Below are 57151 nucleotides of genomic sequence, written 5' to 3'. Positions count from 1 at the left end.
CTGCAGGACTGCCGGCCACAGAGTCTCGACTCGAGAACTACATCGTGCGCGCGCTCATTGACGAGCCGGATATCGATTACGACGTGCATGGCGATCTGCTGTACAAGCGGGCCGAGGAAGCCGTCGAGCATATCCGTGCCTACGAGGCCCATGACGTGAAGCTTCAAGGTCTTGTCGCCTTCCATGCGAAGCGCATTGCCACGCAGATCGCGGAACATCTCCGTGCGCATCGTCACGAACAACCTGCCGGTTACGAACCGATCGTGGCGCACGGGTGGAGCAAACCCGAGGGACGCTCGCGCACGGTGGCCAGAGACGAGCCGATTGCCGGCTACCGTGAACCTGTAACCAACAAGGCGCGTATCCGGCAGATGCGTTTTGGTGGAATGGCACGCTGCCTCTTTCCGGAGGTGCAGTTTGAGTCGGACGGGGAGCGGCGCTTCGCCGTGCTCCTCGAAGATTCAGCCGATGCTGCTACGCGCTGGTTCCGTCCGGGAAAGGCCGACATTCGCATCTACTGGAAGGCCGATCGTCAGTACCAGCCGGACTTCATCGTCGAGACTTCAGCCCATCGCCTGATTGTCGAGATCAAGGACCCGGAAGAGATCGACGACAAGGACGTGCGAGCCAAGGCTCAGGCTGCCGTTGAATGGTGTCGCCATGCCAACGGTCATGCCGCTGTACACGGTGGGAAGCCTTGGCGGTATCTGCTCATTCCGGATGAGGCCGTGCTGTACACGGCGACGATCGAAGGGCTTATGGCTCGATTTGCAGTTGATTGAGTTCAGCCGCCGCACGTTGGTGCCTGTGCCCCGGGGAGTACCAGGGCCTTGACCTCGCTTTTTTGAGTTTTTTGCCTACTTCGCGCCAGTTGCAATGCCGGTGATCCCTGAGCGATCGCTGGCGTTGTATGGTGGTGGCACTGGTCTGGTGTGGAGGGAGAGCTTTGCAATGTTTTCACTTGTCAGCTACGGCAGTCAGAGGGTGCGCCTAAGGACTCACATTAGGAAGGCTACCCACCGGTTACGAAAGCTGCGCTCCTTTGTAGCTCAGCGCTCAAGGAAAGTTGCACGACAATGCCACCGCCGGAGAGACACGCGGCGTGCGGGCGGTGTTCACGGTATAGTACGCCACGAACTGACCGTTGCGGACGATCAGCGGCGGACGTGAGGCGAACGGGTTCCAGGCTGACAGCGAACTGAAGTTGCTCCCGTAGGTGCCGAATTCGTTGTTCGTGCTGGTGGAGCTGAACCGGCTGCCGTACGTACCGAACTCGTTCAGAACCGACTGCGAGTCGAAGCGGTTGGTGAACCGCCCCAGGTACTGCCCGTCATCACCGAACAGCAGCGCCCCGGCAATCAGGGTGCACACACTCACCGGGCCGGCAGGCGCCACCACCACCAGCACACTGGCCGAACGGCCTTCCACCGTGGCAGTGACGGTGGCGCTGCCGGTGGATACCCCCGTGATGATCGCGGTATCGCCAAAGACCTGGCCGTTCACGACCGTCGAGTTGCTGGTATTCCAGGCCACTGGTCGACCGGTCAGCACGTTGCCGGCCGCGTCACGGGCCGTGGCCACCAGCAGCCGCACGTCGCCCACCAGCAGGTTGATCCCGGAAAAGTTGAGGCTTACCGAGGCCACGGGCGCGTTCTGCACTGTGATTACGGCGCTCCCGGTGCGTCCGCCCGCGGTGGCGCTGATCGTGGCCACGCCGGTGCCGGTGGCGGTGATGGTACCGTTCTGCTGTGCAGTCACCACGGCGGGATTGGAGGTCGTCCAGGTCACCCGCTCCCCCGGCAGCGTGTTGCCACCCGCGTCGCGCACACTCGCAGTCAACGCGGCCGAGCCGCCGACGAGCAGACTGAGCGACCCGGGCGTGACCACCACCGACGCCGGTGCCGGAGGCTGCACGGTAAGCACGAGCGCTCCAGTACGGCCTTCGCTGGTGGCGCTGATGGTCACCGTACCCGGTGCGATGGCCGTGACCAGACCACCGTTGTTCACCGTCGCAACGCTTGCCGTGCCGGATACCCACTGCACCTCGCGCCCCTCCAGCAGCGTACCGTCGGCGGCGCGCAACGTGGCCTGAAGCTGGGTAGTGCCACCCACCACGATGGTGGTAATGGGCGAGGTCACGGTCACCGATGCCACCGGCGGAGGCGTCACGGTAAGCAGCAGACTGCCGCTCACCGAACCACTCCGTGCGGTAATGGTCACAGTGCCGCGTGCGACGCCCGTGACCACGCCGGCGGGGGACACGGTGGCCACGGCGGTATTGCTCGACTCCCAGTCGACGGACCGGCCCGTGAGCACCGCCCCATCGGCGGCGCGCAGGGTCGCGGACACGGCCAGCGTGCGTCGGGTCTCAAGCGTGGTGGCCGGCGCACTCAGCGTGATGCTCGCCACCGGAACCGGCAGCACCGTGATGGCAATGGAGCCTTCAACCGCTCCGCTACGTACCGTGATGGTGACCGCGCCGGGGGCGATACCGGTCACGACCCCGGTGTTGGAAACCGTGGCCACGGCCGTGCTGCTGGAGCTGTACTCCACAGGGCGACCGGTGAGCACACTGCCGTCGGCCGCACGAACGCTCACGGACAGTGCCAGGGTTTGCCCCACCACCACACTGGGGGTGGGTGCACTCACCACGATGGACGCCACCGGCACCGGTACCACGGTCAGCGACGTACTTCCGCTGCGCCCCTCACTGGTGGCCGTAATGCTCACCGTACCCGGCGCCACCCCCGTAATCACCCCGCCATCGGTGACCGTGGCCACGGCGCCGTTGCTCGAGCTCCACGCCACCACGCGGTCACTGAGCGCTGCCCCGGCCGCACTGCGCACCTCGGCCTGCGCGGTAAGCTGCGCCCCCACCTGTACCTGAGCCGCAGGCAGCGTGACTGCCACGCTCCCCACCGCCACCGGGGGCGGCGTGGTGATGCTGCTGCCGCCACCATCCCCACCGCCTCCGCAGGCGGCCACACTCATTGCCACCACCGCACATACGGCCATACGCATGTGCTGCACATACCCGGCACCAGTGCGCCGGCCCGACAGTTCTGCCAAGGGGGACATAGCTCCATACCTCCGCGATGGTCATTGCGCAGACACGAGCACACCACTCGGCTGCTGCACACAACCTCGCGGAGGGGTCTGACAATGCCCCGCGTTGCCTTGCCCCCTACTTCGCCATCTCCTCCAGCACCCGCTTGGCGAAGTCGCGGTCGTACTCCACCAGGTTCTTCTTGGCCACCACCTCCACCGCGGTCACGTTGTCGCTCTTGCGCTTCATCTCCACCGTCACCTCGAGGTCACCCTTGGTGCCGGTGAGCGTGCGCAGCGTGCCGCTGTTCTCCGTGCCGCGCCCGGTTTCGCTGATGCCGTTGCGCCCGAAGCTCGCCACGGCCTTGTCGAAGGTGGCGTTCACGCCGCCGGGCAGCTGCGCCGTGGCCCCGCGATTGTTGTAGGCCACGGCCGCGCCCGCTCCAGCGCCGGCGGCCACCAGAAAACAACCGCTGCTGGTGAGCACGGTCGCGGCGAGCGTGAGGGCGAGAAGTGCACGGGATGTGGACATGGCGGTCGGGGTCGGGGTCGGGGTCGGGGTCGTAGTCTGGGTCATGGTCGGGGTCGGTAGCGCGTGCTCGCTGAGCGCACAGAGGGGGCTGAGGACACGGAGCACAGCGGTCGGGGCTACGGCATCCTCTTGCATCAATCGTGCGGGCACGACAGAGGGGCACGACACACACGGGCACGACCGTAGGCTCGACCAGGGGCGGGGCGGCGCCAGCGGGGCGGCGTTCACCACAACCACCACGGGCAGTAGCTGGCGGTACGTCTCCGTGTCCTCGCCCTTCTCCGTGAGCTCTGTGTGCACGCGTCTTCAACTCCGGCCACCGCCCAAACACCAACCGCGCTGCGCGCGTGGGCCGCGTGCACGCTGTGGTGTGCGTGGCCGGCGGCTTCGGCAGTGTGGCCGCCACCCCGGGAGGCAGCCCCAAGGGGATGGCGGCCTACGCCACCGCCTACGGGCGCTCCGCCCGACGCACTGCCGCCTTACCGACCTACCTGACCTACCTGACCTACAACAGCTTTCTGTGAACAACGTCTCTGTCACTTACACCGAGAACGGCGAGTCGCAGCTTTGTTCGGTTTGGGGAGGCGAAGCATGGCAATCAGGGGATTTCGTTCGGAATCAGAGTCGAGCACGAACGAGTGACGCACGCGACTGTCACCCCCGGGCCCTATCGTAGCGCATGTCTTCTACCCACCTTATCGCCAGCCGCGTCGACATCACGACTCTCGCCGTCGACGCCATCGTAAACGCCGCCAACAGCAGCCTCGCGCCGGGCGGCGGCGTGTGCGGTGCCATTCATCGCGCGGCTGGTCCCGAGTTGGCCAAGGCCTGCGCTGCCGTCGCGCCGTGTCCCACCGGCGAGGCGCACATCACGCCGGGGTTCCGCCTGAAGGCGCGCCACGTCATCCACGCGGTGGGGCCGCGCTGGGCGGGCGGCAATCACCATGAAGCCGAGCTGCTCGCCAATGCATACCACAGCGTGATGGAGCTGGGCGAAACGCACCGGCTCGGCCAGATCGCCTTCCCCGCCATCAGCACGGGCATCTACGGCTATCCGCTCGACGAGGCCACACTCATTGCCGTGAGCACCGTGCGCGCCTTCGTGGCCGGCCGGCAGAGCCTCGTGGAGCGCGTCATCTTCGCCTGCTTCGATGATACCACGCTCGATGCGTATCGACGGGCGGGGGTGGCGGCGGAGTAGCTGGGGGACTGTCCTGGATCCACGGTTTCGCTTATTTCGACTATTGCATTTATTTCGAATCTGGTCGATATTTCGAGTATGACCGCCACAAACGCCCAGATTCCGACCCCAGAAGCCGCCGAGGAGGCCAAGCGTGCGCTTCGATCGCTTTCGCCTGCCGGAGGAATCGCCGGTGCGCGCACCGTTCGTGTGCACGCTGGGGATGAGCACGCCATCGTGCCAAAGGAGGCGTTCGACCTACTGCTCGAAATTCTTGGGCAGATGGCCAACGGCAATGCCGTCACCATCGTCCCCATTCAGGCGGAGCTCACCACGCAACAAGCCGCGGATTTTCTGAACGTGTCACGGCCGTTCCTGGTAGACCTGCTGGAGCGCGGCCAAATCCCGTTCCGGAAAGTCGGCACGCATCGGCGCGTGCGATTCGAAGATCTGCTTGCGTATCGTAAGGCAGACGCGCAACGGCAGTCTGCTGCACTCGACGAACTCGCCGCGATCGCGCAAGAACACGGAATGGGATACTGACGGGATATGGCATTCACCGTCGTGTACGACGCGTGCGTGCTGTATCCCGCACCGCTGCGCGATCTGTTGATCGGAATCGCCGGCACCGGCATCGTGCGTGCACGATGGTCCGATCAGATCCTCGACGAGTGCTTCCGTAACGCAGGTGGAACGACTGAAGAATCCGCCGCAGTCACTTGCCGACGTGCTGGACACGCTGCGCAACGCGGGGCTTGGCCAGTCAGTAGCGCACATCAGCCAGCTGTTTGGCCCCCGACTGGACTGACTTGTCGCCGGTCGGCTACTACTTCGCCATCGCGTCCAGCACCTGCTTCGCGAACGTGCGGTCGTACGCCACCACGTTCTTCTTGGCGATCACGTCCACCGGCGTCACGCTCGCGCTCACGCGCTCGATGCGCACGGTGACCTCGAGCTCCCCCTTTCTGCCCCTCTTCTCGGTGCCGCAGCCGGTCTCGTTGACGGGGACACGCGTGAGCACGGAGCTCACAGAGGAGGGTGAGGGCATAGAGAACAGCCACGGACAACTCGGATGGTCACGGAAACTGCACGGATCCTACGAGACGACAGGAACGACTGTAGTATCCGTGTGCAATCCGTGACCCATCCGCGTCTTCCGTGGCTCTCTCAATGCTCATGCGCCAATCTCTTCTCGCAGCCCTCACGGTAGCCCTCTCCGCCTCCGCGGCCCACGCACAAACCAACACCCGCTGGCTCGTCCTCAACCACGGCACCGATGCCGGGGAGCTCGTGGTCACCACCCGCGGGGACTCGGCCACCGCCCGCTGGGTGTACACCGACCGCCAGCGCGGCACCCGCACCGAAGCGCGCTACGCCATGGGCACCAACGGGCTCCCGGTGAGTGCCGAGGCACGCCCCGTCCTCACCGATGGCAGCACGGGGCCGGTGAACGAGTCCATCACCCTCGCCGGTGACTCGCTGCGCTTCACATCGCTCGGCATGACGCGCACCATCGCGCGCACGGCCGCCGACTTCGTGCGCCTGCGCGGTGGCACGCCGTGGGAACAGGCAGCGCTGGCACGCGCCCTCATCGCCCGCCCCACCCGCTCGGCCAGGGTGAACGGCAATAGCACCATACGCGCGAACGTCGTGGCCGACACGCTGCTGCGCGCCAACGGCGCCACCCAACGCGTGCGCTTGGTGATGGTCACCACCGACAGCAGCGCCCTCCCCACGGGCACGTGGCTCGACGAACGCGGCCAACTGTTCGCCACCGAAGTGCAGTGGTTCATGACGGTGCAGCCGCGCGCGGTGCCGTTCATGCCCGCCATGCGCACCATCGAACTGCGGTGGCGCATGGCCGAGGCGAAGAAACTGGCCGACAAGGTCACCACGCCGCACAAGGGCACGGTGGTGTTCCGTAACGGCAGTCTGTTCGATGCCGACAAGGGGGTGCTGGTGCCCAACACCACCGTGGTTACGCGCAACGATCGCATTATCAGCGTGGGGCCCGCGGCGAGCGTGGCCACGCCCGATGGCGCCACGGTGATCGACGCCACCGGCAAGACCATCATGCCGGGCATGTGGGAGATGCACGCGCATCTCTTCGCCGCCCCGTTCGGCGTGGCGCAGCTGAGCCAAGGGCTCACCACCGCGCGCGACCTGGCCAGCGACCCCGATCTCGCGGTCATGCTGCGTGACAGTGAAAAGAAGGGCGCACTCGCCGCGCCGCGCTACATTCTCGCCGGTTTCATGGAGGGGCCGCTCAAGTGGCGTGGCCCGTCGGGGTCACTCGTGAGCACTGAAGCGCAGGCGCGCGAATGGGTGGCCCGCTACGACTCGCTGGGCTACAAACAGATCAAGGTGTACAACGTGGTGCACCCCGACTTGCTCCCCACCATCGCCAGCGAAGCGAAGAACCGCGGCATGCGACTCAGCGGGCACATCCCACGCGGCATGAGTATGGAAGCCGCCATCGCCCTCGGCTACGACGAGATCCAGCACGGCGCGTTCTTCTTCTCCAACTTCTTCCAGGATTCACTGTACGTGCCGCAGATGCGCGCCTACAGCAGCGTGGCGTTCGCGGTGTCGCCCACCTTCGACGTGAACGGCGCGCCCATGACGAAGCTGCTGGAAACGCTCAGGGCGAAGAACACCGTGGTAGACGGTACCTTCAGCATCTGGATCGGCAACATGGGCATCACCGACAACGCCGCGCGACTCAAGAGTGATTCCGCGTACGTGACGCTCATTCGGCGCATGCACGACCTGGGCATTCAGATGGTGCCCGGCACCGACGAAGCCCGCAGCGCCACCTATCCGCGTGAACTGCAGATGTTCGAGGCGGCGGGCATTCCACGCGCGAAGATTCTGCAGATGGCCACCATCGAATCGGCGCGGGTAATGAACGACGCGCGCGAGTACGGTAGTGTGGCCGAGGGGAAGGTGGCCGACGTGCTGCTGGTGAACGGCAATCCGCTGGAGCGACTGAGCGACCTGTCGAAGCTGGAAACGGTGATGCGCGGTGGCCGTTTGTACGACGCCGCGAAGCTCAAGCGCATCGTGATGCAGCTGGGGAGCATCGGCGCGGCAAGCGCGCACGGCGAGGAGGATCCGCGGTTCTATCACCCGCACTGAGGCGTTCCGGAGCGGGGGCGGAACGCGCCCACACGGAGATCGCCGAGGAGGGTGAGGGCATGGAGAACAGCGTAGTTTCCATTGTGGCATGTGCAGTTCTCGGTGCCCTCACCCCCCTCGGTGAGCGCCGTGTTCACGCGTTTCCCTCACCTCTCGCGCCTCACGCCTCATGTCCACCGACCTCAGCTTCTGCGATCAGCTCATCGTCATCACCGGTGTCGGCCGTGAGGGGCAGGTCGGCGAAGCCGTCGCGCGCGGCTTCGCGCAGCGCGGCGCCTCGCTGGCACTCATCGACCTCAACGAGCAGGACCCGCAGCGCGCCGCCACGCTCACGTCACTCGGCGCGGCGCACGTGAGCGCGCACACGGCCAACCTGGCCGATGCGGGTGATGCACAGCGCGTGGCGGCCGAGGTGTCGTGGGCGCACAGAGACACGCACGTGGGCCGCGTGCACGCCGTGGTGTGCGTGGCCGGCGGCTTCGGCATTACGGGCGCACTCGACGAAAGCGACCCCGAAGCGTGGGCAAAGCAGTTCACCATCAACCTCGAGACCGCCTTCGCCACCACACGGGCATTCCTGCCCAGTGTGCGCGCGGCCAAGGGGAGCTTCGTGTACTTCGGCAGTGTGGCCGCCACGCCGGGGGGCTCCAGCCGTGGCATGGCCGCCTACGCCGCCGCCAAGAGCGGGGTGCTGAGCCTCATGCGCACCGTGGCGCTGGACGAAAAGGCCCATGGGGTGCGTGCCAATGCCGTGGCCCCTACGGCCATTCGCACCACCACCAACGTGGCCGACATGGGGGACAAGGCCGACTACGTGGAGCGGGAGAGCGTGGCCGACGTGGTGGCGTTTTTGGCCAGCCCGCTGGCGCGTAACGTGAGCGGGCAGACCATCACCCTGGCCTGAGGCCCGGCGGCGGGGGAACAGCTCGTCGGAGGCCACGGGGGAACGGGGGCACGGAGGACTGCTAATTAAGCTTTTCGACTATTTCTTTAATAACAGATTGCGCTAGTTAAAGTTTGTGCATAGCGTTCAGCGCTGATTAAACAAAGCGTCTTTCTTTAATTAACGGAGCATCCGATGCTTCGGGGCCCAACGGGCACGTGGCGAACAGAGACATCATCGGGCGAGGCGGTGCGAGCCTTCATTCCCGCCCCGCTGCCGCCGGTGCCGCCGCTGCAATTGGATGCCATTGCGCAAAGCATCGTAGATGATTCTTTGCTGGCGCTTGGACGTCTTGATAGTGTCGCGCTCTTGCTGCCGGACACGAGACTCTTTCTCTACACCTACGTGCGCAAGGAAGCCGTACTGTCTTCGCAGATCGAGGGGACGCAGTCATCGCTGTCCGACCTGCTGACCTTCGAGGCAGACGAGTCTCCGGGCGTTCCCCTCGACGATGTGACCGAGGTGTCGAACTACGTCGCTGCTCTGGAATGGGGCATGGCCGAAATACGCCGCGGATTTCCCATCTCCGGTCGCCTGCTCCGCGGGATCCATGGCCGCCTGCTGAGCAGCGGCCGGGGGGCCGACAAGCTCCCGGGCGATTTCCGGCGCTCACAGAATTGGATTGGAGGGACCCGGCCGGGAAACGCGGCCTTCGTCCCGCCGCCGCCTTCCGAGGTCGCGCCGTGCATCAGTGCCCTCGAACGGTTCATCCACAACGATCCGGTACGCACTTCGCCGGTGCTGAAGGCGGCGCTCGCGCATGTGCAGTTCGAAACGATTCACCCGTTCCTCGACGGCAACGGTCGCGTGGGGCGTCTGCTCATCACCCTCCTGCTCTGCGCCGAGGGCGTGCTGAAGGACCCGATGCTGTACCTGTCCCTGTACTTCAAGGAGCATCGGGCCGAGTACTACGCGCATCTCACCGCGGTCCGCGAAACGGGAGACTGGGAGGCCTGGATCGCCTTTTTTGCGGACGGCGTGCGCGAAACGGCCAGCGCGGCCGTCGACACGGCGCAGCGACTGGTCGCACTCTTTGCGCGGGATCGCGAACGGATCGCCTCGGCGGGGCGTACCGCGAACTCGCTGCTCCGCGTGTTCGATGCGTTGCGAGAACGACCCATCTGTACCGCGGCGATGCTCTCGGAGCGAAGCGGCGCGAGTCTCCCCACGACGAATCGTATGCTGGAGCAGCTGCGCAGCCTTGGCATCGTCACCGAACTCACGGGCAGGAAGCGCGACCGTCTGTTCAGCTACGCCGAGTACGTGCGCATTCTGAGCGAGGGGACGTCGCCATTGTAGTTTGTGCCGAACCACGCCCTCATCACTCCTCATGCACACCTTCCCCACCCTCCCCGCCATTCGCGCCGCCCGTTACCGCCTGGGCGACCGGGTGGAGACCACCTCGGTGCGGCGTCTCCGCGACCACGCGCTGGACCCGCGGCTGCCGACGGGCTCGGCGCTCTGGCTCAAGGAAGAGCTCTTCCAGCGCACCGGCAGCTTCAAGCCGCGCGGCGCACTCACCGTGATGATGAGCCTCACCCCCGAGCAGCTCGCGCGCGGGGTCACGGGCGTGTCCGCGGGCAACCACGCCATCTCCCTGGCGTACAGCGCACGCGAACTGGGCAGCACGGCCAAGGTGGTCATGCCCCGCACCGCCAACCCGTATCGCATTGCCATGTGCACCGAACTGGGCGCCGAGGTGGTGCTGGTGGAGACTGTGCACGAGGCGTTCGAAACGGCGCGCGCCATCGAACGCGACGAGGGGCGCACCTTCGTGCATCCCTACGAGGGGCCGCTCACCGCCCTAGGCACGGCCACGGTGGGGCTCGAGTTCATCGAGCAGACCCGCGCCAACGGCGTGGAGCTCGACGCCGTGGTGGTGGCCGCCGGCGGCGGCGGGCTCACCGGCGGCGTGGCCTGTGCGGTGAAACTCCTCGCGCCCGCGGCGCAGCTGTTCGTGGTGGAACCCGAAGGCGCCGACACGATGCACCGCAGCTTCGCCGCCGGCACGCCGCAGGGCATCGACAAGGTGCGCACCATTGCCGACTCCCTCGGCGCCCCGCGCTGCGAGCCCTATTCGTTCGCGCTCAACCAGGCCTACGTGGACGACGTGGTGCTGGTGAGCGACGACGCGATTCGCGACGCGATGCGGCTGCTCTATCGCAGCGCCAAGCTGGTCACCGAACCCGCCGGTGCGGCGTCGCTGGCAGCGGTGGTGGGGCCACTGCGTGACCGGCTCGCCGGCCAGCAGGTGGGCGTGGTGGTGTGCGGCGGCAATGTGGACGCGGCCACCTTCTGTTCGCTGCTGGCGGAGTAGCGGAACAGCGCGTCGGAGGCATGGAGTCGCGGAGACACGGAGCACTTCCAATGGTTGAGGTTCCGCCCCCGCACGCTGCCCTCGCCTTGCTCACGTATCCTCGATAGCCGTTCTCCGTGCCTCCGCAGCTCCGTGTCTCCGACGAGCCGTTCCCCGCGCCTCCCTTTCCCCCGCGTCTCCCCCATGCGTAACGACCCCTGCCCCTGCGGCTCCGGCAAGAAGTTCAAGAAGTGTCACGGCGCCGCGGTGCCCCCCGAGGTGGCGGCGCTTCCCACCGCGTCGCGCGCGGAGTGGCAGCGCGCCGAAGTGCTGCTGCAGCGGCAGAAGCGCATTGGGCAGGAGGTGCTCGACTGGGCCACGAAAAAGCTCGGCGTCGAGTGGACCGACGGCGCGCTCGATGCGTGGGGGCTGTCTCGCGATGAAGACATCAGCGACCTCGAGGCCGACCTCTACACGGGGTGGGTGCTGTTTGCGTACACGCCCGCCACGCTGGGCGTTACCCTGGCCGCCGGGTGGCTGAACGACGCCGGGAAGCGCGCCGGTGCCGACGATCAGGCGTTCGTGCGTGCGGGACTGGGGGCGCGACTGGGCATCTGGGAAGCCGAAACGGTGGAGGAGGGGGTGGGCGCCACCCTCACCGACCGGCTCACCGGCCGCACGCTGTTCGTGCACGAACCGGATCTCACGCACACGATCTCCCCCAGCGAGTTCGTGTGTGCCTACGTGCTGGAAGCCGAAGGGGTGCACATCTTCGCGGGGCTGCACGAGGACACGCTGCTCCACCACGACGGCCAGCAGTTCGTGGCGGAACTGGCGGCGGAGTGGTCGCTGACGCTGCCGGTGCCCGACGCGCAACTCTCCGATGCCGCGTTTCAAGCGAAGCTGGCGCGGCGGTGGCATACTGTGGCGGATACGCTCTACGCCGATGAGGCCGAGGGCGGCGACGACGAACCCGATCAGGAGCCCTCATGAACCGACGCGACTTCGTAGCTGCAGGGACCACGCTCGCCGCCGCCGCGGTGACTGATTTCGCCAACCCGCTGCACGCCATGCCCGCTCCCCCCACCGCGCTTTCCGACATGACCGATTCGTCCACCCGCGCCACCCGCAAGATCCTCATCGCCGGCGGCGGGTTCCGCACCAAGTTCATCGGCCTCATGGCGCAGCTCAGCGGCAAGGCGCGGCCGCGCATCCTGTACCTGCCCACCGCCAGCGCCGACAGCGAGCAGGGGATCATCAGCTTCTACCAGAGCTGCGCGCCGCTCAACGTGGAGCCGTTCGTGCAGCGCAGCTTCATTGCCAGCACGTCGCAGCTGCAGGATTGGGATGAAGTGTTGCTCAGCGCCGACGGCATCGTGGTGAGCGGCGGCAACACGCTCAATCAGCAGGCCATCTGGAAGGCGCAGGGGATCGACGTGATTTTGCGGCAGGCGTGGGACCGCGGCATCGTGCTGGGCGGCGCCAGCGCGGGCTCGCTCTGCTGGTTCGAGGAGGGCACCACCGACTCGCGCCCCAAGGTGCTCTCCATCGTGAAGTGCCTGGGCTTCCTCCCCGGCAGCCACTCGCCGCACTACGACGCCGAACCGGGGCGCCGCCCGCTCTACCAGAAGCTCATCGGCAACGGCGAAATGAAGCCGGGCTACGCCTGCGACAACGACGCCGGGCTGTACTTCGAGGAGACCACCCTCAAGCGCGTAGTGTCGGCGCGCGTGGGCGCCAAGTGCTACTACGTGGACCGGGTCAACGGACGCGCGACGGAGAAGGTGCTGGAGCCGGAGCAGATTTGAGGCGGTGAGACGGAGAGTTGAGATGGAGACACGAGAGCCGAGCCTGGATCGCGGTGAGAGTTGAGGGTCCTAGCGGTGAGATTGAGGGCGCGCTCGACTCTCACCGCTGGAGTGCTCAACTTCACTGCTCTCCGGACTCAACTCTCACCGTCTCCGCCTCACCGCTCCCGTCTGCCCCTCAAGTCTCAATGCTGCCGCGAGCGCAGCGAGCGGCCTCATATGAGTGGGGGTGGCTGGCGCAAATGCCCTCTGTCCCGCCAAGTTGTGCGCGATGACTCTCGCCGCCCGCAGGCGTCCGGCCGTGCGGGGGGTGGTTCTCGACCGGTCGCTCGAGGAACTCCCCCTCTTCCGGCTCAGCGATAGTGCCGACGATGCGCCCGTCTCGTTCACCACCGAGAACGGCGGGCGTTGGCGTGTCATCCCCGCCCCCGGCGACCGGCTCCCCGGCACTTTCGATCAGGACGTGTACGTGGAGCTGCTGCACCGCTACCACGAGGGGGGCTCGCCCGCCGACGGCGCCATCACCTTCACGCTGCACGCTTTCCTGCGCAGCATGGGGCGCCGCGCCGACGGGCGCACCTACGAGCAGCTGCGCGCCGCACTCGCCCGCCTCGAGCGCACCACCCTCGAGAGCACCGAGGGCGCCTACTGGTCGGCACAGTCGGGTACGGCCGACATCAGCTTCACCGTGCTGAGCACGGTCAGCGTGCAGCGGCGCCGGGTGGCCGACCGCGAGCAGCTGCACCTGTTTGGCAACCTGGCCGCCGGTGAACCGGGCGACGCCCGCGTCACGCTGTCGGCCACGCTGCGCGCCAACCTGGCCGCTCGGCATGTGGTCACCCTGTCGGCCAGCCGGTATCACGCCCTGTCGAGCCCGGTGGCACGCCGGCTGTACCGCATGATGGAGGTGGCGCGCGCCGACGGACGGCTCTCCTGGCGGGTGCCGCTGGAACGGCTGGCCGAGCAGATGCCCCTGACCCAGCGCTACCCCAGCCACCTGCAGCGGGTGCTGCAGCCGGCGCACGAGATGCTGCTGTCGGCTGGGCTGGTGCGTGACATCGCCATCAGGCAGTACGACCGACAGTGGCACGTGGACTACGTTTTGGGATCGCGGCCGCGCGAGGAAGGCTGAGGCAGACGGATCGGACTAATCGAATTGGTCGGATGTCGGAGGTCCGAGGTCGGATTGAATGCCCGATATCGGAGTCGGGACTGCTGTCGGAGGTCCGAGGCCGGAAGTGGCTTTCCCGGGGGCGCGACGCCCCGCCGTCGTGTGGTGGCCCCCACACCTCCGGCCTCGGACTTCCGACCGGGGTCGGGCTTCTGACCTCCGGCATTCGATCCGACATCCGGCATCCGGCATCGGATCATCCGACCATCCGACCATCCGACCGTCCGATCATCCGACCATCCGACCGTCCGATCCCTCCCCGCGGAACGCCCGGGGTCCTGGCGCGTATGTCTTGCAGTACCTTTTCTGGTCCCCTTTTCGCGAGACCCGCATGACCCGTATCCGCAAGGCCGCGCTGGCCAGCATCGTGCTCGTTCCTCTGCTCGCCTCGGGCTTCGCCCTGCAGGCGCGCTCCACACGAGGCGGTGCCCAGCTCCTCGACCAGGTGCTGACCTTCGTGGCCCTGCGCTACGTGGACACGCTCGACGCCCAGCAGCTCTATGAAAAGGCTGCCCGGGGTCTCGTGAACGAGCTCAAGGATCCCTATACCGAGCTCTTCACCCCCAAGCAGCTCGAGGAGTTCTCGCGCAACACCAACGGTCGCTATGCCGGCATCGGCATGGAAATCGTGAAGGTGGGCGACTACGTAACGGTGAACAAAGTCTTCCCCGGCTCGCCGGCCGAGCAGGGTGGCGTGCTGGAAGGGGACAAGATTGCCGTGGTCGACACCACCAGCGCGCGCGGCTTCAACACGCAGCAGGTGCAGAACAAGCTGCTGGGGCCCATCGGCACGCCGGTCACCGTGCAGTTCCTGCGCGTGGGCGTGGCGCAGCCGGTCAAGCTGAGCTTCAAGCGCGCCGAGATCCACGTGCCGGCGGTGCGCTACAGCATGATGCTCGATGAGCGCACGGGGTACATCCCCCTGGAGCGCTTCTCCGAGCAGACCACCGAGGACATTGCCAACGCCGTCATGGCGCTCAGCAAGCGCGGTGCGAAGGGGTTCATCATCGACCTGCGCGGCAACCCCGGGGGCATCCTCGAGGAAGCGTTCAGCATGTCCAACCTCTTCCTGCCGCGCGGCAAGGAGCTGCTGTCGGTGCGCGGCCGCGGTGAGTTCCAGAAGTTCGTATCGCAGCAGGACCCGCTCGCGCCCGACGTGCCGCTCACGGTGCTCGTCGACGGCGGTTCGGCGTCGGCCTCCGAAATCGTGGCCGGCGCGCTGCAGGACTACGACCGCGCCCTCGTGCTGGGCACGACCAGCTTCGGCAAGGGGCTCGTGCAGAGCGTGTACAACCTCGACGGCGGCTACGCGCTCAAGATCACCACGGGCAAGTGGTACACGCCGAGTGGCCGCAGCATTCAGAAGGAGCGCAAGCTCAACGCCGACGGCCAGTTCCTCGAGGTGCTCCCCGACAGCATGGAAACCGACTCGGTGCGCAAGGCGCGCCCGGTGTTCAAGAGCGCTGCGGGGCGCACGGTGTACGGTGGTGGCGCCATCACGCCGGACATCATCGTGCAGCCGGACACGCTGAGCACTGCCGAGCAGGTGCTGCGGCGCGCGCTGCTGCCGCACTACGCCAAGTACCAGGCGCACGCGGCGGCAGTGGCCGAGCTGCAGAAGGGGAAGGTGAAGCCCGACTTCGCGGTGGACCCGGCGTGGCGTGACGAGGTGTACCGTCGCCTGCAGGCCGACACGGTGAAGATCGACAAGGCGGTGTGGGACGCCGGCGCCAGCGACATTGACCGGTTCCTCGAGGATCGCGTGGCCAAGATTGCCTTCGGCGACACGCTCGTGCGCCGCCGCAACCTCAAGGACGACAACCAGCTGCGCCGCGCCATGGAGATCATGCGCAAGGGCACGACGCAGAAGGATCTGTTCACGGTGGCCGCGTCGGAGCCGGCGAGCAAGCCGGGCGTGGCTCGCCGCAACTGACACACCGGTCCGTAGGCGAGCAGCTGAACGGCTCGTCGGAGACACGGAGGCACAGAGGCACGAGGCACCGCGAATGAACGGAAAGATGGGGTGTCCAACCGGGCACCCCATTTTGTTTTTTGTGGTTCTCAGCGTCTCCGCGGCTCTGCGCCTCCGACGAGCAGTTCTCCGTGGCTCCGTGGCTCCGACGAGCAGTTCTCCGCGGGTTCTCCGTGGCCCCGCTCACCCCAGCGGCAGCCGGTCCCGGTACGTGCGCATGACCGGCAGCGTGGCCTCGGTGGTCAGGCGCAGCTCGTACTCCCCCGACCCCAGCTGCACCAGTTCGCGCACGCGGTCCAGCGGCACCACATACGACCGGTGCACGCGCACGAAGCGCCGCGCATCCAGGCTCTGCTCCAGCTTCTGCATGGTCATGCGCACGAGATGCTGCTCGCGCCCCACGTGCAGCCGCACGTAGTTGCCGTCGGCCTCGAACCAGTCGACCTCCTCCAGCTTCACGAAGCGCGTGCGACGCCCCACGGTCACGGCGAAGTGCGCCAACGGGGCGGTGGCGGCGGCACCATCCCCCCCTCCTCCGCCAGCCAGCCCGCGCACGAGACGCGCCAGCTCCGCGCGAACCTCATCGTCGAATACCGATTGTGCCGGCGTGCGCGCCGCCACCGCGTCGAGCGCGCGTGTCACCGACTCGGCCAGCCGCTCGGTCCGCACGGGCTTGACCAGAAAATCGGTGGCGCGCGCGTCGAAGGCGCGCACCGCCGCGTCGGCGTGGGCCGTGACGAACACCACGAAAGGGCGCAGCTCGGGCGGCAGATCCCGCAGTAGCGCAAACCCGTCTTCCCCCGGCATGCTCACGTCGAGGAAGAGCAGCGACGGCGTGAGCTGCGGCAGCAGCGCGCGCGCCGTGGGCACATCGGCAGCCTCGCCCACCACGTGCACCCGTGCATCCTGCGCCAGCAATCGCTTGAGCCGCTGACGCGCCAGCGACTCATCGTCCACCACCATGGTGCGCAACGGCGCCAACGCGGGCATCGTCATGCCACTTCCAGCGGCAGACGCAGCAGCATGCGGGCACCGCCCCCCGGCCGCTCGCTCAGCACCGCCTCGGCCGCCTCGCCATACAGCGCCGCCAACCGTTCCCGCACGTTCCGCAGCCCCGTCCCGGTGCCGCGGTGCGCCGACCCGGTGGGCCCGGGGCCATCATCATCCAGCTGCACCTCCAGGGTGCCGGGGCGCGCGCGCACCGTGAGCTGCAGCTGCGAGGCGCCCACGCGCCCCTCGATCCCGTGCACCACGGCGTTCTCCACCAGCGGCTGCAGCAGCATGGGCGGCACGCGCGCCGCCAGCACCGAGGCATCCACCGCGCGCGTTACCTGCAGCCGGTCATCGAAGCGCATCTGCTGCAGGGCGAGGTAGTCGTCCATGTGTTGCAGCTCCTCTGCCAGCGATACCGTGCGCTGCCGGCCGGCTGCCAGCGTGGCCTGCAGCAGCGACGACAGGTGCAGCAGCATGGTCTCGGCGCGCGCGGGATCGTGGTGCACCAGCTCGGCCAGATCGTTGAGTGCGTTGAACAGGAAGTGCGGCCGCAGCTCGGCCGCCAACGCCGACAGCTGCGCCTCGAGCGCCAGCCGCTGCAGCTCGGCGTTGCGCTGCTCCACATCGCGTGCGTTGTGCAGGCGACGCAGCACCAGATACGCCAGGGAAGCACCCAGCACCGGGCACGCGGCCCAGAAGACCTGCTCGGGGTAGCCGGGCAGCATGGCCTGGATCACCGCGGGCACAATGCCCAAGGCGTCGCCCGCCCAACGCGTGGCCGCGGCCGACGTGAATGAGGTCACCAGAATGAGCGCCAGCGCACCCACCGCGCGCAGCAGCAGGTTCCGCTGCCGGTGATCGCCCGCAAGTGGAAAGCGATCGTACCAGGCAAAGAGCGGCACGGGCACCCACATGAGCGACACGAGATCCACCGCGGCCAGCCCCAGCGCGTGCGCCCAGGTGGCCTGCCCCTTCTCCACCCCCAACACGGCGGCAATCCACGCCACGGTCAGCAGTTCGCCGAATACGCCCACGCCCAGCAGCGACAGCAGCTCGCCGCGGGAGATGCGCGCGAGCACACTGCGCCTGTTCGCCTGTCCGTTCGCGTGCCCGTTCATCTGCCCGTTCATCTGCCCGTTCACGCCAGCGGCTCGTGCGCCGTGGTGGTGGCGGACACCCGACGCCAGCCACCCACGCGCTCACGCGCCCCGTCGAGCAGCGCGTACACCACCGGAATGACCAGCAGGGTGAGGAACGTGCTGGTGATGGTGCCACCAATGACCGCCATGCCCAGCGGCGCCCGGAACATGGCGCCCTCGCCACTCCCCACGGCCACGGGCACCATGCCCGCCACCAGCGCCACCGTAGTCATCACGATGGGCCGCAGGCGCGTCGCGCCCGACTCCACCAGCGCTTCTCTCAAGCTTCGGCCTCCGTCACGCAGCTGCTTCGCATAGTCGAGCAACAGGATGGCGTTTTTGGCCACCACGCCGGCCAACAGGATGACGCCAATGAGCGACATGATGTTGATGGTCATGCCGGCCATCCAGAGCGCGCCCACCACCCCCACCGCCGACAGCGGCAGCGATACGAGAATGGCCAGCGGTTCGATCCACGAATTGAACTGCAACACGAGCACGAAGTACATCCCCACCACCGCCACGGCGAGCGCCAGCAGGATGTTGCCGAACACCTCCTGCTGGTCTTCCACATCGCCGGCGTACGCCACGGTGACGCCCGCCGGCAGCGACATGGCCGCCAGCTGCTGGTCGATGCCCGCCGCGACGTCGCCCAGGGGACGGCCCAGCACATTCGCCGTCACAGTCACCGAGGCCGACCCGTTGTCGTGCTCGATGCGGGTGGGCGCCGTGGTGGCCGTGGCGCTGGCCACCTGCGCAAAGGGTACCGCCTGCAGCGCGCCGTCAGCGCCCGGCACCTGCAGCGGCAGCGCGGCCAGATCGCCCGACTCGCGACGCAGCGCCTCGGGGAGCCGCACGCGCACCTTGCGCAGGTCCCCGTCATCATCGATCCACCGCCCGGCCTCCACGCCGGCAAACGCGGCCTGCATGGCCCCGGCCACTTCGGCCGGCGTGGTGCCCAGCGTGGCCGAGAAGGTGCGATCGAGCCGGATGTCCAGCGCGGGCGCACCGGGGCGGCTGGAGAGCGTCACATCCACCGCGCCAGGCACGGTGCGCATGCGCGCCGCAATGGCGGCCGCCACCTGTGGCAGGGTGGAGGCATCGGCGCCGCGCACCTGCAGCTGAATGGGTTTGAGGAAGCCGTTGAGCCCCAGGTCCATGACCGCGTAGGTGGCCCCCGTGAGCGCCATCACATCACCACGCAGCGCCGTGGCAATCTGGCGGGCCGTGCGCGCCCGCGCCGCGCGCGGCACCAGCAGCACCATGACCTGCGCCTGCGACACATCCCCCTCGCCGGCCCCCACGGTGGTGTAGACGGTGCGCACTTCCGGCAGCCGGCGCGCCAGCGCCGCGGCGGCTTCGGCGCGCGCCGTGGTGTACGGCAACGCGGCGCCCGGTGGGGCCTCCACGAGAATGCCAATCTCCCCGCGATCGTCTTCCGGCAGGAACTCGGCCCCCACCGCACCCATGGCCGGCAGCAGCACCGCCACCACCAGCGATGCCGCGGCCACCGCCAGCGTGAGCGCGCGATGCGCGAGCGCCCACTCGATCACGCCGCGATAGCCGGTGCTCAACCCATCGAACCACACATTGAAGCGATGCAGCACGCGGCTGATCCACGACCGCTGCCCAATGGGCACGTGCGGATCGGGCCAGTAGGCCGAGAGCATGGGGTCGAGCGAGAAGCTCACGAAGAGCGACACCAGCACGGCGCAGGCAATGGTGAGCGCGAACGGCTTGAAGTACTGCCCCGCCAACCCATTCATGAAGCCCACGGGGAGGAACACCACCACGATGGCGGCGGTGGTGGCAAGCACCGCCAGGCCAATCTCCTTCGTGCCCTCGCGTGACGCGGTGACGTGGTCTTTGCCCATCTCCACGTGCCGCACGATGTTCTCGCGCACCACGATGGCGTCGTCAATGAGAATGCCAATGGCGAGCGACAGCCCCAGCAGCGACATGGTCTCCAGCTTGAAGCCAAACGCCCACACCGCCATGAAGCTGGCGAGGACCGATACCGGCAGCGCGAGCCCCGTGATGACCGTGGAGCGCCAGCTGTTGAGGAAGACGAACACCACGAGCACGGTCAGTACCGCGCCCTCCAGCAGGGTCTTCTGCACGTCCCACACGGCCAGCGCCGTACGCGTGCCCGCGTCCTGCACGATGCGCACGGTGCGCCCCGCCGGCAGTGTGCGCTCGGCGGTGGCCAGACGTGCGCGCAGCCCCTCAGCCACCGTGGTGGCGCTCACGCCGCGCCGCTTGCGCACGTCGAGCGTCACCGCCGCCTGCCCGTCCACACGCGCGGTGGTGCGCGCCTCCGCCGCCGCAATGCGCACGTCGGCCACATCACGCAGCCGCACCACGCGACCCCCGCTGGCCACGAGCGGCAGCGCCGCGAACGCCTCGGCGTTGTCGGGGCGGCCCTGAAAGCGCAGCGTGGCTTCGCGCGTGGCATTCTCCACGCGGCCAATGGGCACGGACACATTCTGCGCCTCCAGGGTGGCGGTCAGCTGTGCCAGCGAAATGCCGGTGGCGCGCAGCGCCTCCGGACGCACCTGCACCGACAGCTCGGGCACCGCGTCGCCAATCACGCGCACCTGCGCCACCCCGGGCACCGCGCGCAGTTCGCGCGCCAGACGCCGGGCGTCGGCGCCCAGCATGAGGGCGTCACCGTTGCCACCCACGGCCAGGCTCATTACCGGCAGGTCGGTCTCGCTGAACCGCTCCACCACCGGCTCCTCCACTTCACGCGGCAGGTCACCGCGCGCGGCGCTCACGGCGTCGCGCACCTCCTGCACCGCTTCGCCGGTGGGCTTGCTGAACACGAACTCGGCGAAGAGCAGCGCGAAGCCGTCGCCCGCCGTGCCCTTCAGCGTCTTGAGGCCGCCCACACTGCGCACCTTGTCCTCGAGCGGGCGCAGCAGCTCTCGCTCCACCTGCGACGGCGTGGCGCCGGGGTAGGGCACCGTCACGGTAACCATGGGTGCCTGCACGTCGGGCCACTCGTCGGTTTCGAGGCTGCGCAGCGCCACCAAGCCCGCCATGACGAGCGCCAGCATGGCCACCACCGCCACCAGCGGGCGACGAATGGCCAGATCGGAGATCCACATGTCAGCGCCCTCCGCCCGTGGCGGCGCTGCCACCAAGGAGCGTGCCTTCGGCCCACGCGCCCGCGGGGAGCCGGCCGGCCCCATTGGGCACGCGCACGGTCACGCGCAGCTGGCGCGTGACGGGGTCGAGTGCCGGCGCCACGCGCACGATGCGGGCGGTGACCGTGGAGTCGCCCCATCCCGCCACGCGGAGTGCCACGCGTGCGCCGGGACGCGCGGCACGGGCGAGGGTGGCCGGTACGCCCGCGTCGAGTTCGAGGGTGCCGGGGTCAATGATGCTGAGCAACTCGTCGCCCGCCTGCACCATGGAGCCTTGCGTGGCCATGCGACGTTCCACGACGCCTGAGAACGGCGCCCGCACCGTGAGGCGGGCCACGTCGCCCTGCGCACTGGCGCGCTGCGCCTGCGCGGCCTGCAGCGCCGCCTCGGTGGCCTGCACGCGCGCGTCCCACTCGTCCATCTCGGCACGGCTCACGCCTCCCACGGCCAGCAATCCGGCCACGCGCGCACGTTCGCGCTGCACCTGCTGCAGCGACACCTGCTGTGCCTGCACCTGCGCCTCGGCGGCCGCGAGCGCCGCGCGAACCGCCGGCACCTCGAGCGTGGCCAGCACGGCGCCGGCGCGCACCGGCTCACCCACCTTCGCCGCCAGCGTGCGCAACGCGCCCGACAGTTCGGCGCGCAGCAGGGCGCGAGCCTGCGGCTCGAGGGTGCCGCTCAGGTCGAAGGCCGAGGCGGCCCGCGCCGTGTCGGTGGCGTGCGCCAGCGCGGTGTCGGCCGCGACGGTGTCCACGATGGGGGTCGAGACAACCGCCCCCTGGTCGGGCGCGGGCTGGCGCGGCACCGCGTTGGTCTGGTCGGCGCCGGTGCTGTTGCAGGCGGCCATGGTTCCACCCAACAGGAGCAGCAGTGCGGTGGCCCGCACGCGGGCCGTGCGGCGAGTGAGAGCGGGTGAATGAGGGGGCATGTAGGCGGCGCTCACGGCTGCAGGGGCAAGAGGGGAAGGCGGTCAAAACGGGCGGCGCGTGCTTCGATCACGGTGCGGTCGCGGGCGGCGCGGGCGCGGGTCGCCATGGCTTGCTGCCAGGTCAGGCGCGCGTCCTGCAGTTCGAGGAGCGAGGCGCGCCCCACGTCGTGACGGGCCTGCGCCACGCGCAGCGCCTTGTCCGCGCTCGCGGCGCCGGCCACGGCGGCCTGCCACGCCGCGCGACTGGCGTGCCGTTGCAGTGCAAGGTCGGTCTGCTCCAGTTCATTTTGGCGTTCCGCGGCGCGGCGCTGGGCCTGGGCCAGACGCTCGCTGGCGGCGGCCGACTCGATGCGCGCCGTGGTGGCGCCCGTGAGGTCGAGCGGCAGCGACAGTGACACCCCCACCAGCGTGTTCTGGTAGTAGGGCCCGCCCCAGTTGCCGCCGCGCAGCGGATAGGCCAACCGCTGGTGACTCAGCGTCACGTCGAGCACCGGCAGCAGGGCGCGCCACGCCGCGCGATGGCGGGCGGCCGCTTCCTCCGTGCGCGCGTCGAGCTCCCGCAGCGCGAGGCGCGATGTGCGTGGAGCGGTACCCGTGGCTGATGACGATGACGCTGCCAACGGTGAGAACCCAAGGCTGTCCGTTGCACCGCTGCCGGTGGCGCTGCTGTCGCTCCACGGTTCGGCAGGGGACTCGAGACGCAGCGGCGTGCCGCCCGGCAGGTCGAGGAGCTGACGCAGCGCCAGGTCGGCCAGCTGCAGCTGCCGGTCGGCGTCGATACGCGCGGGGCGCAGCGCCTGCACGTCGGCCTCCACGCGCCAGATCTCGAACTCGGGGGTGCGCCCCTGCGCCACGGCCTGCCTGGTCACCGCCAATGTGCGTTGCGCCTGCGCCAGGGCCGAATCGGCCACATCACGCAGGCGACGCTGCAGTTGCACGTCGGCGTAGCGGGCCACCACCTCGGTTTCGAGGGCGGCGCGCAGCTGCGACTGGGCAAGGGTGGCCGCCTGCACCCCGGCGCGTGCCGCATCCACGTTGGCGCTGGCCACCCCGCCGTCGAAGGGGCGAATGGCGGCGTTCAGGCTGGCCGTGCGGGTGTTGGGAGACGCGAAGACGCGCGCGAAGGGATCGAGCTGGTCGGCCGGCACTGGCGGAATGCCGGCGCGGCGGCCGATCTCCACGAACTGATTCTGGGCCAGCCGCTGGGTGCCGTACCCGGCGGACACCACGGGCAGCAGCCGGTTGCGACGCGCACTGAGCGCTTCGCCGCGGGCCGCCCGTGCGACGTCGCGCAGGGCGCTTGCCGTGGCCAGCCGTGGCTCGCGCGCCGAGAGCCGGGCCAGCGCGTCGGTCAGCGTGATGGACAGGGAATCGGGGGCGGCCGATGTCTGAGGCTGCGCCGGGAGGTGCGACGCAGCAAGCAGGGCCGGGAGGAGCAGGCGGAACATGGGTGAGCGCATACCGTCGGATTGAGATGTCCGAACAGTCAGCGGGGCCGGGGGCCCGCTCCAGCGGGGGAGGGACGGCAGCCGGATTTCTGGTGACGGCGGCGGGTTCTGGCGGGATACCGCACCGCCGTGTACGGAAAAGTCCGGATTGCTCGATGCCGGTCGGTCGGGTACGGTTCACGCCATGTCACGCACCTCCTCCCGCCTCTCGCTCGCCGCCGCCACCCTGGCGGCGGCGCTCGTTGCTGCCTGCAGCGCCTCCACAGGTTCCGCACCGGCGGCCTCGTCTTCGGCCCCGCTGCGCCGCGCCATTGCGTCGGACTCCGGCGAAGGGCATCTCGCCAACCTCGTCCAGCTCACCGACGGCGGGGAGAACGCCGAGGCGTACTTCAGCGCCGACGGGAAGTACATCACCTTCCAGAGCACGCGCGACGGGCGCAGCTGCGATCAGCAGTACGTGATGCGGGCTGACGGCACGGGGCTCACCAAGGTCTCACGCGGTGGCAAGACCACCTGCGGCTGGTTCCTGCCGGGGAGCAAGCAGGTGTTCTTTGGCGCCACGCACCACGCCGACAGTGCCTGCCCGCCCAAGCCCGATCCCAGCGCCGGTTATGTGTGGGGAATCGATCCGTACGACATCTACGTCACGGATATCGACGGCAAGAACATGAAGCGCCTCACCAACTACGGCGTATACACGGCCGAGGGGGTGCTGAGTCCCGACGGCAAGCGCATCGTGTTTACGAGCCTCAAGGACGGCGATCTCGACATCTACACGATGAACGTGGATGGCAGCGACGTGAAGCGGCTCACGACCACGCCCGGGTACGATGGCGGCCCGTGGTGGAGTCCCGACGGCACGAAGATCGTGTACCGCGCGTGGCACTACGACAACGAGAAGGATCTGCAGGCGTACAAGGATCTGCTGGCCAAGCGCATGATCCGCCCCAACCGCATGGAGCTGTACGTGATGAACGCCGACGGCAGCGACCAGCGGCGCATCACCAACCTTGGCGGCGCCAACTTCGGCCCCTCGTGGACCCCCGACGGGCAGCGCATCATTTTCTCGAGCAACCACAAGAACCCGCGCAGCCGCAACTTCGATCTGTTCACCGTGAAGCTCGACGGCACGGGGCTGGAGCAGATCACCACGAACCCCGAGTTCGACGGCTTCCCCATGTTTTCGCCCAACGGCAAGCAGTTGATCTTCGCGAGCAATCGCGGGGCGACGAAGGCGGGGGAGACGAACCTGTTCGTGGCCGACTGGAAGTGAGGGAGGCGCTGCGCGCCGTTCTGGTTGACGAGGGAGGGAGCAGGGGGCAGGGATCAGGAGGAAGGGGGAAGTGACAACGGGGCCGGTGCGAATGCACCGGCCCCGTTCTTCGTCCTGACCACCTTCTTCCTGCTCCCTGCCTTTTCAACCAGAAGCGGGGCGGCCGGTGGCCGCCCCGCGTACCATCACGCAGGCTGCGCCTGGATATCGATCGACAGCTTCACGTCTTCCGACACCAGCACGCCGCCCGCCTCGAGCGCGACGTTCCACACCAGCCCCCACTCCTTGCGCGGGATCTTCGTCTCGAGCGTGGCCGACACCTTCTGGTTGCCCCACGGGTCCTTGGCCGGGCCGCCGATGTCGCCGGTGAGCGTGACGGGCTTGGTGATGCCGCGGATGGTGAGGTCCCCGGTGGCCGTGACGGCGTCGCCGGTGCGCTCGAACTGCGTGAGGGCGAAGGTGGCCGTTGGGTGGTTTTCGACGTCGAAGAAGTCGGGGCTGCGCAGGTGGCCGTCGCGCTGCGCGTTCCCGGTATCCAGCGAGGCGAGGTCGACGGTGACGGTGACCGACGCCGCCTGCCCGTTCTCCTCGGTGATGGTGCCGCTGAACTGATCGAAGGTGCCGCGCACGGTCGAGATGCCGAGGTGCTTCACGGCGAACTGGATCTGGCTATGCGCAGGATCGATGACCCACTGCATGGAATTACCTCGGGGCTGATTGGACTGACTGCGGTTATCTCAGTTATGAGATGTAACCGGGAAAGAAAGCCCCCGTCAAGGGGGCGCCCGAACCGCGTCGGCGACGGGTCAGTCGTGGTGTGGCCCCGGCATCATGGCCGCGTGCCGCCCCATGTCGCGCAGCAGGTCGGCCACCTGCTGCTGCTCCTCGCTGCTGATCCCCTCCATGGCCCGTGCCACCACGGCGGCGTGGGCCGGGAAGATGTCCGCCACCAGCGCGACCCCCTTGGGGGTGAGCGCCGCATAGCGCGCCCGGCGATCGGATTCGCAGCTGCGCCGCTCCACCAGCTCCTTGGCCACCAGCCGGTCCACCAGGAAGGTGATGCCGCCGCTCGACACGAGAATGCGCTTCTGGACCTCGCCCAGCAGCATCGGCCCGCGGTGATACAGCGCCTCGAGGATGCCGAACTCCGCCAGCGTCAGCCCATGCCGCGATACGTCGGCGGCGGCGTGCGCCGCTACCGCGGTGTGGGCCCGGGCCATGATGACCCACAGCCGCAGCGCGGCCGCGGTGCGGTCGTCGAGCGCCGGCTCGTGCGCTTCCGGGTGCTGGCTGAGCGGGCGCGAGTCGCGGGCGGGGCGGGCGGTGGTGGCCATGCGGAAGCCTCAGCGAACCCGATGCAATACGCAAGGGCGGGTGCCGCCGGGGCGGTCGGCGGCCCGTTGGGAACAAAACCCGGATAAGCGGTCAGCGTACCGGAATTGGGCGGTGCAAGTCTCACAGTCCGAGCAAATAGTGGACCGTATGTTCCTAGGGAAAAACCATCATTAATCGCGCATACCGGTTAGTTGTTACCGCAAAAGTACTTAAAGTAGTGTTGCGGGAAAAAAGGGGGATATACCTTAATCGGTCGCTGGCCAGCACTCCCCTATTTGGCCGCGCACTTTCCGTTTGGAGGCGTGATGCGCAAGCCCCGTCCGAACACGTACAACCCGGCCCAGGCGCTGCATCTCATTGCAGCGGATCGTACCGGACTTCCCCTGAGCTGCCCGAGTTGTGAGGGGCAGATTTCCCGCGATCCGGCCCAGGCCCCGCCCCAGCCGCATTCGCACGTGACGCTCAAATGCACCAGCTGCGGGCGGTTGGCCCGGTACATCGCTGGCGTGAACTGAGCGAATCGCTGCTTCAGGGCGCCGCTCCCCCGGCGCTTGTTCGACCCGACGCATCGCGACGAGTCCACCACCCGCGAACGCGAACGCCCCCGCCGACCATTGCCGGCGGGGGCGTTTCGCGTTCGGCACCTGGTGCTCCGCGCGCCCACGATCAGTGATGTGGGGAGCACTGGAGGAGGATCGACCTCAATGGGTGATCGTGCCCTGCTTGCTCGTATCCACGTCGTCGCTCTGCCCGGCCTTGAACAGGAAGGCCTCCATGTTGCGGGTGAGGAACGTGCGGGCCTGCGGGTCCATGACGTTCAGCCCGTAGTGATTGATCAGCATGGTCTGCTGCTTGAGCCATTGCCCCCAGCACTCCTTGCAGATCTCCCCCACGACGCGCGCGCCGATGGCGCCGGGGAACGGCGGACGTTCGAAGCCTTCGCGGGTGGTCCCGCACCGGGTGCAGTTCACATCGGCCATGGTTACTCCGCCACGCGGACATGCGCGCCGACGCGCGCGTACTTCACTTCGGCGAGCCCGAAGAGCGACAGCAGCTTGATGTACATCCACCCGATATCGAACTCGAACCAGCGGTGCGCGAACTTCGCGCTGTGCGGATCGGCGTGGTGATTGTTGTGCAGCTCTTCGCCGGCAATGATGATGGCGATGGGCGAGATGTTGCGGCTCTCGTCCTTCACGTCATGGTTGCGGTAGCCCAGCGCGTGCCCCACACCATTGACGATCCCCGCCGCCCAGAAGGGAATCCAGATCATCTGGATCCCCCACACCACGGGGCCGATGAACCAGCCGAAGAGCCAGATGTTGATGGCCAGCATGAGGAAGATGCCCAGGTTCGACCGCTTGTCGAGCAGGTGCCGCTCGATCCAGTCGTTGGGCGTGCCCTTGCCGTACTTCTCCAGCATTCCCGGCTGCCGCACGGCATTCCGGTAGTAGAAGGCCCCCTTCAGCAGGATGTTGCGCAGCCCCTCCACCACCGGGCTATGCGGATCCCCCTCACGGTCGGCGTACGCGTGGTGCTTGCGATGGCACGCCACCCACTCCTTGGTCTTCGTCGCCGTGGTGAGCCACAGCCACACCCGCATGGGCAGCTCCACTATGCGATGAAAGACCACACTGCGATGGGTCTGCGACCGGTGCAGGAACAGCGTGACGCAGATATTCGTGAGGTGACCGGCTACCAGAACGAATACGACCGGCTTCCACCAGTCGCTCGCCCAACTTCCGAACTCGGGCATGAACACTCCAAAACGTAGATCGAACAGAACCGGCCGTTTCAGGGCCAGCCGCAAAAGTTAGTCCGAATCCGGGGTGTGGGCCACTCAACCGGTGCGGCGAACAGGAGCCCCACGCGCAACCCCGCAGGAGCCAGGCAGCGCGCGAGTACGAGGAGGCGGCGGCCAGCGTGAGGCAGTGGGCCGTCAGTACCGCGGAAGCGACGGGTCCACATCGAGGCTCCACGCGTCGATGCCCCCGTCGATGTTGATGAGCGACGCGAAGCCGTGCTGGGCCAGCCAGTTGGCGGCCATTTCGCTGCGCATGCCGTGGTGACAAAGCAGCGCGTACGTGCGCGACGTGTCGAGCGTGTGCACCTGCGCCGGCAGCGTGGAGAGCGGAATGAGTGTGCTGCCTTCGATGTGGGCGATGTCCCACTCCCACTGCTCACGCACGTCGATGATGTGCGGCGGGGTGTCGCTCTTGAGCAGCGCGGCAATGTCCTGAACGGATTGATGTTCGACCACGATTGGTTCTGGTGAATGGGTTCTGAAATCATGCGCGTCGGAGACACGGATGCGCGGAATCACGGAGCACGGCAAGGTCATCGCGTTCCCTCCGTGCCGCCGCGGCGCCGTGGGCTCCGACGAGCTGTTCCCCGCTGTTCCCCGATGTTTCCCGCCGCCTACCGCTTGCCGGCCAGGGCCGCCCGCGCCGTATCCAGTGCCTTCGCCGCGGCCTCGAAACGCGACACCAGATCGGCCACCTCGGCCTGCGTCTCCGCCTCGGTGCCGTAGCGAATGGCCTCGTTCACGCCGGGGAAGACCATGCTGGAGTACCCGTTGTCCACATCGCTCGCGTAGATGAGCGTGCGATACCACGGCCGGCTCTTGAGCCCGCGGTCGCGGGCGAAGCTGCGCTCCACGGTGAGCAGCGCGGCGTTGGCCGCGGTGCGCTGTGCCTTGCTGAGCGTGCCCGCCAGCGCCGTGTCCCGGGCCGCGGCAAAGGCCACGGCGGCGCGTTCGAGGGTGGTGATGGCCGTCGCGAGCGAGCCCACCGGCGCGCTGCTCCACCCCTTTTGCGCGAGGCCGCGCTCGACCGGCGCCAGATAGCGGCGCATCGTGCGCGCAAACTCCGCGTAGTCGTACGGCAGCACTTCGGCGTTGGCGAGCCGCAGCGCGAACGCCGCGCCGATGCGCCCCGCCGTGGCATGATACAGGAACTCCGGATCGCCGAAGCGCTCCATCCACGCGAAGGTGTCGTACGCCGAATGATAGGTACCGGCGGGCCCGCCGAAGCCCCAGTCGGCGGTGGGGATGCCGAAATGATTGTAGAAGCCGGCGAAGTCGCTGCCGCCCCCCGGGTCGCCCATGGTGGGCTCGAGCGAATCGGCGCGCGTGCCACTGGTCTGGCGCCACGCTTGGTACACGGAGCCACGCCCCTTGGGGTCGGGCACGCTCTTCACCACATCACGCAGGATGGCGCGCATGCTGGGGCTGCCGCCGCCGCCGAATTGCGACCCCTGCGCCGACACATCCTGGTTGAGATACGCCACCGCGCCGCGCTGGAGTCGCAGCGAGTCGTCTTCCACGTACTCGGTGCTCCCCATGAGCCCCCACTCCTCCGCATCCCACGTGGCGAAGACGATGGTGCGCTTGGGGCGCTGCCCTTTCCGGGCAAGGTCGGTGAGGGCGTGCGCCGCCTCGAGCACGCTCACGGTGCCGCTGATGTTGTCGGCCGCCCCCGGTCCCCACGAGTCGCGGTGCGCGCCAATGTACACGTACTGCTCGGGAAACTCGGTGCCGCGCAGATAGCCGAGGGTATTGTGGATCTGCTTGGTGCCGTTGGTGGCGGCATCGGTGGTGACCGACACACGCAGCCGCACCGGTCCGGGCCCCACGTGGTAGCGCAGTGCCATGCCCCCCTGCCAGCTGCGCGGAATGTCGGTGCCGCGCACGGCGGCGAGGATCGTCTGCGCGTTGGCGGCGCTGATGGGCACGACGGGAATGCGCGGCAGCGCCGTCTGCTCGGGGGTGAGGCGCGGCGCCCCCGGCGTGCTGGCGTAGCCCGGCGTCAGCGGATCGCCGGTGCCGTTGAACACGCTCCCCCGCTGCACGCCCCGCAACGGCCGCATGGGTCCCTCGGGATACACATCGCCGGTCACGAAGCCGTCGTCGAGCGGGTCCGTATAGATGAGCAGCGCCACGGCGCCGCGCTTCTGCGCCTCACGCGCCTTGATGCCGCGGAAGCTGCGGCCGTAGCGCGCGAGCACCACCTTGCCCTCCACGCTCACGCCCAGTGAATCGAGGGTGGCGTAGTCCTCGATGAGCCCGAAGTTCACGAACACCACCTCTCCTTCGCCCACCCCGGCGCCGCTCGAGCCGTTCACGGTGAGATACTGCGGCAGCTGCGTCGCGGCATCGCCCGCCACCGGCGGTTCGGTGAGATCGAGGGCCACCGGGTCGGAGCCGAGGATGGTGACCGACACGGCCGTGGCGTGCGGCAGCCACACGGCGTAGCTGCGCAGCTCCGTGTCCAGCCCCATCGCCTTCATCTGTGCCATGACGTAGTCGGCGGTGCGCTGCTGCGCCGGCGTGCCCGCCACGTGCGGCTCCTTCGACAGTGCCGCCGAGTGGGCGCGCGCCCGCGAGGCCACCGGGCCGGCAATGGCGGCCTGCTCGAGCTGTCGCTGCGCGGCCGCCGTTGCCGGGGCATAGCCCGGCATGGGCGGCAGCGACTGAGCCTCGAGGCGGGCCACGGCCGGCATGGCCAGTACGAGACCGGTGGTGATGAGGCGGGAACTCAGGGGGGCACGCGTCATGGTGGGCCGGATTGACTGAGGTGTGGTGTCCATATCCCCAATGCTACGGCCGGTGGCGGCATCTCGCTGTCCCGCGACCTCAGCCCGCCTCGTACTCCTCGGCGGCGCGCAGCAGCGCCTGCTGCAGCAGCGCCTCGCGATCGGCCCCGTCGGGGAGTGCCGCGGAGAGAGCGGCGAACTGGCGCAGCATTTCGTCTTCCAGCTGCGCGCGCGTGGGGGCGTTCACCCCCAGCACGGCCAACGACAGCACGGCCACGTCACGCAGCTGCCGCACCGTCTCGTCGTCGAGTCCGTGAAGACTGGGGGGCCGCGGCGGTGGCGCCGGCTTCTCGCGGCGGCGCTTGGGGGTCTCGAAGAGCGCCGTGACCGGCGCAAAGGTCACGACGAACGAGCCCGGGGTATGCTCGGCGTAGCCTGCAATGACGTTGCGGCGACGGAGGGAGGGGAGCAGCCGCACGATCGATTCCCGCACGGGCGAGTAGCCATCCACACTGTTGTTGCCGCGCCCCGTGATCACGAGCGCCTCGTCGGCCCCCAGCACCTGTTGCTCGCGCAACCAGCGTTCCGCAAGCGCGGTGGCCTGCAGCGCCGTGGGCTGCAGCGCCCGCAGGTTGAGCGTGCGCTGCCCGCCAAAGCGCAGTTCGTCGAAGGCGCGATCGAGGCTCGTCATGCGTGGTGAACGCGGCGGGGCGGTGGTTGGTGCGCGGATCGCGCGTCAGCGACGCGCCGCGGGGCTGCCGACCGCCGGCCGGGTGGTCAGGACCTGAGACAGGACCGTGCCGTCGATGCGCTCGATGGGCACCACCTGCGCCAGCTCGGCCAGTGTCGGCGCCACGTCCACCGAACGGATGGGCATGGTGTAGCGCCCCGGCTTCACCCCCGGTCCCAGGAAGAGCACCGGGATCTTGGCGTCGAGGTCGTAGGGCATGCCGTGCGTGGCGTAGCGCGTGGTGAACACGTAGTAGCCGGGCTTGAAGGTGACGGTGAGCGCCACCTGCATGTCGGCGGGGAGCGAGTTCCGCCAGCGACGCGCCACCTTGTCACCGCGCGCGGCCGCCGCCGCAAGCTCCGACACTCTATACACGCTGGCCATCCCCGGCAGCGCGAGGAGCCCGCGGCGCACCACGGTGATGACCGAGTCGGCGTTGATCCCCTTGGCGGCAAACCGGCGGCGATCCACCATGATCATCTTGTCCTGATAGACGAGCGCATCGGTCTCGAGTCCGCGGGCCACCAGCGCGCTGCGTACCGCATCGATGACCGGGCGCACATCCACCCGGCCGCGGTTGGGGTCGGTGCCCGCAAACGACGCTTCGGGATACGGCGTTACGCCGTGATCGGCGCCCAGGGCAAAGACGATGCGCGTGGAGTCGCGCATGGCGTAGAGCGAATCGATGAAGCGGCCAAGCAGCCGATCGACGCGCAGGACCTGATCGTGCAGCTCCTTCGAGTCCGGGCCCCAGGCGTGGCCGATCGCGTCGGTGGTGGAGAGCGACAGCGCCAGCACGTCGGTGGTGGGCCCCTTGCCGAGTTCCATGGCCACCACTCCCGCCAGCGCCATGTCCACCGTGTAGTCGTCCATCCAGGGGAAGGAGGACAGCGAATCGAGGCCGCGCCGCCGGTCGGTACCCAGCGTGTGCGGGAAGGCGATGTCCTTGCCTTCGTGTTCGTAGGCCACGCTGTCGCGCTCCGGGTACGCCGACGCGGGGAGCAGCGGATTCCACGTCTGGCCGAGGTACTTGGCGGCGCCATCGCGCGCATTGAACTGCTGCACCCAGGTGGGGAGCGTATCGGCGTAGTAGCGGCTGGTGGTGAAGCGCCCGTCGAGCCCGTACCAGTACACCTGCTGCTTGGCCTTGCCCAGCGGCAGGATGGCGCCGCGATCCTTGCGCGAGACGGAGAGCGCCCGCGAGAACTGGTCGCGCGCGCGAATCCAGTCGAAGAGTGCGCTGCCGCGGAAGCGCCAGGGCGACGCCCCGCCGCCGCGCCCCAGCAGCAGTGGCGTCTGCGCGTCGGCCACGCCGAGGTCGTTGATGACGATGCCGGTGTTGGCGGGGATGCGCCCCGACCAGAGCGTGGCATGTCCCGGCGCGGTTTCGGTGGTGGCGTGGTCGTGGAACGCCTCCGTGAAGAAGGCCCCCTGCGTGAGGAAGCGCTTCAGGCCGCCGGTGAACTGCGGCCCCCACCGCTCGAGGTAGTCCGGGCGCAGCTGGTCGATCGTGATTTGCACGATCAGCGTGGGCTTGGGCGGCTGCTGCGCGGCGGCGACGGCCGGCAGCGCGAGCGTGAAAGCGGCGGCGAGGGCGCGAGAGATCATGCGCGAAATCTAGCGCCGGAGCAGGCGGGGGCGGGTCGCGAGTGTGCAACGAACTGCAGACGGCAGACGGCAGGAACGACAGCACGCAGACCGCAGGAATACGGTACAAACGACACGGGGGCGGCCGCTGCGCGGCGCCCCCGATTGCCTTTCCCCCGCGATCGATCGGCCGGGTTTGGTACCCCAATGACGTCGCCGTTCGTCGTCCGGGAGTCCCATATCGGCGCGCTGCGCAGCAGTCGCGCCGCTCTTCCATGTTCCTGCGGTCTGCGTGCTGTCGTTCCTGCCGTCTGCCGTCTGCAGGAGGTCGCACACGGGATCTCGCCACCATACTGGCGATCGCCACACGCGGCACCTCACCGGCGCCCCGTCCGGCCTCATGCGCGTCGCCGGATCGACGCGCCAGGACAGGGTCTACCCACCGATGATTCAGCCACGCAGGCTGGTGCACTTCGCGGTTGCATCACGCGCGTGCACCGCGTGGACGCCGCACCGATCACGGAGGCACGTGATGGCGCCGTCAATATTGTGCGGAAACGCAAAATGCAACAGAGGGGAGTCGAAAATCGCGGGCGCGGGCGGGCACGAAGCAGCACCGCGGATCACACGGACTGACGCGCCATCGCGAGAAGCCAGCGCGGTCAGCGTGCCGGTTTGCGTCGCGCCATTTCCGCGGCGGTGGCCACCGCCGCAGGCGTGGCGAGTCGCGCCAACCCCTGTACGACCCCGTTGATGTCGGCATCCGGGCGATTCTGACTCATCTTGTACTTCCCCTCCAGCGCATCGATGCGCACGGAGACCCCCACGATGCCGCGCATCTGTGCATCCAGATACTCGCGCGGTGCATCGTGCATGGCCCACGGATGCGCCTGCGTAGCCTCATGCACGTCGGTCAGCTGCGCCAGGTGCGCCTCCAGCCACGCGACATCGTCGTGCCTGGTGACCGCACCCTGCACATGCACCGCGATGTAGTTCCAGGTGGGCACCACCCGCCCCGATTCCTGCTTGCTCGCGTACCACGTGGGCGTGACGTAGTGGTCCACCCCGGAGAACACGACCAGTCCGGGCACGGAGGCGCCGGCTGCCGGCAACCACTGCACATGCGGATTCGCGCGGGCCACGTGCCCCTGGAGCCTGCCCCCCTCGCGATCGAGATGCAGCGGCAGGTGCGTTGCATAGGGGGCGTCGACCGGACCGGCCGCCGTGACCAGCACCGCCAGCGGATGGGCCACCATGAAGTCGTACAGCGTGGCGCGGTCGGACTCGCGAAAGGGGGCGGGAATGTACATCGGTGCGGGGCGGGTTCAGTGTGTGGGACTTCCAGCTGACGGCAGACGGCAGGAACCACAGGACGCAGACAGCAGGAATGCGGACGAACGACTCGGGAGCCTGCGCTGCGCGCGGCTCCCGATTTGCACCGACAAAGGACATCGGGCGCGCTGCGAAGCAGCCGCGCCCGTGTTGTTCTACGACAGTCCTGCCGTCTGCGTGCTGTGGTTCCTGCCGTCTGCCGTCTGCTGTTCAACGGAGCCAGCCAACCCCACGGCACACCGACGACAGGGCTGTCACCCCTTGATCGACGCTTCCAGCATCTCCAACCCTGCCGCCAGCTCCGCCTGCGTGATCACCAGCGGCGGCAGGAAGCGCAGCGTGTGCTCGCCGGCGCTCACCATGAGCAGCCCCCGGTCGAAGGCCCGGGCAATGATGGCCGCAGCCGGCTCGTGCACATCCATGCCCCACATGAGCCCCTTGCCGCGAATGGCGCGCACGGCGCCGGTGCGATCGGCAATCGCCTGCAGCTGCGCGCCGAACCAGGCCCCCGTCTCGCGGACGTGCTGCAGCAGCGCCGGGTCGGACAACCGCTGCACCACATGGTGGGCCACATTGGCGAGCAGCGGCCCGCCGCCGAAGGTGGTGCCGTGGTCCCCCGGCTGCATCACGCGCGCCACCTGCTCATTCACGAGGATGGCCCCGATGGGCAGTCCGTTGGCGAGCGGCTTGGCGATGGTGAGCATGTCGGGTTCGATGCCCAGCTGCTCGTACGCGAAGAACGACCCGGTACGGCCCAGGCCGCACTGAATCTCGTCGAGGATGAGCAGCACGTTGCGCTCCCGCGTGAGCTCGCGCAGTCCGCGCAGGAATGCCGGCTCCACCACCCGCACTCCGCCCTCGCCCTGAATGGGCTCCACGATCACCGCCGCCGCCGTCTCCGGGTCGAGCACGGCGCGCAGCTCGTCGAGGTCGCGCTCCACGATGGACACGCCCCCCATGAGCGGGCGGAACGGCAGACGGTACGCCGGGCGATCGGTGGCCGCGAGCGTGCCGGGCATGCGACCATGGAAGGAGCCGCGCACGGCGATGATTTCGTGCTTCGACGGATGCTCGGTGCTGCGGGCCCAGCGCCGCGCGAACTTGAACGCCCCTTCGTTGGCCTCGGCCCCCGAGTTGGCGAAGAAGACGCTGCTCGCGAACGAGTGCTCCACCAGCCACTGCGCCAGCGCTTCACCCGGCGCGGTGCGATACAGGTTGGAGGTGTGGATGAGGCCCGCCGCGAGCGCCTCCTGCACGGCCGCGTTGACGCCGGCGTCGTTGTGGCCGAGTGACGTCACGGCAATGCCGGCGACGAAATCGAGGTAGCGCTTCCCCGTCTCGTCGATCATGTAGACGCCCTCACCTCGCACGAAGAGCGGCGCCTGTCGCTTGTACGTGCCCAGAATGGCGGGCAGCGGAGCGGGGGCGGCCGGCGTTGGCGCCGGAGCCACGGGCGGAAGCATCGTCGAAGTCATGGCAGCTGCCTGGAAGAATCCGTGGCGTCCTCGCGCGCCACGATCGCGGTCCCCGCCTGGGGGACGGTGAGTGCGGCGAGATCCCCAATCCGCACCCGGGTCACTCCACCTGCCAGCGCCATGGCGCAGGCGTCCAGCTTGGCGGCCATGCCGCCACCCGCCACGCCACTGGCCACCAGCGCGCGGGCCTCGTCGAGCGTGAGCGTAGCGAGGCGCTGCTGGTCGCCATCGAGGACGCCCGGTACATCGGCCATCAGGAACAGTTCGGTGGCCCCAATGGCCGCCGCGATGGCGGCCGCTGCATCGTCACCATTCACGTTGTACGCCCCCGCCTCGCCCGCGTGCTCGCGCGCGGCCACCGGCGAGATGACCGGCAGGTATCCCGCGCGCAGCAGCGCGTGCACCACACCCGGGTTCACCTGCGCCGGCGTGCCGCTGTGGCCGAACTGCGCCGGATCGATGGGGGTGGCGCGCAGCAGCGCTGCGTCTTCGCCACTGATCCCCACTGCCGGCGCCCCCGCCGCCACCAGCGCGCTCACCATCTGCTTGTTGGCGAGCCCGCTCAGCACCATGCGCACCAGCTCGAGCGCCGTGTCGGTGGTGACGCGGCGCCCGCCAATGAACACCGGCTCCTCCCCGCGCAGCCGCTGCAGCGCGCTGATCTGATCGCCACCACCATGCACGACCACCACCTCGCCGGCGGTCGCCTGCCAGAGGGCGGCGATCGCCGGCGGAAGCCGTGGGTCGTTCTGGGTGCGGCCGCCGAGCTTTATGCAGATCATGGACGAGTACGGGTGTGGAGGCTGAGTGTGGTGTGTGCGACTGCAAGCAGACGGCAGACGGCAGGAACTACAGTGAGCAGAACGGGAGGAATGCGGAGGAACCTGGCGAAGCCGGCGCTGCGCGCGGCTTCGATTGCAGCACACGGCAGGTCGGGGTGAACGGCCGGGGCCGAGACCACAACCACGACCCCGACAGGCTATCGGGTGCGCCGCGAAGCGGCCGCGCCCGAACGTTCTACCGATTTCCTGCCGTTCTGCGTGCTGTAGTTCCTGCCGTCTGCCGTCTGCTGCTTGTCGCCCGCACTACATCTGGAGCCCAAGCCGCTCGTCCAGGCCGAGCATGAGGTTCGCGTTCTGCACCGCCTGCCCCGCCGCCCCCTTCACCAGATTGTCGATGGCGCTGAACACCAGCAGCGAAGGCTGTCGCAGGCCGGTGGGCAGCACCGCCCCGATGCGCACCACATTGCGGTGCTGCACATCGGCGAGGCTCGGCAGCCCCGTGGTGAGCTCCACGAACGGCTCGTTGGCATAGGCGCTGCGATACGGCTCCAGAGCGTCGGCCAGCGGCCGCGACAGCGGCACGGTGATGGTGCTGAGGATGCCGCGATCCACCGGCAGCAGGTGCGGCGTGAACAGCAGGTCGCAGTCGGCGCCCAGACGCTGCATGGTGGCGCGCATCTCGAAGAGGTGCCGGTGCGCGTTTCCCACACCGTACGCGCGGAAGTCTTCGGTGACTTCGGCGAAGAGCAGCTCGAGCTTGGGGCTCGCCCCGGCGCCGCTCACGCCACTCGCGCTCGCAATGCTCACCGTGCCGCCGGGGGCGATGAGCCCCGCCTTGGCCAGCGGCGCGAGCGCCACAAGAATGCTCGTGGCATAGCAGCCGGGGTTGGCCACCACGCGCGCCCCCTGTACATCGGCCCGGAACAGCTCCGGCATGCCATACGGGGCATCGTGCGGCACCCCGGCAGGCAGATCGTGAGCGGCGCCGCCGTGCCCCGGGCGCAGGTCGCTCGACAGGTCCACCACCTTGGCGCCGGCCGCGATCACCTTGGCGATCCACTCCGCACTCGCGCCATGCGGCAGCGCCGCGAAAACGAGATCCACACCCGCCAGATCGGCGGCCTCCGGGGCCACCAGCGGCACCTCGTGCACGCGGCCGTTGGCACGCACGCGCAAGGTGGTCCCGCGCTGGCTGTTGGCCGTGGCAAAGGCCAACGCCAGCTGCGGATGCCCCAGCACCAGCGCGCACAGCTCACGCCCGGAGTAACCGGACGCGCCCAGCACACCCACGCGATAGGTCGGAAGAGCGGAAGACTCGGGCACGAAAGGCGAAACGGAAGACGGTTGATTCGATGCGGCGTTTTATGCAGTGTTAATGCATAATTTTGCAGGCCGGCGCTGTCAATCGGCCGCCGGTGTCTCCGGTTACCACTGGAGCAGCCCGGAGGCAGTCCCCGCACCTCCCCTTCTCCGCGCCTCCCGAACGAGCTTTGCAAGTGAGCGACAAACACGACCGCCACGCGGTCATCCGCGACATCATCACGGCCCATGCCGTGGCCAGTCAGGAGGAGCTGCGCCGGCAATTGCGGCGGCGCGGCTGGGATGTCACGCAGTCCACGCTCTCCCGCGATCTGCGCGAGCTGCGCCTCGCCCGCATCCCCGACAGTCAGGGGCGTGCGCGCTACGCCTTCCCCGAAAGCGGCAACGGCAGTGGCGCCAAGGCCGAAGCCCTCGCCCGCCTCGAACGCATGCTCCCCGAACTGCTCACCGGTGTCGAGGGGGTGCAGGTGCTGGTGGTGGCGCGCACCATGAAGAGCGGCGCGCAGCCCGTGGCCGAAGCGCTTGACCAGCTGGAGTGGCCCGACGTGGCCGGGACGATCGCCGGCGACGACACGGTGCTCATCATCTGCCGCAGCACCGAGGGGAGGGAGCGAGTGCTGCGGAAACTCGGGGCGTACATCCGGTAACAGGCTTTTTGCCGGGGCAAGATCGCTGCGTAGGATCCCGTGTGCGACGGGGAGTTTCGGGTATCGAGTTTCCGGTTGCGGGTTCAACACCGGAAACCCGCAACCCACCACCCGGCACTGCCGCGGCTCACGAGATGCCAGCCGCCCTCCGGATACTTGAACGAGCCACCCAAACCTGATCAGTTGTTCTGATCTCTCCCTCATCGAAATTCTGATGTCCAACGACACCGGTACGCACAAGCTGTGGGGCGGTCGCTTTGCCGGCGGCCCGTCGCCGCTGCTCGACGCCATCAATCGGTCCATCGGCACCGACTTCCGCCTCTGGCCGCACGACATCCGTCTCTCCAAGGCGTGGGCGTTGGCCCTGAGCAAGGCGGGCGTCTTCACGGCCGAGGAAGCCGAGCAGCTCCGGGCCGGTCTCGATCGCGTGGCCATGCGCATTGCCGACGGCGCACCGCCCATTGGGACCGATGAGGACATCCACACCATGATCGACCGCCTGCTGCATGAAGAGGCGGGGACCGTGGCCTCCAAGCTGCACACCGGCCGGTCGCGCAATGACCAGGTGGCCACGGCGTCGCGCCTCTGGACCATGGATGCCTGCCGCAAGCTCGACGCGGCCATTCGCGAGCTGCAACAGGCGCTGCTCACGCAGGCCGAGTCCATCGCCGATGCCATCCTGCCGGCGTACACCCACCTGCAACGCGCCCAGCCGGTGAGCGGCGCGCACTGGCTGCTGTCGCACTTCTGGCCCCTCGAGCGCGACCGCGTGCGTCTGGCCAACGCGCTGCGCAACGCAGCCGTGCTGCCGCTCGGCTCCGGCGCCATTGCCGGCTCGGCCTTCCCGGTGCCGCGCGACGTGCTGCGCGACGAACTCGAGTTCGCGAGCATCTCCCCCAACAGCATCGATGCCACCGGCGACCGCGACTTCGTGGCGGAAACGCTCTTCGTGTGCACCATGACCGCCGTGCACTGCTCGCGCATTGCCGAAGATCTCATCGTGTACGGGTCGAGCGAGTTCGGCTTCGTGAAGTTCGGCGACGGCTTCAGCACCGGCAGCAGCATGATGCCGCAGAAGCGCAATCCCGATGTCTTCGAACTGGCGCGCGGCAGTGGCGCCCGTGTGCTGGGCGACCTGGTGTCGCTGGTGGGGACCATCAAGGGCCTCCCCAGCGGCTACAGCAAGGATCTGCAGGACGACAAGCGGGCACTCTTCAACGCGGTGGACCTGCTGCATCTGGTGCTGCCGGCCATGGCCGGCGCCATCAGTGAGCTGCGCTTCGAGCGCGCGCGCATGCGCGCCGCCGTGAGCAGCGCCATGATGGCCACCGACCTCGCCGACTATCTGGTCAAGAAGGGCGCGACCTTCCGCGAAGCGCACGGTGCGGTCGGGTCGCTCGTGCGTCAGGCGGAAGAAGCGGGAATCGAGATGACCGAACTGCCGGTCGACGCGTTCAGCAAGGCACACGCGCTCTTCGGTGATGATGCACGCGATGCCCTCGGCGCTGAAGCGTCACTCGCCGCGCGCAACATTGCCGGCGGCACCGGGCCCGAAGCCGTGCGCGCGCAGATCGCCCAGGCGCACGCGGCGCTCTCGACCCCGGCGCTGTGACGACGACAGCGGGCGGCGCCTCCCTTCGCTTTCGCGGAGAGCGCTACGACGGCGTCATCTTCGACTGCGATGGGGTGCTCGTGGACAGTGAACGCATCACCAGCCGCGTGTGGGCCGGGCTGCTCACGGAGATCGGGCTGCCCACCACCACCGAGCAATCGCTCGCCACCTATCTTGGCAACAGTATGGGCCGCTGTCTGGAGATCGTGACCGAGCAGCTGGGCCGCCGCCCGCCCGATACGCTGCTCCCGCGCTTCTACGACGAGGTGAAGGTGGCCCTGGCCAGCGAGGTCACCCCGGTCGAGGGCATCGTGGCGCTGCTCGATGCGCTCGATGCCGCGGGCATTGGGTACGGCGTGGCCAGCAACGGCGAACACGAGAAGATGCGCACCACCTTGGGCGCGACGGAGCTGCTGGCCCGCTTCGAGGGGCGTCGCTTCAGCGCCGTGGATGTGGCGCGCCCCAAGCCGGCGCCCGATCTGTTCCTGCACGCGGCCGAGGCGCTGGGATTCGAGCCCGGGCGAACGATCGTGGTGGAAGACAGCCCGCTTGGCGTGCAGGGCGCACACGCCGCCGGCATGACCGTCATTGGCTACGCCGAATTGGTGGCCCCCGATCGCCTTCGTGCGGCCGGCGCCGTGCATACGGTGGACCAGCTGCGTGCGCTGTTGCCGCTGATCGCGACGTAATGCCCCTGCGGCGGCGCGAGTGCACCTCCGACTCCGGTGAGGCGCCGCGCAGCAGACCCGGTGGCGTCGAGGGGGAGATGCGGGCGTACCGTCGGTGGCGTCCAGCAGCGGCGACCGCCGCACGCAGACCGCTTTGGACGTGGACGCCGCCACCGCCCGCCAGCCGTCAGCGAAAGGCGTACCCGATCGTCAGGCGCAGTGTGGGCATGTACTCGTTGAACTGGTCGAACCCGGTCGGCGAGTCCTCGAGCAGGAAGTAGCGCCGCGCGCCGCCGCCCACCGCCACCGCCGTGTTGCGCTGCTTGCCCAGCAGCCACTGGTACTGCATCTCCACCGAGAAGGTGGGTGAGGTGGCGCTGCGGCGCGGATAGGTGCACGGACTGAAGCCGACGCAGTCCACGAAGCTCACCGTGGACTGGCGCCCCACGCCCACACCGGCCGCAAAGCCGAACCCCTGCAGCGCCCGCTCCGACGGATAGAGCCGCAGCTTGATGTCGGCGTTGGCGAAGCGGTCGTCGTCATTGTCACCGGGGGCGAGATACGATGCCGCCACCGCCACCGACAGGTTCTCGCGTAGTCGCGATTCGAACTCGCCCTGAAACGACCCGGCCAGCGGAAGGAACGGGTTGATCGAGATGATGCGCGTGGGGGTCTGGGCCGGCAGCACAACGGCACCGAGCAGCAGGGCCGCCACGGCGCAGGTCACGGCTCGCGTGGCCCGTCTCACCGGAACGCCCAGCCAATGGTGAGCCGCCCCGTGGGGAGCACGCGGCTGATGTCACGATCCCGCACGTCGGTTTCACTGAAGAAGTACCGCTTGACGCCCCCACCCACCGTCACCGCCGTGGCGCGCGTGCGGCCAAGCAGCCACTGGTACTGCGCCTCCACGGAGAACGTGGGGGCGGTGACCTGCGCGCCGGCGAAGACCGGTGGCTCACAGTTGATCGGCGCACAGGCACCCACGTCGTCGGCCTGCTGCGTGCGCCCCAGCCCCACACCAGCGGCGAGCCCCAACCCCTCGAGCGCGCGATCCTGCGGATAGAGCCGCAGCTTGATGTCGGCGTTGAGCACATTGCGGTTCCATGGCACATACGACGCGCCGATGGCCACGCTCGTGTTGTCGCGCAGCTTGCGCTCGTACTCACCCTGGAAGAACCCGGCGAGCGGCATGAACGGGTTGATGGCGATGATCTGGCGCGGTGCACCACCGGGGAGATTGGCGGACTGCTCGCGCAGCGTACCCTGCGCGACGAGAGAGGCCGGGGCGAACAGCAGCGGCGCCACGAAGGCGAACAGGGTGCCCGCCGTGGCGCGCACCGGGCGGAAGGCAGAACGCATGATCGGTGAGGACTGGAGAATCACGTGGCGTGCAGGATGGCCTTGGCCGCCATCTCGCCGCCCCGTGCGGCACCTTCGAGTGAGCTGGAGTGCAGGGTTTCGCTGGCGCGCCAGAGCCCTGCCATACCACACGCAATGCTGGGGCGTTGTTCCCGCCACCCCGGGGCCTGCTCGTACTGCGCGTAGGGCACGCGCCAGAGCGCCACCCGATCGAGCGTCAGGGCGTCGGGGGAGACGCCCCCCATGCGCGCCAGCTCATGGCGCATTGCCGCGTCCAGCGTCGCGTCGTCGAGATCGGCGGCCGCCCCTACCGCGGTGGCGGCAATGAGCGTGCGCCCTTGCGAGGCATACTCGGGCGCGACGTCGGTGAGCGTCACCGCGTGTGAGAGCACGGCCTGCGGGTTGGCGTTGAGCCACAGCGCCTTGCCGGGAATGGGCGAGGTGCGGGCGGTGAAGTACAGCGTGGTGCAGCCGCGGGCGCCCGTGGGCTCGGGGAGCGACAGCCCCACCGTACGCGCCAGCGTCGCGGCGGCCGGGGCGTCGGTGGCGAGCACCACCTGCGCGGCTTCGATCGTGGTGGCATCATCCAGCTGCACGCCGCTCACCCGTCCGGCCGTCACCGTCAGCGCGCGCACCGCCGTGCGCGTGCGCACGCTGCCGGGGGTGAGCCGCGCCGCCATCTGCTGCGTGAGCGCGCCGATGCCACCGGCCGGAATCACCGTGTCGCCGTCGGCCAGCATCTTGAAGGTGAAGAGCAGGATGCTGGCGCTGGTGGCGAGCGTGCGATCGAGCAGGATGCCACCGTAGAACGGCGCAAAGAAGCCGTCGATCACCGGCGCGCCGAACCCCCGCGCCGCGAGAAACTCGCGCGTGCTGATGCCGGCGAAGCGCGGGCCGAAACAGTCGTCGATGCTGAGGTGCTGGGCGAAGCGGCGCAGCGCGAGCAGGCGCAGCTTGTCGCCCACGCCAATGGCGCGCGCAAAGATGGTGTCGAGCAGCAACCCCGGGTCGGCCAGCGCATCGCCAATGAGCGAGACGTGCCCGTCGCGCGCGATACGCGCTGCCGGGAGGAACTTCCGCAGGGCGAGCCGGTCGAAGTCCAGATAGCGGCGCAGCGTGGGGTACGCCGTGAACAGCACCTGAAAGCCGTGATCGATGACGAGCCCGTCGTGGCGGCTCGTGCGTACGCGTCCGCCCACCTCGGGGGCGGCATCGAGGACGAGCACCGCGCGCCCGGCCGCTTGCAGTTCAATGGCCGCGACCAGTCCGGCCACACCGGCGCCGACGATGACGATGGGATTCCCGTTGGAAGCACGCATGCCTGCAAAGTGCACGAATGACTTCGCCGGACGCCACGGTCTCGTGGCGCCCGGCGGGCGTTGGGCCATCCAAACCGCCGGTCCCGCCGATCCGACACGGCATCCGACGCGTTCCGGAACAGCCTTCCCTACATCAGAACCGCACGCCGAACGTGATCGGCACGTAGCGCGAGCTTCGACCGTCACTGAACACATTCACGAAGCGCGCTTCGGCAAAGGTGGAGAAGCCCGACAGCTGGAAGGTGAGACCGCCACCCACTTGCAGTCCCAGATTGGTGTCGGACTGGTCCGTTTCGGGGTTCCTGGTGTTGAAGATGCCCAGACCGCCCAGCGCATAGGGCCGGAGCATCGAGGAGGACTCGGTGGGGATGTCGTACAGCACGTTCCCCACGAAGCCGATGGCGCGGGTGCTCCCCTCGAACACCACGACATCCTTGTAGTCCCACTGGTCGACGCTCACATCGGCCCGGAGACGCACCGACTGCAGCGCCGCCGGCTTGAAGAACAGGTGCCCGGTGAGGTTGTACCCGGAGTTCGCTACATCGCCCAGATCGCCCATGGGCAGCGACAGGCCGCCACTCACGCCAACGCTCACCGACCGGTCGGTGGATTGGGCACCCAGGGTTGCCGGGCCCATCACGGCCGCGATCAATGCACAGGTCCGCAGTGCATGCTTCATCAGATACCTCCAGTTCAAGGGGGGCGCACGTCGTGCACCGCCAATGATGCGAATGCCGTACCAGCGCGAATGGGGCGCGTCGCTACTCGGGCGACGGCGCCACGGCCGTGACGAAATACTCCGTCTCGCCAAAGCATGAGGTTGGTACCCCGACATGCTGCTGGTAGGTCACCGTGACGCGCTTGCCACTGAGCGCCGCAATGGCGGCCGCCACGGAATCGCTGCGCACGGTGAAGGAGAAACTGTCCGACCGGAAACCCTTGGCGATGTCCGTGTAGAGCGTCCCCTCCCAGGTCTTGCACAGCCACCCCTTCCTGGAAATCTTCTGCACGTAGCCCGCGCGCGACCCCTCGGAGTAGCTCCACGAAAGCGCTGCCGCTGTCCAGATGCCGAGCCCCAGCGCCGGGAGCCCCAGCAGCGCCAGCACCGTGACCGCCAGCCAATGGCGGCGCACGAACGACGCGCGAGGCGCGGGCGAGGTGGCCTTGCCGCCCGGGGCATCGCCGGTGGCCGCCGACCCGGCACTGCCGGCCGGCGAGTCGTGTTCGTCTTGAGTGGGATCGGCCATGAACGGAACTTGGGCGACCCTACCGGCAGGCGCTAGCTTTCGCCGTCGTCCATCCCGTCACTTCCACTTGCAGGGTGCGTATCGTGTCGTCCTCCGCCGCAGGGTTCGGTAGCCGTCGTCCCACCGTCACGGTCACGGTGCGCGGTGTGGCCGTGGGGTCTTCTGCCCCCGTGGTGGTGCAGTCCATGACCAACACCGATACGGCTGACGCTGCCAGCACCGCCGACCAGGTGGCGGCGCTGTTCGAGGCCGGCTCGCAGAAGGTGCGTATCACGGTCAACACCGACGAGGCGGCGCAGGCGGTTCCCGAGATCCGCCAGCGCCTGGAGGACCGCGGGCTCGACGTGCCGCTCATTGGCGACTTCCACTACAACGGGCACCTGCTGCTCACCAAGTACCCGAAGGCGGCCGCTGCCCTCGACAAGTACCGCATCAACCCCGGCAATGTCGGCACGAAGCACCGCGACACGAACTTCACCACCATCGTGCAGGCGGCCATCGATCACGACAAGCCGGTGCGCATCGGCGTGAACTGGGGGTCGCTCGACCAGCACCTGCTCACCGACATGATGGACGCCAACGCCGCGTCGGCCACGCCGCGCGATGCGAAGGACGTGTACATGGACGCGATGCTCGAGAGCGCGCTCCGGTCCGCCGCGCTCGCCGAAGAAGTGGGACTCGCGCACGACAAGATCATCGTGAGCGCCAAGATCTCCGTGGTCCCCGATCTCGTGGAGTGCTACCGCCGGCTGGCCAAGCGGTGCGACTACCCCCTGCACCTCGGCCTCACCGAAGCGGGAATGGGCAACAAGGGTGTTATCGCGTCGGCAGCGGCCCTGTCGATCCTGCTCAGCGAAGGGATCGGCGACACCATTCGGGTGTCGCTCACCCCCAAGCCCGGTGGTGATCGCCGCGAGGAAGTGTTCGTGGCGCAGCAGATCCTGCAGTCGCTGGGGCTGCGGTCGTTCGCGCCGCAGGTCACGGCCTGCCCCGGCTGCGGCCGCACCACCAGCACCTTCTTCCAGCGCATGGCCGAGGACATCCAGGGCTACTTGCGCGAACAGATGCCGGTGTGGCGCGAATCGAAGCCCGGCGTGGTGGAGATGAAGGTGGCCGTGATGGGGTGCGTGGTGAACGGTCCCGGCGAGAGCAAGCACGCGAACATCGGCATTTCCCTGCCGGGCACCTTCGAGGAGCCCAAGGCGCCCGTTTACGTGGACGGCAAGCTGTTCACCACGCTCAAGGGGGACCGCATCGTGCCGGAGTTCCTCGGCATCCTCAACGACTACGTGGCGCGCACCTACTGAGGCGCGGGGTCACTCCCCTGTCCGTCGGGCACCCGGCTCATGGAGCCGGGCACCCGACGGGACATGGGCACGGCGGTCAGCGCGCGACCGGACCGCTGGCGCAGGTGACCGTGGGATGGATCGGCGTGAAGATGTTGTAGGTGAGGCTGCCGACCAGCCCGTTGAGGAAGCTGTGCTTCGTCTCGAACTTGGCGATGCCCTGCGGGCAGGTCTGCTGGGACTTGATGGTGTCGGGGGGAACGAGCCCCAGCACCCACGACTTCTGCCACGGCAGGTCGATCTTCTGCGCCGCTTCCGGCGCCCCGGAAACGACGGTGTAGTGGTAGCAGCCCGCCAGCAGGCTGACGGCCGCCACCGTGGCGAGCGTGCAAACGGAACGAGTCATCCGGCTCATCATGGCAAGGTCTCCCGCGATCAGCGCGAAGGGGCCGTTTCCGGCGCGAAGGTGACGATGATCGGGCGGCCGGACACGGCCGACTCGCGGGCGAGTTCCGACAGCGCCGTGTTGAACGCCTCGGTGTCGAGCGTCGCGGCCAGCACGCGCGTCACGGTGCCGGCATCGGCGCGTCCGCCGTTGGCGCAGGTGATCGACACTTCGTGGGGCGTGAAGAGCCCCAGGGTGAGCATGCCGACGACGCCGTTGGCGAAGGTCTGCCGCGTACTGGCGACCGCAATGCCGCTGGGGCACTGCTGACGCACGTCGATCGGCGAGCCCGATACGAGGCCGAAGATGTAGGACGGGTGGAACGATTTCGTCACGGTCGTCGTCGAGCGGGGAAGCCCGGTGTCGACGACCTGGTGAAAACACCCGGCGAGGAGTGTCATCGCACCGGCAGCGGCGGCAACGCGGAGGAATCGCATGCGGGGTCATTCCATGGCAGAGGTGGCGAGCGCGTCGTCCTGGAGAGGCGACCGGCGGTCGCCGGGATGCGTGCCCGGCCACCGCCTCCGTACCATGCGCTGTTGCCGACGCCGCAGCAAGACCCGCCCCCCGGATCAGCGCAGCGGCAGGATGTCGATGCCCCCCGCCTGCTGCCCTACATCCACGCGGGCCACGGTGCGCCGCGTCGTCAGGTCGATGATCTCCACCGTCCCCGGCTCCGAGCCCACCCCCTCGACCGTCACGAACGCATAGCGGTCGTCGGGGGTGATCGCCACGCCGTGCACCACCCGCCGCTGCGTGGGGAGGGTGGCGAGCGTGGCACCGGTCTTCGTGTCGATGATGCCCACGCTCTGCCCGCGCTTGTTGGTGGCCACGAGCGTCGTCCCGTCGCGGGTGGCCGCGAGATTGTACACGCCATTCCCCGCCGGAATGCGGCGGCGCATGGTCCACGACGCCACGTCGATCTCCCCGAGATCGCTCGTGCCGTTGCACGCCACCCACACGGTGCGATCGTCGGCACTGGGCTGGGCCCAGGTGGGGGAGCAGGTCGTGCTCCCCGCCGCCGGCTGCGCCAGTCCGTGGCCGCTCATGTCGTGTCCGGCGTGTGCCGCGTCGGCCGCCCCGCGCACCGGTGGCGCGCCGCTCATGCCGCGCTCCATCCCCTTCGTGAGCAGGAAGTGGCGCGACACCTGCAGTCCGTCGAGGTCGATCTCCACGAGCTGCTCGTCCATCATGCACACACTGTAATGCCGCGTCCCGCGGCTGTTCACGCGCGAGCCATGCGGCATGGCGCAGGTGGTGATGCGGGCGATCTCCTGCAGGCTGTCCGTGCGCACCACGCTCACGTCGCTCGCCACCATGTCGCCGTGCAGGTTGAAGTTCACCACCACGACCAGGCGGCCGTCGGGGGTCACCTGCGCCGTGGCGGGGAAGTTGCCCAGCATGACCTGGCCGGCGTACGCGTTGGTGCGCGCGTCGAACTTCCACAGCACGCCATACGGGGTGCCGTGCGCCGTGCTCACGTAGTAGTGCGCCCCGTCGGGGGCCACGGCCAGTCCGTGCGGACCGTCGGGATCGGCGAGCATCACCCCCACGTCGTGCTGCCGGACGACCTTCGCTCCCTGCGGGCCGAACTCGATGACCGCCACGCGGTCCACGCTCTCGCTCGCCACCAGCGCCGTGTACGTGCGCGCGGGAGCCGGTGGGGCGAGCGACGCGCCGCCCTGCGCGGCGGCGCCGGACGCGGCCGTCAGGGAGGCGAGGGACGCGGCGAGGAGAGCGACGCGGCGCTTCATGGCACGATGACGGTCTTCTTGGGTTCGGGCTTGGGATCCATGCGCACGATCCAGAGACCGTTGTACATGTCGTTCACGTACGCGAGGCCGTTGCGCACCACCACGCCCCAGGTCATGGCGGCGTTCTTCACGTAGCCGTCCATGTCGGCGGTGTGCACGTGCACCATCTCCCGCTGCTGCGCCCGCAGATCGCCGCGCAGCTCACCGCTGATGTCGAAGGTGCGGAAGCCCGCGTTGTACGCGCCCATGTACAGCGTGTCGCCGGCCACCCACACGTTGTGCACGCCGCCGAACTCGGGCTCGTAGAAGGCCACGCTCTTCGGCTTGGCGATGTTGCTCACGTCGATCACCTGCAGGCGGCCGTACGCGCGCCCGGCGCTCGCATCCTTGGCACCCTTGACCGGCGCGGCGGGGAACACCTCGTCGGCAATGAACACGTAGTTCTTGTGACGCCAGGCGGTGTGCGTGCCGCGAATGAAGCCCGGGCCACCCGACGCCTCCACCTGCCGGTACATGTCGTTCAGGTCGTACTTGTACTGGCTCACAAGCTGGGGGTTGCTGGGGCTGCCACCCTTCACGCCGTTGCCGATGTCGAGGATGACCAGCCCGTCGTTCCAGTAGCTCAGGTACGCGAGGCCATCCTGCACGTCGATGTCGTGCAGCGAGCGGCCGGCGTCGGGACGCGGCGTCTTCCACACGGCGGCCGTCTTCGGCTGGCACGGGTCGTTCCAGTCGATGATGTGAATGGCCCCGGTGCCGTCGTTGGTGAGATAGATGTGCGTGCCGTACTTCTCCTGGCGGTACACGAAGGTGCTGTGCACGCCGCCGGTGAGCCCTTCGGTATAGTCGGCGCACTTCTTCGGGTGCAGCGGATCGTCGAGCGTGGCAATGACGATCCCGTTCTTGCGGTCGCTCGCCCCCTCGCGGGTGAACACGAGATGCGTGCCGGCGGGGTTCGTCATGATGTCGTTGACGCGCCGCGTGTTCTCCACGATGGAGTCGGTCACCACCGGCTTGCTCTTGTCGGTGATGTCGATGGTGAACATGCGGTCGCCCCCCGAGCCGGTGCCGAGGTACGCGATCTCGCGCGTGGGGTGCAACCACACCTCTTCCGTGGTGAACCCGGTGCGCGGCAACCGCCCCACGACCGTGGCCGGCCGGCGCACGTCGCGCGGCGTGAGCCGCACCACCGCCTGCGCACTCTGCGTGCCCAGCGTGGCCGTCACGACATATGTGCCCCCTTCATAGCCGGTGAACGCCCCGTCGGCGTCGATCACCCCCTGACCGGGATTGAAGCTCCAGCTGGGGGTCAGTCCGGCCAACGGCCGGCCGGCGGCGTCGCGCGCGGTCACCGCAAAGCGGATCACGTCGCCGGTGCGCGCCTCCTTCGCACTGGGGGTGATGGCGAGTGCGCCGATGCGCCCCGCCACCACCAGCACCGCGTGCGTGGCCGTGGCGCGATCGACGCGCGCCGTGAGCACGGCACGTCCCACCCCCTTCGCCTCCACGAGGCCGTCGGCGTTGACGGCTACCACCGCGGGGTTGCTGCTGCTCCATTGCACCCGGTCGTCGCGCCGGTCGCCAGCGGCGCTGCGCACCGTGGGCACCAGCACGAGACGCTGCCCGCCCACCAGACGCGTCGGGGCGTCGTCGAGCGTGATCGTGGCGGCCGGTCCGGGCACCATGCGCACTTCGATGCGCTGCGTGATGGTGGGTTGCCCCACGATCTGCGCCACGACGGTCACCGGCATGGTGCCGGTGGAGCCGGAGCGCACCAACCCGTCGGCATCGATCGCGCCTTCGAAGCGGCCACCCGCCGCGATGAAGCGAATCGTGGTGCCCGGCACGGGCTGGCCATTGGCATCCACCACCCGGGCGCGCAGTCGCAGCGTGTCCTCGGCAATGACCACCGGGTTGGCGGGGGTGATTTCCAGCTTGGCCGCCGACGGCGGCTGCACGGCGGCGAGCGAGGCGGAGACGAGGGCGATCAGCATGGGCGACAGGGCCGGAGATGGTGGTGGGGAAATGACGACAGCCGGGGCAGCTACACCTGCTCGAGCGCCGACGCCGCGGCGTCGAGTTCATCGACGATGGGGGCGTTGAACCCGACCTCGCGCAGCCGGTTGGCCACGCGGCGGTACCATCGCACCGTGCCGTCGCGGCCCACGCTGAAGCGCCCCCACACCGTTTCGGGGAAGGCGGTGCGCCGCAGGTCGGAGAGAATGCTGTTGGCGTTGTGCACCTTGTCCGCGGCGCACACCCACAGGGCGTCCTCGTTCGCCAGCGACAGACGGGCGAGGTAGTCTTCCTTCTTGTCTTCCGACGACAGCTCGATGCCATCGTCGTCCACCTTGCGGTGGGTCACCATGAGGACGGTGGCGAGAACGCTGTGGCCGAACTTGTGACCGATCCGCTCCTCGAGCATCTCGCGCGTCATGCTGTCGCGCACGCAGTCCTCCACCACGTCGTGCAGGATCCCCGCCACCACCGTGTCCTCGCTGCAGCCGTAGCGGGTGAGAATCATCGCCACATTGGCCGGGTGCGTGAGGTACGGCAGGCGTGTGCCCTTGCGCACCTGCTGGTCGTGATGCTTCGCCGCGAAGGCGAAGGCGTGGTTGATCCGATCGGAGTATCCAGTCATACCAGGCATGAACGGCGGGGCGACGGGCGATGGCGGATCTGACGGGGCGCGTCAGGCAGGGACGGGAACATACGTCGTGCGGGTGAACCAAGCCACCAACCGTTCGAGGCCGGCCACGTCGTCATCGCCGAAGGCGTCGAGCACGGGCGAGTCGATGTCGAGCACGGCCATGAGGGCACCCGCGGCGTCGTACACCGGAACCACGATTTCGCTCTGCGAGCGGGCATCGCAGGCGATGTGTCCCGGAAACGCGTGCACGTCGGGCACCACCACCGTGCGGCGTTCCGCCGCGGCCGTGCCGCAGACACCGCGCCCGAAGGCGATGTCCTGACAGCCGAGTGATCCCTGATACGGCCCCACCCGCAGCAATCGGTCCCGCTCCACGACCCGATAGAACCCGGTCCACAAATGGCCGAAGGCGTGGTGCAGCATGGCGCTCAGCGTTGCCATGCCGGCAATGGCATCGGTGCTGTCGTGCAGGAGCAGGGCCTGCATTTCCAGCAGGCGGGCGTACGCGTCGGCGCGCGGAACGGCGCGCAGGTCGGGGATGACAGGTTCCATGAGGCCAGGGGAAACGAGACGAGACGTCGGTGACGGAAGCAGCGGCCGACGGGCCGCGCCGGGGTCGGCGCCAGCGTGGGCGTCAGCGTGGGCGTCAGCGCAACGGGCCGATGAGGACGATGAGGCGGTAGTCGAGCACGGCGAGCGCGAGTCCCTGCAGCACGACGCCGATGCCGGCCCCCACGGCGCCGAGCCGTCGCTCCCATCGCCAGCCGACGATGATCAGCGTGAGCCCCACGGCGGCGTAGCCGATATCGAGGCCGGTATTGAGCCACAGGATGTTGAGCAGCTTCTGCGTGCCGGCGAAGTCGCGCATGGCCAGACCACGCCACGCCCAGAGGGCAATGAGGGCGTTGACGGCCCCCCAGGCCAGCGTCTGAATGGCGAAGTGCCGCACCAGCGGCGCCGTCATGCGTCGCACGGTCAGCAGCGCCAGCAGCGCGGTGCCACCGAGCATGCTGAGCGCGGCCCACACGCCCAGGCGCAGGAGATGTCCCTGCTCGAGGGTCAACAGCGTATCTGCCCACATGCAGCGGAGACTAGCCGGAGGCGCGCGAGCCGGCCAGCGGCACATCGGTAGCCCAGAGCACGACGGCGCGAATGCGGCGCCCCTGCTCCTCGGCCGCCCTGACGGTGCGGGCCACCCAGGCCAGCGGCGTTTCTCCCAGCCTTGCGCAGAGCACCAGATCGCAGTGAGCAGGGACGGCCGGCGCACGGGACAGGTCGCTCACGTACACCGTGAAGTCGAAGTGGCGCAGCAGCGGCTCGAGCCGCGTGGGAGTGTCGGCGGTGGCCGGGTGCTCCGGGCCCCCCGCGCGCGCACGGGCACCGGCGTCGGCGCGGGCCCGACGCGGCAGCACCAGCGTCACGCTCGCGTCACGCCCCAGCGGGAGGGCCCGCGACGCGTCCCACGCCTCCTCCCATGACGTGTCCGCACCGAACGCCCCCGTGGCGCCGCCGCCATGGGTCGACCGCTCGCCGTCGCTGCGCACCAGGGCGCTGGTGGGGAGCAGCGGCACCAGCGCGCCGGCGCGTTGCGCGGCGTCCACCAGTGCCGTGGCGCGCGACTCGCGCGCTGCCACCGACGCCAGGTTGAGCCCGACCGCGCCTGCCACCACCGGATGGTCCGCGAGCACCTGCACCTCGCGCGAAACGTCTCCCACGTGCGAGAGGGTGAGATGGAGCAACGGCCACGCATCGCCGGCCGGCGTGAGCACCGGCACCGGCGCCTCCGGCGGCCGCGCGCGGCGGGCGAAGCGAGGGAGCCGTCGTGCGCCCATGCGCCACGCGCCCCCCGACTCTCCGGGCGCGGCGGCGTCGCCCTGGTGCACGATCACCCGCGAGCGGGTGAGTGCCTCGAGCTCCTGCGCGTCCCCCACCATGGGGAGTCGCATCTCGCGCCACACGGCCACGGAAAAGCCCCCACTGAGTCCCAGCACCAGCGAGGCAAGCAGCATCGCGACCGGTGGCACGGACAACTGCATGCGCGCACGCAGCGCCGCCCGCTGGGCATCGAGGATGGCATTGAATCGCTGCGCCGCCGCCAGCAGCGTGTCGAGCGCCACCACGGAGTCCGTGGCGAGGCGCACGGCCGCGTCGAGCAGCGAATCGGGGCGCGCGGCGTCCACGGGCACGGTAGAGGCGGGCTCGGGCAGCTGGGCCTGTGCCCGCAGGGTGCGGTCGGCGAGCGCCACGAGCTGGTCACCCACCTCGGTGAGGCGCATGGTGAGCGCGGCGTAGCGGGCGTCGGGGCCGCGCAACGCGGCCAAGGCTTCGCGCTCATCGTACAGCACGTCGAGCGAATCGCGCAGCCGGCTGGCCGCGGCGCGGCGCACGGAATCGCGCTGCATGACGGGCGACTCGCTGAGCGCCCGGTAGCTCTCCATGAGCGGCGTCTGCCGTGCGCGCGCCAGTTGCGCCGCGAAGGCGCGCAGCGCCGTGTCGCGCGCGAGGACGGGCAGCATGGCGGTGGTGAAGAGCGAGTCGGCGGTGCCGCTGCTCCCGGGCAACGAGTCGGCCAGCGCCTTGCGGGCGGCGGTGCGCTGCCCTTCGGCCCGGGCCCGCGCGGCATCGGCACGCACCCGCTGCGCGCGCAGCTGCACCGTGTCACGCGCCGGCGGCAGCGCGGCGATGGCGGTGGACAGCGCGCGATCGGCCTGGCGTGGCAGCAGCACGAAGGTCAGCAGCGCTGCGATCATCACGAGGGCGCCGGTGCCGGCAATGACGAGGCCATGGCGCGCCGCGTTCCGTGTGCGTGCGGCCAGCCAACGGGCGCGGGAGGAAGTCATGGTGCCCGTAACGAACACGGGGGCCGGCGCATCGCGCCAGCCCCCGTGGTCCTGCCCATCACATCGCGTGAGCCGAAGCTTACTTGATGGTGATCTTGCCCTTCATGTTCATCGCGAGGTGCGGCGTGCAGTGGTAGTCGTACGTACCAGCCGGAACGCCGGCGAACGAGACCGTGTACTCTTCGTTCGCGTTCAGGAGCATCTTGCCCGAGAGCTCACCAGCCTGCTCCGGCATGTTCGCCGTGAGGGCCGTCTTCGCTTCCGGCGACAGCGTGGCGGGATCGAAGGCCACGTTGTGCGGGCCGCCCGAGACCATGACGAACTTGATGCCGTCGCCCGCGGCGATCGTGATTTCGGCCGGCTCGAAGCGGTAGCCCTGACCGTCACCCACCATGTTCACCGTGTGCGTCGTGCCCGTGATCGGGGCCATCGCGCCCGCCGCCGGAGCCGCCGGAGCCGCTGCCGCCGCCGTGTCGGCCGCCGGAGCCGCCGCCGAATCCGTCGCCGCCTTGTCACCACCGCCGCACGCGCCGAGCAGGATCGCCGCGCCCGTCACCACCGCAAAGCCGAGAAACCGCATGTGTGTAGGCCTCCAGAGCCTATATCGGAAATTTCCTATTTTTCAGGCCACCGGATGGCCTGTGCCTGCAGGGCCCTGCAGACTTTGTGAACTTATTCACAAAGGCGACCAGCGCCAAGGGGCCGGTCAGGGAAGGCCAGACTTGACGCCATCCCTCGAGCCTGCTACCGTCTCACGACTATGCCTGCCGTCCGCACCGCCCACCATCATGCGCACCACAGCCACGGCCCGACGGGTCGGGGCGCTTCGTGCGTGATGGGGTAAGCACTCCGCGTCCCCGCGCACGGCGACCTGCGGCCCGTCCCTACCGGACGGGCCTTTTTTGTTGCCCGCCGGGACGTCCTGTTCCGTTTTCTCTCTACTAGAACACCCGATGCTCCGTATCGCCCTCCCCAACAAGGGGCGCCTCTCCGAAGACACCCGCGAACTCTTCAACGACGCCGGACTCGAAGTCCGCTCGTCCGGCGAGCGCGCCCTCACCGCTTCCCTCGGCGGGGAGTTCGAGGCCATCTTCGTGCGCGCTCAGGACATCCCCGAGTTCGTGGCCGACGGCGCCGCCGACGTGGGCGTGACCGGCTGGGACCTGGTGAACGAATCGGGACGCCCCCTCACCTCCCACCTCGACCTCGGCTTCGGCCGGTGCCGCCTCGTGGTGGCCGCGCGGGAGGACTCGGGTATTCGCGCGGTGGCCGATATCGGAAAGGATGGGCAGCGCATGCGCGTGGCCACCGTCTTTCCCAACATCACCCGCCGCTTCTTCGAGCAGGCCGGCCGGCCGGTAGATGTGGTCCCGGTGTCGGGAGCTGCCGAAATCGCGCCGCACCTGGGCATCGCCGATGTGGTCGTGGATCTCACCTCCACCGGCAGCACCCTGCGCGTGAATGGCTTGCGCGAGATCGAAACCGTTCTGCGCTCGAGCGCACACCTCATCACCGCGGAGGGGGGGCCGCGCCACGGCGCCGCCGACCGCCGGCAGGAACTCGACGACCTCGTGACCGCGCTGGCGTCGGTCATCCGGGCGCGCGGGCAGCGCTACCTCATGGCCAACGTCCCGCGCGCCGCGCTCCATCAGGTGCGGGAGGTGCTGCCGGGCCTCAACGGCCCTACGGTCATCGAAATTGCCGAATCCTCGCAATACGTGGCCGTGCACGCCGTCGTGAGCGCCGCAACCATCTATCGCACCATCTCGCAGCTGCGGGCCCTTGGCGGCGAGGGCATTCTGGTCACGCGCATCGAGAGGCTCGTGCCGTGAGCACGTCGTTGGAAGCCTCCGTGCCGTTGCGGGCGTTCGGGGCCCTGGCGTCACTCGATGCCCCCACGCGTCGTGCCATCGTGGACCGCTCGTCCACGACCGACGGCACCGTGCGCGAGCGCTCCGCCGCCCTCATCGCCCAGGTACGCGAGCGTGGTGACGACGCGCTGTTCCAGTTCGCCCGCGACTTCGACCGCGTGACGCTCACCTCCCTCGAGGTACCGCGCAGCGCCTGGGACGCCGCGCTCGCCTCACTCGACCCCGCGTTGCGTGTGTCCCTCGAGCGTGCCGCACGGAACATCGCCGCCGTGCACGCGGCGTTTCGCCCCGTGGAAACCGTCTGCTCCCCCGAACCCGGCATCACGGTCGGGCGCCGGCCGGACCCGCTGCAACGGGTGGGGATCTATGCGCCGGGCGGACGCGCCGCCTATCCGAGTTCGCTGCTCATGGGCGCCATTCCCGCGCGGGTGGCGGGGGTGCAGGACGTGATCGTGTGTTCGCCTCCGGGGCCCGACGGCATGCCGTCGCCGGTGGTGCTGGCCGCCGCCGCGCTGGCCAACGTGGACCGGGTGTTCGCCGTTGGTGGTGCCGGTGCCATTGCCGCCATGGCGCTGGGTACGGCGAGTGTGCCGCGCGTCGATCGCATCATGGGGCCCGGCAACGCCTACGTGGCCGAGGCCAAGCTGCAGCTTGTGCACCGCGTGGCCATCGATGCGCCCGCCGGCCCGAGCGAGCTGCTCGTGCTCGCCGACGCCTCGGCCGATGCCGTGGCCATTGCGCGCGAGATGCTGGCGCAGGCCGAGCACGATCCCGACGCCGCCGTGATCGCGGTGTTGGCTGGCGAGGATGTGGATGCGCTGGCGGTGCACGTGCGTGAGGCGCTGGCAGGGCAGATCGCGGTGGCGCCGCGCGCCGCAGTGATCGAACAGTCGCTGCGTGAGCGGGGCGCGATCGTCACGATACCGCAGCTGGACGACGCCATTGCCTTCACCAATGTGTGGGCCGCCGAACACCTCTTGCTGCTGGTGCGCGACGAGGTGCGCGACGCCACGCTCGCGGCGCTGCGCAGCGCCGGCACGATCTTCCTGGGCGCGTCGAGCAGTGTGGCCTACGGCGACTACATGACGGGGGCCAACCACGTCCTCCCCACCGCCGGGGCGGGGCGCAGCTACTCGGGGCTCAGCACCCTCGACTTCGTGCGCTGGACCACGTGGCAGGAAGTGACCCCCGGGGCGGCCGCCTTGCTGAGCGACGATGTGGGGCGCTTGGCCGACGCCGAGGGACTGCCGGCACACGCCGCCGCCGCCCGCGCCTGGGCCACCCCAACCTTCCCGGGGTCAGAGCTGGGGTCAGAGCTGGGGTCAGAGCCGGGGTCAGAGCCGG

At 68.9% G+C, this 57151-nt stretch carries 53 protein-coding genes and 1 pseudogene (1 of these 54 cut by a window edge); 20 read left to right on the top strand and 34 right to left on the bottom strand.

Translation table 11 applies throughout. The features are described from left to right. A protein-coding gene (locus LW840_RS06450; RefSeq protein ID WP_291276649.1) for a DEAD/DEAH box helicase family protein crosses the window boundary here: on the top strand, window positions 1–782 show its 3' end. 1993 nt of this gene lie to the left of the window's left edge; 782 of the gene's 2775 nt are visible here — the last part of the coding sequence; the start codon falls outside the window, past its left edge; its stop codon occupies window positions 780–782. A gap of 274 nt (window positions 783–1056) precedes the next feature. On the opposite strand, the gene LW840_RS06445 is transcribed toward LW840_RS06450, so the two are convergent. Then, a complete protein-coding gene (locus tag LW840_RS06445) occupies window positions 1057–3021 on the bottom strand; it encodes an Ig-like domain-containing protein (RefSeq protein WP_291276648.1) in 1965 nt (654 codons plus the stop codon). Between the two features lie 163 nt (window positions 3022–3184). Continuing rightward, window positions 3185–3577, bottom strand: coding sequence for a DUF3568 family protein (locus tag LW840_RS06440; RefSeq protein ID WP_291276647.1), 393 nt, complete (start codon window positions 3575–3577; stop codon window positions 3185–3187). Window positions 3578–3933: 356 nt separating this feature from the next. On the opposite strand from LW840_RS06440, the gene LW840_RS06435 reads away from it, so the two are divergent. From LW840_RS06435 to LW840_RS17590, 4 genes and pseudogenes are all read left to right on the top strand, one after another. Then, entirely contained in the window at window positions 3934–4101 is a 168-nt protein-coding gene (locus tag LW840_RS06435) for a hypothetical protein (RefSeq protein ID WP_291260412.1), read from the top strand. Window positions 4102–4256: 155 nt separating this feature from the next. Then, window positions 4257–4778 carry a macro domain-containing protein gene (locus LW840_RS06430; protein WP_291276646.1) on the top strand — a complete coding sequence of 174 codons (522 nt, stop codon included), beginning with the start codon at window positions 4257–4259 and terminating at the stop codon, window positions 4776–4778. Between the two features lie 78 nt (window positions 4779–4856). Next, on the top strand, window positions 4857–5300 hold the full coding sequence (locus LW840_RS06425) for a helix-turn-helix domain-containing protein (protein ID WP_291276645.1): 444 nt from the start codon (window positions 4857–4859) through the stop codon (window positions 5298–5300). A 6-nt stretch (window positions 5301–5306) separates the two neighbouring features. Continuing rightward, a pseudogene (locus LW840_RS17590) lies at window positions 5307–5441 on the top strand (PIN domain-containing protein); the annotation flags it as partial. Between the two features lie 142 nt (window positions 5442–5583). On the opposite strand, the gene LW840_RS06420 reads toward LW840_RS17590, so the two are convergent. Further along, window positions 5584–5787, bottom strand: a complete 204-nt coding sequence (locus LW840_RS06420; protein WP_291268234.1) for a hypothetical protein — start codon at window positions 5785–5787, stop codon at window positions 5584–5586. A 146-nt stretch (window positions 5788–5933) separates the two neighbouring features. On the opposite strand from LW840_RS06420, the gene LW840_RS06415 reads away from it, so the two are divergent. The 8 genes from LW840_RS06415 (at window position 5934) to LW840_RS06380 (ending at window position 16046) form a co-directional block, all read left to right on the top strand. Further along, the gene (locus LW840_RS06415; RefSeq protein ID WP_291260407.1) at window positions 5934–7895 is read left to right on the top strand and encodes an amidohydrolase family protein; all 1962 of its coding nucleotides are present in this window, start codon (window positions 5934–5936) and stop codon (window positions 7893–7895) included. A 169-nt stretch (window positions 7896–8064) separates the two neighbouring features. Next, a complete protein-coding gene (locus LW840_RS06410) occupies window positions 8065–8799 on the top strand; it encodes an SDR family oxidoreductase (RefSeq protein ID WP_291276644.1) in 735 nt (244 codons plus the stop codon). 174 nt (window positions 8800–8973) lie between these two features. Beyond that, complete coding sequence (locus tag LW840_RS06405; protein ID WP_345780902.1) at window positions 8974–10137, top strand: Fic family protein; 1164 nt, start codon at window positions 8974–8976, stop codon at window positions 10135–10137. Window positions 10138–10168: 31 nt separating this feature from the next. Further along, window positions 10169–11155 carry a pyridoxal-phosphate dependent enzyme gene (locus LW840_RS06400; protein ID WP_291268231.1) on the top strand — a complete coding sequence of 329 codons (987 nt, stop codon included), beginning with the start codon at window positions 10169–10171 and terminating at the stop codon, window positions 11153–11155. A 183-nt stretch (window positions 11156–11338) separates the two neighbouring features. Continuing rightward, the gene (locus tag LW840_RS06395; RefSeq protein ID WP_291268230.1) at window positions 11339–12127 is read left to right on the top strand and encodes a methionyl aminopeptidase; all 789 of its coding nucleotides are present in this window, start codon (window positions 11339–11341) and stop codon (window positions 12125–12127) included. Next, window positions 12124–12942, top strand: coding sequence for a peptidase E (locus LW840_RS06390; protein WP_291276642.1), 819 nt, complete (start codon window positions 12124–12126; stop codon window positions 12940–12942). Before LW840_RS06395 ends, LW840_RS06390 begins: the two co-directional genes overlap by 4 nt. Before the next feature lie 271 nt (window positions 12943–13213). Continuing rightward, complete coding sequence (locus tag LW840_RS06385; protein ID WP_291260400.1) at window positions 13214–14074, top strand: replication initiator protein A; 861 nt, start codon at window positions 13214–13216, stop codon at window positions 14072–14074. A gap of 370 nt (window positions 14075–14444) precedes the next feature. Next, complete coding sequence (locus LW840_RS06380) at window positions 14445–16046, top strand: S41 family peptidase (protein WP_291268228.1); 1602 nt, start codon at window positions 14445–14447, stop codon at window positions 16044–16046. A gap of 222 nt (window positions 16047–16268) precedes the next feature. Here LW840_RS06380 and LW840_RS06375 read toward each other — a convergent pair whose 3' ends face one another. Genes LW840_RS06375 through LW840_RS06355 form a run of 5 tightly spaced genes read right to left on the bottom strand, consistent with a single transcriptional unit; the run spans window position 16269 to window position 23742 of the window. Beyond that, on the bottom strand, window positions 16269–17081 hold the full coding sequence (locus LW840_RS06375; protein ID WP_291268227.1) for a LytTR family DNA-binding domain-containing protein: 813 nt from the start codon (window positions 17079–17081) through the stop codon (window positions 16269–16271). After that, the gene (locus tag LW840_RS06370) at window positions 17078–18220 is read right to left on the bottom strand and encodes a histidine kinase (RefSeq protein WP_291276641.1); all 1143 of its coding nucleotides are present in this window, start codon (window positions 18218–18220) and stop codon (window positions 17078–17080) included. Before LW840_RS06370 ends, LW840_RS06375 begins: the two co-directional genes overlap by 4 nt. Then, window positions 18217–21327 carry an efflux RND transporter permease subunit gene (locus LW840_RS06365; RefSeq protein WP_291276640.1) on the bottom strand — a complete coding sequence of 1037 codons (3111 nt, stop codon included), beginning with the start codon at window positions 21325–21327 and terminating at the stop codon, window positions 18217–18219. The genes LW840_RS06370 and LW840_RS06365 overlap by 4 nt, the downstream gene beginning before the upstream one ends. Before the next feature lies 1 nt (window position 21328). Next, window positions 21329–22294 (bottom strand): efflux RND transporter periplasmic adaptor subunit, encoded by a 966-nt coding sequence (locus LW840_RS06360; protein WP_291276639.1) that lies wholly within the window; start codon window positions 22292–22294, stop codon window positions 21329–21331. 11 nt (window positions 22295–22305) lie between these two features. Further along, the gene (locus LW840_RS06355) at window positions 22306–23742 is read right to left on the bottom strand and encodes a TolC family protein (protein ID WP_291276638.1); all 1437 of its coding nucleotides are present in this window, start codon (window positions 23740–23742) and stop codon (window positions 22306–22308) included. Between the two features lie 184 nt (window positions 23743–23926). Between LW840_RS06355 and LW840_RS06350 the strand changes: the two genes are divergently transcribed. Further along, complete coding sequence (locus LW840_RS06350) at window positions 23927–25015, top strand: hypothetical protein (RefSeq protein ID WP_291268222.1); 1089 nt, start codon at window positions 23927–23929, stop codon at window positions 25013–25015. A gap of 185 nt (window positions 25016–25200) precedes the next feature. Here LW840_RS06350 and LW840_RS06345 read toward each other — a convergent pair whose 3' ends face one another. From LW840_RS06345 to argC, 12 genes are all read right to left on the bottom strand, one after another. Beyond that, the gene (locus LW840_RS06345; protein ID WP_291261167.1) at window positions 25201–25713 is read right to left on the bottom strand and encodes a YceI family protein; all 513 of its coding nucleotides are present in this window, start codon (window positions 25711–25713) and stop codon (window positions 25201–25203) included. 108 nt (window positions 25714–25821) lie between these two features. After that, on the bottom strand, window positions 25822–26349 hold the full coding sequence (locus LW840_RS06340) for a MarR family transcriptional regulator (protein WP_291268221.1): 528 nt from the start codon (window positions 26347–26349) through the stop codon (window positions 25822–25824). Window positions 26350–27051: 702 nt separating this feature from the next. Continuing rightward, window positions 27052–27321: an oxidative damage protection protein gene (locus LW840_RS06335; RefSeq protein WP_291276637.1), complete on the bottom strand. Its 270-nt coding sequence runs from the start codon at window positions 27319–27321 to the stop codon at window positions 27052–27054. Window positions 27322–27332: 11 nt separating this feature from the next. Continuing rightward, window positions 27333–28106: a fatty acid desaturase gene (locus tag LW840_RS06330; protein ID WP_291261170.1), complete on the bottom strand. Its 774-nt coding sequence runs from the start codon at window positions 28104–28106 to the stop codon at window positions 27333–27335. A gap of 183 nt (window positions 28107–28289) precedes the next feature. Further along, entirely contained in the window at window positions 28290–28610 is a 321-nt protein-coding gene (locus LW840_RS06325) for a rhodanese-like domain-containing protein (protein ID WP_291261171.1), read from the bottom strand. A 158-nt stretch (window positions 28611–28768) separates the two neighbouring features. Beyond that, complete coding sequence (locus tag LW840_RS06320; RefSeq protein ID WP_291276636.1) at window positions 28769–30937, bottom strand: M20/M25/M40 family metallo-hydrolase; 2169 nt, start codon at window positions 30935–30937, stop codon at window positions 28769–28771. Between the two features lie 46 nt (window positions 30938–30983). Then, entirely contained in the window at window positions 30984–31574 is a 591-nt protein-coding gene (locus LW840_RS06315) for a hypothetical protein (protein ID WP_291261173.1), read from the bottom strand. A 45-nt stretch (window positions 31575–31619) separates the two neighbouring features. After that, window positions 31620–33221, bottom strand: a complete 1602-nt coding sequence (locus LW840_RS06310) for an alkaline phosphatase family protein (protein WP_291261174.1) — start codon at window positions 33219–33221, stop codon at window positions 31620–31622. Window positions 33222–33862: 641 nt separating this feature from the next. Then, a complete protein-coding gene (locus LW840_RS06305; RefSeq protein ID WP_291276635.1) occupies window positions 33863–34510 on the bottom strand; it encodes an FMN-binding negative transcriptional regulator in 648 nt (215 codons plus the stop codon). 276 nt (window positions 34511–34786) lie between these two features. Further along, entirely contained in the window at window positions 34787–36007 is a 1221-nt protein-coding gene (locus LW840_RS06300) for an acetylornithine/succinylornithine family transaminase (protein WP_291276634.1), read from the bottom strand. Further along, complete coding sequence (argB, locus tag LW840_RS06295; RefSeq protein ID WP_291261177.1) at window positions 36004–36789, bottom strand: acetylglutamate kinase; 786 nt, start codon at window positions 36787–36789, stop codon at window positions 36004–36006. Before argB ends, LW840_RS06300 begins: the two co-directional genes overlap by 4 nt. Before the next feature lie 303 nt (window positions 36790–37092). Then, on the bottom strand, window positions 37093–38112 hold the full coding sequence (gene argC, locus LW840_RS06290; protein WP_291269262.1) for an N-acetyl-gamma-glutamyl-phosphate reductase: 1020 nt from the start codon (window positions 38110–38112) through the stop codon (window positions 37093–37095). 173 nt (window positions 38113–38285) lie between these two features. Between argC and argR the strand changes: the two genes are divergently transcribed. The 3 genes from argR to LW840_RS06275 all read left to right on the top strand — a co-directional run bounded on the left by argR (window position 38286) and on the right by LW840_RS06275 (window position 41057). Further along, complete coding sequence (argR, locus tag LW840_RS06285; RefSeq protein ID WP_291261179.1) at window positions 38286–38756, top strand: arginine repressor; 471 nt, start codon at window positions 38286–38288, stop codon at window positions 38754–38756. A 214-nt stretch (window positions 38757–38970) separates the two neighbouring features. Then, entirely contained in the window at window positions 38971–40368 is a 1398-nt protein-coding gene (argH, locus tag LW840_RS06280; RefSeq protein WP_291276633.1) for an argininosuccinate lyase, read from the top strand. Then, window positions 40365–41057 carry an HAD family phosphatase gene (locus tag LW840_RS06275; RefSeq protein WP_291276632.1) on the top strand — a complete coding sequence of 231 codons (693 nt, stop codon included), beginning with the start codon at window positions 40365–40367 and terminating at the stop codon, window positions 41055–41057. Before argH ends, LW840_RS06275 begins: the two co-directional genes overlap by 4 nt. Before the next feature lie 166 nt (window positions 41058–41223). Here the strand turns inward: LW840_RS06275 and LW840_RS06270 are convergent, their stop codons facing one another. From LW840_RS06270 to LW840_RS06250, 5 genes are all read right to left on the bottom strand, one after another. Next, window positions 41224–41751 carry a hypothetical protein gene (locus LW840_RS06270; protein WP_291276631.1) on the bottom strand — a complete coding sequence of 176 codons (528 nt, stop codon included), beginning with the start codon at window positions 41749–41751 and terminating at the stop codon, window positions 41224–41226. Window positions 41752–41780: 29 nt separating this feature from the next. Further along, window positions 41781–42395, bottom strand: coding sequence for a hypothetical protein (locus LW840_RS06265; protein ID WP_291268520.1), 615 nt, complete (start codon window positions 42393–42395; stop codon window positions 41781–41783). Window positions 42396–42415: 20 nt separating this feature from the next. Further along, window positions 42416–43714: an NAD(P)/FAD-dependent oxidoreductase gene (locus LW840_RS06260; RefSeq protein ID WP_291268521.1), complete on the bottom strand. Its 1299-nt coding sequence runs from the start codon at window positions 43712–43714 to the stop codon at window positions 42416–42418. A gap of 133 nt (window positions 43715–43847) precedes the next feature. Then, window positions 43848–44351 carry an outer membrane beta-barrel protein gene (locus tag LW840_RS06255; RefSeq protein ID WP_291276630.1) on the bottom strand — a complete coding sequence of 168 codons (504 nt, stop codon included), beginning with the start codon at window positions 44349–44351 and terminating at the stop codon, window positions 43848–43850. 124 nt (window positions 44352–44475) lie between these two features. Next, entirely contained in the window at window positions 44476–44961 is a 486-nt protein-coding gene (locus LW840_RS06250) for a hypothetical protein (protein WP_291261186.1), read from the bottom strand. 83 nt (window positions 44962–45044) lie between these two features. Here LW840_RS06250 and ispG point away from each other — a divergent pair, with 83 nt between their 5' ends. Then, window positions 45045–46268: a flavodoxin-dependent (E)-4-hydroxy-3-methylbut-2-enyl-diphosphate synthase gene (ispG, locus tag LW840_RS06245; RefSeq protein ID WP_291268524.1), complete on the top strand. Its 1224-nt coding sequence runs from the start codon at window positions 45045–45047 to the stop codon at window positions 46266–46268. A gap of 76 nt (window positions 46269–46344) precedes the next feature. Here the strand turns inward: ispG and LW840_RS06240 are convergent, their stop codons facing one another. The 9 genes from LW840_RS06240 to LW840_RS06200 all read right to left on the bottom strand — a co-directional run bounded on the left by LW840_RS06240 (window position 46345) and on the right by LW840_RS06200 (window position 54516). Beyond that, on the bottom strand, window positions 46345–46653 hold the full coding sequence (locus tag LW840_RS06240; RefSeq protein ID WP_291268525.1) for a hypothetical protein: 309 nt from the start codon (window positions 46651–46653) through the stop codon (window positions 46345–46347). Between the two features lie 29 nt (window positions 46654–46682). Next, complete coding sequence (locus tag LW840_RS06235; protein WP_291273983.1) at window positions 46683–47093, bottom strand: hypothetical protein; 411 nt, start codon at window positions 47091–47093, stop codon at window positions 46683–46685. Between the two features lie 171 nt (window positions 47094–47264). Then, window positions 47265–48446, bottom strand: coding sequence for a hypothetical protein (locus LW840_RS06230; protein WP_291276629.1), 1182 nt, complete (start codon window positions 48444–48446; stop codon window positions 47265–47267). After that, window positions 48443–50440 (bottom strand): Ig-like domain-containing protein, encoded by a 1998-nt coding sequence (locus LW840_RS06225; RefSeq protein ID WP_291276628.1) that lies wholly within the window; start codon window positions 50438–50440, stop codon window positions 48443–48445. Before LW840_RS06225 ends, LW840_RS06230 begins: the two co-directional genes overlap by 4 nt. Before the next feature lie 50 nt (window positions 50441–50490). Then, window positions 50491–51087, bottom strand: a complete 597-nt coding sequence (locus LW840_RS06220; protein WP_291268528.1) for an HD domain-containing protein — start codon at window positions 51085–51087, stop codon at window positions 50491–50493. A 51-nt stretch (window positions 51088–51138) separates the two neighbouring features. After that, window positions 51139–51648, bottom strand: coding sequence for a GAF domain-containing protein (locus LW840_RS06215; protein ID WP_291268529.1), 510 nt, complete (start codon window positions 51646–51648; stop codon window positions 51139–51141). A 94-nt stretch (window positions 51649–51742) separates the two neighbouring features. Further along, on the bottom strand, window positions 51743–52177 hold the full coding sequence (locus LW840_RS06210; protein WP_291268530.1) for a hypothetical protein: 435 nt from the start codon (window positions 52175–52177) through the stop codon (window positions 51743–51745). Window positions 52178–52187: 10 nt separating this feature from the next. Continuing rightward, on the bottom strand, window positions 52188–53936 hold the full coding sequence (locus tag LW840_RS06205; RefSeq protein WP_291276627.1) for a hypothetical protein: 1749 nt from the start codon (window positions 53934–53936) through the stop codon (window positions 52188–52190). A gap of 79 nt (window positions 53937–54015) precedes the next feature. Next, complete coding sequence (locus LW840_RS06200) at window positions 54016–54516, bottom strand: plastocyanin/azurin family copper-binding protein (RefSeq protein WP_291261196.1); 501 nt, start codon at window positions 54514–54516, stop codon at window positions 54016–54018. Between the two features lie 373 nt (window positions 54517–54889). Here LW840_RS06200 and hisG point away from each other — a divergent pair, with 373 nt between their 5' ends. Then, entirely contained in the window at window positions 54890–55768 is an 879-nt protein-coding gene (hisG, locus tag LW840_RS06195) for an ATP phosphoribosyltransferase (RefSeq protein WP_291261197.1), read from the top strand. Then, on the top strand, window positions 55765–57151 hold a 1387-nt coding region (gene hisD, locus LW840_RS06190; protein ID WP_291276626.1), incomplete at its 3' end, for a histidinol dehydrogenase. The genes hisG and hisD, both read left to right, overlap by 4 nt.

This window comes from Gemmatimonas sp. (assembly GCF_021298855.1).
Lineage (GTDB): Bacteria > Gemmatimonadota > Gemmatimonadetes > Gemmatimonadales > Gemmatimonadaceae > Gemmatimonas.
This window is presented reverse-complemented; position numbering and strand designations above follow the sequence as displayed.

Bases quoted from the DNA above. Each gene is read 5' to 3' on its own strand.
- LW840_RS06445 (WP_291276648.1), bottom strand. From the start codon at position 3,021: ATGCGTATGGCCGTATGTGCGGTGGTGGCAATGAGTGTGGCCGCCTGC.
- LW840_RS06440 (WP_291276647.1), bottom strand. From the start codon at position 3,577: ATGTCCACATCCCGTGCACTTCTCGCCCTCACGCTCGCCGCGACCGTG.
- LW840_RS06430 (WP_291276646.1), top strand. From the start codon at position 4,257: ATGTCTTCTACCCACCTTATCGCCAGCCGCGTCGACATCACGACTCTC.
- LW840_RS06425 (WP_291276645.1), top strand. From the start codon at position 4,857: ATGACCGCCACAAACGCCCAGATTCCGACCCCAGAAGCCGCCGAGGAG.
- LW840_RS06415 (WP_291260407.1), top strand. From the start codon at position 5,934: ATGCGCCAATCTCTTCTCGCAGCCCTCACGGTAGCCCTCTCCGCCTCC.
- LW840_RS06410 (WP_291276644.1), top strand. From the start codon at position 8,065: ATGTCCACCGACCTCAGCTTCTGCGATCAGCTCATCGTCATCACCGGT.
- LW840_RS06405 (WP_345780902.1), top strand. From the start codon at position 8,974: ATGCTTCGGGGCCCAACGGGCACGTGGCGAACAGAGACATCATCGGGC.
- LW840_RS06400 (WP_291268231.1), top strand. From the start codon at position 10,169: ATGCACACCTTCCCCACCCTCCCCGCCATTCGCGCCGCCCGTTACCGC.
- LW840_RS06395 (WP_291268230.1), top strand. From the start codon at position 11,339: ATGCGTAACGACCCCTGCCCCTGCGGCTCCGGCAAGAAGTTCAAGAAG.
- LW840_RS06390 (WP_291276642.1), top strand. From the start codon at position 12,124: ATGAACCGACGCGACTTCGTAGCTGCAGGGACCACGCTCGCCGCCGCC.
- LW840_RS06385 (WP_291260400.1), top strand. From the start codon at position 13,214: ATGACTCTCGCCGCCCGCAGGCGTCCGGCCGTGCGGGGGGTGGTTCTC.
- LW840_RS06380 (WP_291268228.1), top strand. From the start codon at position 14,445: ATGACCCGTATCCGCAAGGCCGCGCTGGCCAGCATCGTGCTCGTTCCT.
- LW840_RS06375 (WP_291268227.1), bottom strand. From the start codon at position 17,081: ATGACGATGCCCGCGTTGGCGCCGTTGCGCACCATGGTGGTGGACGAT.
- LW840_RS06365 (WP_291276640.1), bottom strand. From the start codon at position 21,327: ATGTGGATCTCCGATCTGGCCATTCGTCGCCCGCTGGTGGCGGTGGTG.
- LW840_RS06360 (WP_291276639.1), bottom strand. From the start codon at position 22,294: ATGCCCCCTCATTCACCCGCTCTCACTCGCCGCACGGCCCGCGTGCGG.
- LW840_RS06355 (WP_291276638.1), bottom strand. From the start codon at position 23,742: ATGTTCCGCCTGCTCCTCCCGGCCCTGCTTGCTGCGTCGCACCTCCCG.
- LW840_RS06350 (WP_291268222.1), top strand. From the start codon at position 23,927: ATGTCACGCACCTCCTCCCGCCTCTCGCTCGCCGCCGCCACCCTGGCG.
- LW840_RS06345 (WP_291261167.1), bottom strand. From the start codon at position 25,713: ATGCAGTGGGTCATCGATCCTGCGCATAGCCAGATCCAGTTCGCCGTG.
- LW840_RS06340 (WP_291268221.1), bottom strand. From the start codon at position 26,349: ATGGCCACCACCGCCCGCCCCGCCCGCGACTCGCGCCCGCTCAGCCAG.
- LW840_RS06330 (WP_291261170.1), bottom strand. From the start codon at position 28,106: ATGCCCGAGTTCGGAAGTTGGGCGAGCGACTGGTGGAAGCCGGTCGTA.
- LW840_RS06320 (WP_291276636.1), bottom strand. From the start codon at position 30,937: ATGGACACCACACCTCAGTCAATCCGGCCCACCATGACGCGTGCCCCC.
- LW840_RS06315 (WP_291261173.1), bottom strand. From the start codon at position 31,574: ATGACGAGCCTCGATCGCGCCTTCGACGAACTGCGCTTTGGCGGGCAG.
- LW840_RS06310 (WP_291261174.1), bottom strand. From the start codon at position 33,221: ATGATCTCTCGCGCCCTCGCCGCCGCTTTCACGCTCGCGCTGCCGGCC.
- LW840_RS06305 (WP_291276635.1), bottom strand. From the start codon at position 34,510: ATGTACATTCCCGCCCCCTTTCGCGAGTCCGACCGCGCCACGCTGTAC.
- LW840_RS06300 (WP_291276634.1), bottom strand. From the start codon at position 36,007: ATGACTTCGACGATGCTTCCGCCCGTGGCTCCGGCGCCAACGCCGGCC.
- argB (WP_291261177.1), bottom strand. From the start codon at position 36,789: ATGATCTGCATAAAGCTCGGCGGCCGCACCCAGAACGACCCACGGCTT.
- argH (WP_291276633.1), top strand. From the start codon at position 38,971: ATGTCCAACGACACCGGTACGCACAAGCTGTGGGGCGGTCGCTTTGCC.
- LW840_RS06265 (WP_291268520.1), bottom strand. From the start codon at position 42,395: ATGCGTTCTGCCTTCCGCCCGGTGCGCGCCACGGCGGGCACCCTGTTC.
- LW840_RS06260 (WP_291268521.1), bottom strand. From the start codon at position 43,714: ATGCGTGCTTCCAACGGGAATCCCATCGTCATCGTCGGCGCCGGTGTG.
- LW840_RS06255 (WP_291276630.1), bottom strand. From the start codon at position 44,351: ATGGGCCCGGCAACCCTGGGTGCCCAATCCACCGACCGGTCGGTGAGC.
- LW840_RS06250 (WP_291261186.1), bottom strand. From the start codon at position 44,961: ATGGCCGATCCCACTCAAGACGAACACGACTCGCCGGCCGGCAGTGCC.
- LW840_RS06240 (WP_291268525.1), bottom strand. From the start codon at position 46,653: ATGACTCGTTCCGTTTGCACGCTCGCCACGGTGGCGGCCGTCAGCCTG.
- LW840_RS06235 (WP_291273983.1), bottom strand. From the start codon at position 47,093: ATGACACTCCTCGCCGGGTGTTTTCACCAGGTCGTCGACACCGGGCTT.
- LW840_RS06230 (WP_291276629.1), bottom strand. From the start codon at position 48,446: ATGAAGCGCCGCGTCGCTCTCCTCGCCGCGTCCCTCGCCTCCCTGACG.
- LW840_RS06225 (WP_291276628.1), bottom strand. From the start codon at position 50,440: ATGCTGATCGCCCTCGTCTCCGCCTCGCTCGCCGCCGTGCAGCCGCCG.
- LW840_RS06220 (WP_291268528.1), bottom strand. From the start codon at position 51,087: ATGACTGGATACTCCGATCGGATCAACCACGCCTTCGCCTTCGCGGCG.
- LW840_RS06215 (WP_291268529.1), bottom strand. From the start codon at position 51,648: ATGGAACCTGTCATCCCCGACCTGCGCGCCGTTCCGCGCGCCGACGCG.
- LW840_RS06210 (WP_291268530.1), bottom strand. From the start codon at position 52,177: ATGTGGGCAGATACGCTGTTGACCCTCGAGCAGGGACATCTCCTGCGC.
- LW840_RS06205 (WP_291276627.1), bottom strand. From the start codon at position 53,936: ATGACTTCCTCCCGCGCCCGTTGGCTGGCCGCACGCACACGGAACGCG.
- LW840_RS06200 (WP_291261196.1), bottom strand. From the start codon at position 54,516: ATGCGGTTTCTCGGCTTTGCGGTGGTGACGGGCGCGGCGATCCTGCTC.
- hisG (WP_291261197.1), top strand. From the start codon at position 54,890: ATGCTCCGTATCGCCCTCCCCAACAAGGGGCGCCTCTCCGAAGACACC.